Raw genomic sequence first — 42,640 nt, 5'->3', positions numbered from 1 at the left:
GTTCTGCGTTCTGCGTTCATCATGCTAACATTGCCTAAATAGCCACCCAGAACAATAAAACATGACTCAATCGCGCACATTTAATTACACACCTCTTATTATTCTCGGCTTAGTCGCCCTATCGGTACTGCTGTTCGCCGCACTGGTCATGAGCAAGTCAGGCTCGACGGTGGGCACCAACACTCAAGAGCAAAGCCAACACCAATCAAGCTACCGCTGGCGTATGGTCACAACTTGGCCCAAAAACTTTCCAGGCTTAGGCACAGGTGCTGAAACCTTTGCCCGCTTAGTCAATGAAATGAGTAACGGCCGCTTGACGATCCACGTTCACGGCGCGGGTGAAATTGTACCCGCCATGGGCGTGTTCGATGCGGTGTCATCGGGCAGTGTCGAGATGGGCCACTCCGGTGCCTATTATTGGCGCGGTAAATCCCCCGCCACGCAATTCTTTACCACCGTGCCCTTTGGTATGAACGCGCAAGAGATGAACGCCTGGCTCTACCACGGAGGCGGGATGGAGCTATGGCGCGAAGTGTATGCACCCTTTAACTTAATCCCCTTTCCCGCCGGCAGCACAGGCATTCAAATGGGTGGCTGGTTCAACAAAGAAATCAATACCCTTGACGATTTAAGCGGGTTAAAAATGCGCATTCCCGGGCTCGCCGGTGAGGTGTTTAACCGCGCTGGGGGTACCAGTGTCAATATTCCCGGTGGCGAACTTTACACCGCTCTGCAAACCGGTGTTATCGACGCCGCCGAATGGGTCGGCCCGGCCAACGACATGGCGTTTGGTTTTCACGAAATTGCACAGTATTACTATTACCCCGGCTGGCACGAGCCGGGGTCGATGATGGAGCTAATCATCAATAAAGACGCCTACAATTCTCTGCCTGCAGATTTACAGGCTATCGTCGCCAACGCCATTCGCGCCGCCAGCGCCGACATGCTCGATCATTACACCGCCACCAACAACGCCGCCTTGCAAAGCTTAATTAACAATCACGGCATAGAGTTAAAACGCTTCCCCGATGAGGTGTTACAAGAGTTGCGACAAATGACCGAAGAGGTCTTTCAGGAACAGGCCGCCGCCGACCCTATGTTTGCCAAGGTTTATCAATCCTACCAAGACTTTTTAACTAAGGCGGGGCAGTGGCATAAAGTCTCGGAAGAAACGTTTTATCAAGTGCGGCGCAATACTGCCCCCGAGTAACGGGCATTATTTATTTTTAGGCCGGTGTGAACACCCCGGCCAACAACAGGGCCGGCGTTTACCCGCCGCTAAATCACTCAATAAGCGGGCGATTCGCTTCTCGCGCGTCACCGATTTTTTAGCGTCTTCGACCCAGCATATCCACTCATTGCGCCCGAGCGGCGTCAGACTTTGCCACTGCTCGACACAAATCAAAGACTGCTTTAATGCACGACATACATCGTCAGGCAAGGCATGGACAACTCCTGGCAATAGAGCCTCTTTAAAGTCACTTTTCATTTTGATCACACACTCGAATATCGGCCTGCGCTAGGCGCCCCCGACAGCGGGCTCTGGCCGGATGAATAAATAAACGTTACCGTCAGTATAAGCGGCCAGCTCGTCAGTAGAGAATACCTCAGCTTACACTCTTCATCACTACTCCCACCTAAACACCTAAAACTTAAGGGTAACACCCTGACAATTGTCACTGCATCTTATGACAAGCCTCAATTACACTGAGGCGCGCCGTTAGAGATACTGATGACGTGCAGAGGCCAAAGCAATCTCGCAATGGTCAGCTCAATTAAGGAGACACCTATGCACTCATTCAGAAAAGTCACCCTAGCTCTTGTGACAGCCTGTGCCCTCAGCAGCGGCGTATGTCAGTCAGCACAAAGTGATATTGATGCCATCGAGCGCGCGTATATGAACGGTCAGACACAAAAGCTGACAGCACTGGCCAATCACCATCAAGATTATGAACAGTTTCTGGCGCAATTCCGATTAAGCGTAGCTTATAGTACTCACCAACAGGCCGATAAGGCCTTAGAGATAGTTCAGGGGTTGATTACCAAGTTGGAAGCCCATACGAAAAAACAGCCCGACGACGATGAAGCACTGACCTTACTGGCCTATGCATACAGTTATACGATTTCATTGGACCAAACGGTCGACGCGGCCGCCTACGCTCAACAATCTTACGCTGCGTTGACAAAGGCTGCGAGCCTGGCCCCTGACAACCCACGCGTACATCTTGTTCAAGGTATACTGCAATACCATACCCCCACCGCTTATGGCGGCAGTAAAGAAGCGGCAAAAAAATTCCTACAAGACGCTCTGGAAAATTATAACCATGATGTTAACTCTGGTGTTTATTGGGGCCACGGCGAAGCCCATATATGGCTGGGCCTAACGTATCTTGACTTAGGTAATCAGCGGCACGCTCTTGAGCACTTTCAGTCGGCGCTGGCACTGAACCCCGAAAATGGCTGGGCAAAATACCTAGTAAACATCAACTTTTAAAGCCACCGGCTTCGCTCCCAGCACCAGCGGGAGCTCCGCTAAGGATACCTATGAACCACTCACAACAAGATGATTTCAAATCTGTTTATACGATATCAAGCCCCTGGAGCTGGATATCGTATATGTTCAGTGCGTTTTATTTTTTCTCTTTTTTTAGCATACCGTTAACCACACAGTTTGTGTTAGCGTCTCTTTTATTTTACGGCTGTTTTACCGGCGCATATATTCGTTTAACCCGCTGCCCTAAGAATCAGGTTCTGATAATGCTTGTGTGTATGCTGGCACTCGGCATTATGGCCTCCGGCGTTAACCCATCGGCTGGCGTAATTTTTGGCTACACAACTTTTTTCGCGGGTTTTTATCTGTCCCGGGCAAAAGCAATAGTAGCGCTTTTATTAGTATGTGCCGGACTTTTCTTCTCTGCTTATATTTACGACCTATGGGTAGCCTATTATATTTTCCCAAGCTTGATTCCCAGCATTTCTCTAAGCTTTTTGGGGCTTTATGTACAATCCATTAATCAACAAGAATACCGCGAAGCGAAAAATACAGCCGAAAAGCAGCAATTAATACAAATAGCCGAGCGCGAACGCATTGCACGGGACTTACACGATACCTTGGGTCACACCTTATCAAGCATTGCGCTAAAATCTCAGCTTGCGAAAAAGCTGGGCGATAAAGGACAACTTAACCAAGCACTCAACGAAATTGATCAGGTGGCTAACATTGCTAGCGAAGCATTAAGCGAGGTTCGTCAGGTGATCACCGGCTACCGAACAAAAGGCCTGCCCTATCAACTCGACAATCTACAAGAAAAGCTAATCGCTGCAGGCTTTGATGTCAACATAGCCAATAAAGCTGCAAGCACAGACACCAAGATTGAGGCCGCCGTTATATTGATGATAACAGAGTGTGTTACTAATATTGTTCGCCACAGCTCCGGAAATAAAGTTAACATATCACTGACGAGTACTAAAAAATCACTCTCTGTAGTGGTACAAGATAACGGGCAACCTCAAGGCTCCATCCAAAAAGGTTATGGACTTACCGGCATGTCAGAGCGAGTACAGGCGTTAGGAGGTACAATGAAAATTATCACTACCGACGGCTTTACTATCCACACTAACCTACCGGTGTCGCCCCATGATTAACATTGTATTAGCGGAAGATCAGACTCTGGTACGCGGTGCGCTACGCGCCTTGCTGCAAATGGAAGGTGATATACGGGTAGTCTCTGAAGCCAGCAATGGCAAAGAGGCGCTCGCGCAATTACATAAGCACAGCGTAGACCTGCTACTAACCGATATTGAAATGCCGCAAATGAGCGGCATTGAACTTATTGAGCAGTGTCGACAGCTTCACCCGAGTCTAAAAACTGTCATCGTCACGACCTTTGGCCGTTCCGGCTATATAAAACGTGCCTTAGCGGCCGGTGTCGAAGGATTTTTACTGAAAGATTCCCCGTCCGAAGAATTGGCCGCGGCTATTCGAGCCGTTATGAAGGGTAAAAAAGTGATAGACCCGGAGCTTGCGATTGCCGCACTCGGGGATAATGATCCATTATCCAATAAAGAAAGAAAGGCCCTACAGCTGGCAGCCAAAGGTAAATCAACTGCCGACATAGCCACTGCACTTTTTTTATCTGAGGGCACTGTGCGCAACTATCTGTCCGAAGCTATTGCAAAATTAAATGCCACTAACCGTATCGACGCGGCACGTATTGCCAAACAAAAAGGCTGGCTCTAAAAAAAAACCGGCTAAAACGCCGGCTTTTTAGTTATCAGCCGTAAAAACGACTACTTTCGAATACCTTCAATATGCAGCTCAAGCTCGACTACCTGTGAGGCTGGCCCCAGGTCTTTTTCAATGCCAAAATCTTGCAGGCGAATTTCAGTTTCACCTTCAAAGCCGACCCGATAGCCACCCCAGGGGTCTTTACCTTCGCCGACCTTTTCCACCTCAATGGTGATTTCTTTGGTGACACCGCGCAGGGTTAAGTCGCCCACCAAATCGAACTCTTCATCGTCAACATCCACCACTTTAGTGCTGACAAAAGTCGCCTCGGGAAACTCTTCCACCGCCAGAAAATCATTGCTGCGCAAGTGCTTATCGCGCTCCGCATGATTACTGTCGATACTGGTGGTATCGATAGTGACCGAGATTTTACTCGCCGCCACATCTTCAGCATCGTAAGTAAAATCACCACTAAAATCGTTAAAGCGGCCCAGCAGTAAGCTGTAACCCAAATGAGGAATTTTAAAATTGATCGAGGCGTGGGCACCTTTGGTGTCAATTACATAATCGGCGGCAAACGCCTGTGTCGACAGCAAGGCGGTGGCAAGTGCAACTCCGGCCGCTGATCCTTTTAATACAGTATTGAGTGATTTCATTATCCTCTCCTTTGATTCATTGATTTTTTACCGGTCGGACAATACGCTTTAAAGTATCGTCCTTTAAAACAAAATGATGCCCCAATGCGGCCAGTGCATGTAAGCTGGCAAAGACAATAATCGCCCAAGCTAAAAGCCAGTGGACAGTGCCGGCCAAATCCACATTACCAGGCTCTAACTCCAGCAACACAGGAAAACTCACCCAGCCAAAGATCTCGGGGGCTGAACCTTCAGCCGTGGTAATTAAATAACCCGTCGCCATAACAGTAAACACCAAGGCATACAAAACCACTTTAACCGCGCTCGAAGCGAGCCGTATCAGGCGAGTATGCTCTGGTAATGGGTTAGGTGAGCGACTCAGTAATCGCCACAATAGTCGCACCGACATCAACACAAACAAAATTAAACCGACACTGACGTGTACATCAGGCCCCTTGTGATACCACTCGTCGTAGTAACCCAAGCTTGTCATGTACAACCCCAGTGCGAACAAAAAAATAATGCTGCCGGCGCTAACCCAGTGCAACACAATGGTTACTAAACCATATCCTTGGGGCTGGTCTTTTATCATTGCTATCTTCCTGTTGCCGTAAAGCCAAAAGTCACTCTACAAACCTATCCTTACATCGGGCATGTGCTGTTACTTAGACGGCCCTTACTCGATTCAGTTCTACCATAATGGTTAAGTTAACAAACTAAAATACAAAAGACGGGTTAAGAATTGTGAGGTGAGTCTAACGAATTGACCTAAAATGTCAGTAGGCGAGAGCGCCCAAGCTGAGAGGGCGCTAGCGAGTAACCACTTAAGGCTCTACCGACCGGGTGCGCCCGTTATCATCGATCGCCACATAGACATATTCACCTTCCGTGACCTTCGCCACCTCACCGTTGCGATGATCTTTAATCCACACCTCGATCATAATACGAATCGAGGAGCGACCCACCTCGACCTCTTCGGCGTAAACACTGACAGTGGCGCCCACCGGCACCGGGCGCAAAAACACCATGCTGCCCACCGCCACGGTGGTCACACGGCCCCGGGCAATATTTTGCGCGAGTATTGCACCGCCAATGTCCATTTGTGACATCAACCAACCACCGAAAATATCCCCATAAGGGTTGGTGTCAGCCGGCATTGAGAGGGTTTGCAGAGTCAGCACTCCGCGTGGCGTCGGGTCTTCATCCAGACTACCGTGCATAGACATGAGCTTTACCTTATTAAGTTTTGGCCCCGAACCTTACCGAGGCAGTTTACATTGATTGGACATCTCTCCGGACAAATTGTCAGTGTGCCAAGAGTACATTTAATTGTTTAAGCCCATGTGACCAGTTGCGGCCACAGCGCTAAAACAAGCAACAGCAGCAATTGCAAACCAATATAGGGCGCAACGCCCCGATAAATGGCAGAGGTTGGCACCGAATCGGGCGTAACCCCCCGCAAATAGAACAGCGCAAAGCCAAATGGCGGTGTCAGGAACGATGTCTGCAAATTGATGGCAATCATAATGCCAAGCCAGACCGGATCCACCCCCATTGCCAAAAGAACCGGCCCCACAATGGGCACAACGACAAAAGTAATTTCAATAAAATCGAGGATAAAGCCCAGTAAAAAAATCACCAGCATCACCACCACCATCGCGCCAAATACCCCTCCGGGTAATTGTTCGAAGAGATGGTGAACCAACTCCTCCCCGCCAAAGCCGCGAAACACCAGCGAAAACAAGGAGGCGCCAATCAGGATAGTAAAAATCATGGCGCTGACGCGGGTGGTGGCACGCATCACCTCGCGCAGACGCGGTAAGTCCAGCTGACGCTTGACCGCCGCCAGTATTAAAGCCCCCAGCGCCCCGACACCGGCAGCCTCCGTCGGGGTGGCAATACCGAGAATAATCGAGCCCAGCACCAGGGTAATAAGTACCAACACTGGCACCAACGACAATAACAGCCGCCCGCGGCTAATGTTTTCGGCGCCTTCCGGTTCGCGCACCGAGGGTGCGCTAGCGGGCCTTACTTTTGCCACAATCAACAAATAGACCATATACATGATCACCAGCAGCAGGCCCGGCACGATGGCACCCACAAACAAATCCCCCACCGAGACCGTCTGTAAATTTATCACCCCCAATTTCAGCTGGGCCTGTTGATAGGCACTGGACAGCACATCGCCCAAGAGTACCAGCGCAATGGAGGGCGGGATTATCTGCCCCAGAGTGCCGGTTGCGCAGATAGTCCCGGTTGCCAGTGCCGGCTGATAACCATGCTTTAACATGGTGGGCAGCGACATCAGGCCCATGGTGACCACCGTTGCCCCCACAATGCCGGTACTGGCCGCCAATAGGGCACCGACCACAATCACCGACAAGCCAAGACCGCCGGGCAATCCGCCGCACACCTTGGCCATATTGCTGAGCAGCTCCTGCGCTAAGCGCGATTTTTCCAGCATCACGCCCATAAATACAAACAGCGGCACCGCCACAAGCGTGTAATTACTCATAATGCCGAACAGGCGGCCGGGAAAGGTCAGCAGTAGCGCCGGGTCAAACACGCCGGCAATAATACCGCTGCCGGCAAATAACAGGGCAACACCGGCTAAGGTAAACGCTACCGGGTAGCCCAGCATTAGCGCCAGACAAACCACTAAAAACATAACCAGCGGTAAATACTCAATCATGGGTATGCGCCTGTAGCAGTACCAAAACGGCGCGAATAAGCTCAGCCAAGACGGCCAGGAACAAGCTGACCGCGAACAGTACAATTAAACTTTTCAGGCCATAGACCAAGGGCAAGCCGCCGGCATCAGTGGACACCTCAGCAATCAACCACGAGCTGCGCACATAGCGCCAACTGATGGCGGCGACAAACACACAAAGGGGCATTGAAAACACCAAGCTACCCAGGGCATCCACCCAGGCTCGGCCGCGCGCACTCATTTTGCGGTAGAAGATATCGACCCTGACCTGCTCGGCGTGCTTTAGGGCAAAGCCGGCACCCAACAAAAACACCGCGGCGTGCATATAAACCACCGACTCCTGTAGCCCGGCCGAGCCCAACCCCAAAAATCGGCGGACAATCACCACCAGACAGGTCACCACCACCATCACTAAGGTGAGCCAGGCAACGCCGCGCCCGGTCCACTCCGTAAACTGATCGAGCCATCGCAAATAAACGGGTATAAGGGCAGGTTTTTCTGCCGGAGAAGAAGACGCCATGAGTTGCCAATTTGTTATTGTAAGGCGCCCAGTATAGCGGGCGCCTTAGTGAGTATCTACTGAGTAGCTTGCTGCATTTGTTGCAGTCGCGATTGGGCTTTTTGCCCCAATTCACCACCGCCCTGGGCCGCCATTTGAAAATACTCTAACGCTTGCTGTTGTTGTCCATCCGCGAGGGCATACTCACCCAAATAGTAAGCCGCTATTTGGGTGGGCAGCAGCGCCATACTCTTTTCTAGGTCGCGGGCGGCATTGTCGGTCTTTTTCAGCTGATCAAAGGCTAGGGCGCGGTAAATATAAGGGCGGAAAAACTCCGGGTTGGCTGCAACCGCCCGATCGAGTGCGGCGGCTGACTGACTAAAGTCCTCATCGGCGGCGTGTAATCGCCCCTTAAGCTCCCAAAACAGCGTCTCATTCGGTTGCTGCTTAACGGCCTTATCCAGCAACTGATACGCCCGGGCTCGATCATCTCCGGCAGCTTGCAGTGCCTGCTGATAATTATCATAAGCCCCGGCATCTTCTTTAAGCTGAGCAATCGCGCGCTGGTAGGCGGCGCGATTGCGGTCCCCACCGGTGTATTGAGCGACCATTTCACGGTTGCGGTCCACCCGGGTTTGGGAGGGCGGGTGGCTGGCAAAGAAACTCTCCAACCAGCCGGACTGGCGCCCTTCGCTTAATTTAACAAAGGCTTGTTGCAGCTCCACGGCTCCCTGGGGGTCATAACCGGCCGCTACCATATATTTAATACCGTACTTATCCGACTCTAACTCCTGGCCCTGGCCGTACTGCGCCTGCCAGGCCTGCGCGCCAACACCCAATGCGCCCATAGCCAAACCTGCAGTTTGCTCCCCCTGGGATGACAGAGCGGCCCCGGCCGCCACCAGGCCGACATTGAGCAAGGTGCCGCGGGTTTGTTGCTGAGCACTGTGGCGGGCCGCCGCGTGGACGATCTCGTGGCCCAGCACAGCCGCCAGTTGCGCCTCATCTTCAAGCAGTACCAGCAATCCGCGGTTAATCGCTATTTTGCCGCCGGGCAGCGCCCAGGCATTGGGCACACCATTGTTGAGCACCACAAATTCGTAGGGCAGGTCGGGGCGATCACTGACCGCGGCCAATTTTTGGCCGACCCGGTTGATATACACGTTCAGGTCGGGGTCCACCACATAGCGTCCACCTTGCGACTGCTGGCTCGGGCCATATTGCTGCGCGCCAATGGCCACCTCTTGCGCAGGCGACATCAGTGACAGTTCTTGCTCACCCGTCACCGGGTTCACACTGCACGCAGTGGCCAGCCCGGCCAGTAATACTATGGATACTATTGATCGAACCAATTTCACAACTCTCTCCTTTGGTTGGTATAACCTGTGCCTGAGGCGCAAAGTCTTTATAATGCCGTATTTTACCGATACAGAGGTTACATGGAATCACTGCAAGCAATTGAGCTCTTCGCCGGTCTTAAACCCGACGGCCAGCCCATGGTAGAGCGCCTGCCCGTCAAAGCGTTGCCCGATAATACCCTACAGTTGGTGCGCTCACCGGCTTTCGTCAAGGGTTTGGCCAGCGGCGATGTCATCAAAGCCGACACCGGCAAGCGCGAATTTGAAATTGTAAAACACAGTGGCAATCTAAGTGTACGCGTGTTCACAAAAAACGATGCCAGCACCCTGGCCGACCGCCTCAACGGCCCGGTAGCCAAATTGGGGGGCGAATTGGATTTTGAAACCCCGCGCATGTTGATATACAGCATACACGTTAGCTGTGGTTTCAATAACATCGAGGAAGTCTTCAACCCGATTTCCGGCGATGACGCCATGTGGCAATACGGCAATGTCTACGACCCCGCCGATGGCGTAACACCGCTGAACTGGTGGCAGGCAATCTTACAACCGGAGTAACTACACGTGTTAATGGTCATTTCCCCAGCCAAAACGCTGGATTTTGAGACCCCTGCGGTCACCGATAAGTCCTCCACCCCGGACTTTCTGAAAGACTCGCGCGCCCTAATCAAGGAGCTGCGCGAATTATCACCGGCCGATATTTCCGGTCTGATGAGCATCAGCGACAAGCTCGGCCTGCTCAACTTCGACCGTTTTCAGGCCTTTAAGACACCGTTTACCGCGAAAAACGCCAAACAAGCCGTTTTGGCTTTTCAGGGCGACGTCTACACCGGCCTCAATGCCGAGGCGTTTAAGGCGCGCGATTTCGATTTTGCCCAAAAGCACCTGCGCATCTTGAGTGGCCTGTACGGACTGTTGCGCCCGCTCGATTTAATCCAACCCTACCGGCTGGAAATGGGCACCAAGTTTCGCAATGCGCGCGGTGACAACTTATACCAATTTTGGGGCGAGTCGCTCACCCAGGCCCTCAATCAACAGTTGGCAGAGCAAAACAGCCACACCTTGATTAATCTGGCCTCCAACGAGTACTTTAAGGCCGTTAAGCCCAAACAGCTGGACGCCGACATTATTACCCCGGTATTCAAAGACTGGAAAAACGGTCAGTACAAAATCATTAGCTTTTTTGCCAAAAAAGCCCGCGGCATGATGAGCGCTTATATCATCGCCAACCGCATTAAGGATGCCGAGCAAATAAAAGCCTTTGATATGGATGGTTACGCCTTTGACCCCGAGCTGTCCTCCCAGCGCGACTGGGTATTTACTCGCCGCCAGGACTAAACCCCCACCTTGGGCGCCAAAATCGGCTATCCTAGAAGGTAGTCGTTACTTACAGAGGGCCAGGCATGGCTTTACGCATTCTTGTGGCGGATGACGCCGGCTTCATCCGCGACATGGTGAAAAAAAACCTGCGCGAACGCATACCCGGCGTAGAAATTTTTGAGGCCGCCGACGGCAGCCGCGCCCTGGCTGCGGCCAAGGGTCAAACCATGGACCTGATACTGTCTGACTGGGAGATGCCCAACCTCAGCGGTGAAGAGCTACTGCGCAGCCTGCGCAACGACGAGCGCTATCAAGCCACCCCGTTTATTATGATCTCCAGCCGCGGTGACCGCGCCCACGTGGTCAAGGCCGTTGAGGCCGGAGTCAACGACTATATTTCCAAGCCGTTTACCCCCGATGAGCTTATCCGCAAAGTTTTTAAACAGCTGAAAAAAATCGGCAAACTACCCAAGTTACCCGGTAAAGGCGGCCAGGTGCAGGGCAACCAAGGGCACGCCTTCGGCTCGGTGGATGTACTCACCGGCGGCGGGGCAAGTGAAACACCCGAAAAAGCCAGCCCACGCAAAAAATTCAAAGCGCAGATTCGCTTCGATAATAACAAGCCAGCGGTCGCCTGCGTGATTCGCGATTTAAACCTGCAAACTCTCAGTGCCGCCCTCGCCCGCGATAACGGCCTGCCCAACTTATTTGATCAAGTTGTGGTCGACATCGGGCAAGAAGGGGTGGCCGAACACGTGCAGCTCAACGCTTATGTGCACAGCCTGCAAGCTGCCGAGTCCATCCCCACCAGCCGGGTGGTCAAAGCTGTACTGCGCTTTATTGATAACGATGCGGCCAAATCCGAACAACTGTCACGCCTTATCGGCTAATGTAAAAGCACTATGAACTGCCCCCACACCCAGTTTTTGCAAGAATGTCTACAGCTTGCCAGTGACTCCGCCGCCAGCGGCGGTGGCCCCTTTGCAGCGCTGGTAGTCAAAAACAATACCGTCATTGCCCGCGCTTGCAATACAGTGACCACAGGCCTAGACCCAACCGCCCACGCCGAGGTCAACGCCATTCGCGCCGCCTGCCAAACTTTGCAGAGCCACCAACTGACCGACTGCATTATTTACTCCAGCTGTGAGCCCTGCCCCATGTGCCTGGGTGCCATCTACTGGGCGCGCCCAACTGCGGTTTACTTTGCCGCCGATCACAAACAAGCGGCGGCGGCCGGGTTTGACGATTCGTTTATTTACCGGCAAATAAAAAAGGACGGCGCCGATCGCACCATCCCTTTTCACCACGTGGATCTCAGTCAATCCGAGCGGCCTTTTTCCCGCTGGCAACAAAATAGCCAGCGAACCGATTACTGAGTGGGTGCCGGCTGCAGTAAATCCTTAAACTGTGGCTCGGGTGCTTGCATAAAAGTCTCGCGATCGGCCTCGGTCGCCGCTTCATTACACTCGCCCCGAATGGCCAGCTGGCCTCGCTTGGCGGACTCTTCCAAGGTCATGTAGCCCTCGCGACAAAAACCTGTCTGCTCAAGCTGAACCAGCAGAGCCTCGTGTGCCTCGGCCAGCATTTTGCCCGACTCCTCGGCGCCCTTATCACCGCGTTTATCGCCCCGGTCGCCGCCGCGCCCACCGCCGCCACCCGGCGGCCCACCAGACCGACCGCCCGAGGGGCGGCCACCGGCACGGCTCGAATCACCACCCGAGGCGCGCACCATTTGGAACATAAACATCTTTGAGCCGTTCTCGGTAATACTGGTGTGAAGCCGCTGCTCTAACACCGGCGCTTTGCGCTCGGGACCACTGGAGCAACCTGCTGCACTCAACAAAGCCGCACCCACAGCCGCCGCTAATATCCGCTTAATCCACATAGCCCAACCTCAAAAAAGAAAACCCTATTGTAAGTTGCGTTATGTTGCCTGAAGTTGCGCTACGTAAACTAAGGTAAACCCTTATTGCCGGCTCTTACACTACTTAAGCGGGAAGTAAAATAATGTATAAATGCCCTCTCAGGCGCACATAACCGGCGGTTTGTCCTTACAATACGCGCAGTCTTACTCAGGTTAAACGACAAATGAAATTATTCAGAAATAAACGCACATTAGTGCAGGTATCAGTCGTCGTCGTTATCGCATTATTGACACTGTTACTTGTTCACTACTTTACCCGTAACAGCGACAACCCAGAATATATTTGGCACACGGTCGAGCGCGGTTCAATCGAAAACGTTATCGCCGCCAGCGGCTCATTGGAGCCAAAAGACTATGTTGAAGTCGGCGCGCAGGTGTCAGGCCAGCTCGAGAGTTTGGCGGTGGATGTGGGCGATGTGGTTAAGCGTGGCCAACTGCTGGCCGAGATTGACGCCACAGTCTTTGAAACTAATGTCATGAGCGCCGAAGCCAGCCTGGAAAATAAACGCGCGCAGTTAGAAAAACTCTACGCCGAACAACACTTGGCCGAAGAGCGCTTAGAGCGCAACCGCAACCTGTTTGCCCAAAACGCTATTAGCCAAGATACCTTAACCGCTAGCGAAACCGACGTAAAAGGATTAACGGCAGATATTCGCGCTATGCAGGCACAAATTAAAGCCGATAGCGCATCGCTTGATGGCGACAAAGCCACGCTTAACTACGCCAAAATTTACGCCCCCATGGACGGCACTGTTGTCTCTATTGCCGTGCGTGAAGGGCAAACACTCAACGCTAATCAAAGCGCACCACTGATCATGAAAATTGCCGACTTGTCGGTACTCACACTGCGCACTGAAGTGTCTGAAGCCGATGTCACTCAAATTTATGCGGGCATGCCCGTTTATTTTTCCACCCTGGGCGCACCCGATAAACGCTGGTACTCCACCGTGCGCCAGGTATTGCCCACGCCGGAAGTGGTTAACGATGTCGTGCTCTACCAAGTGTTAATCGATATCGAAAACAAAGGTTCGCGTTTAATGGATTCCATGACCGCGCAGGTATTCTTTATTGAAGCGCAAGCCGAGGATGTACTGACCATTCCCACCGGCGCACTGCGCCGCGGCCCCAAGGGACCGAGTGTGATCAAACAAACCGCCGAGGGCAGCGAACGGGTGGCCGTTAAACTGGGCATGCGCACACGCACCCAAGTCGCCGTAACCTCCGGGCTCAGTGAGGGCGACAAAGTGGTGGCCGGTATTCGCAACCCCGACTCAAGCGCAACGTCAAACATTGACCGTCGCGCCGGTAACACCATGGGTGGACCACCGCCCGGTGGTGGCGGTGGTGGTGGAGGTCGTCGCGGTGGCTTCTAATGCACTGATCAAGTTGTCGGGTATTGGCCGCTATTATCAATTGGGTGAAACCCGGGTAGACGCTCTAAAAGATGTATCGCTCACCATCGAGCGCGGTGAGTTTGTCGCCATTATGGGCCAGTCCGGCTCGGGTAAATCGACGCTGATGAATATTCTCGGCTGTCTGGATCAACCCTCAAGCGGCACTTACGAGGTAGACGGCATCAATGTGGCCGAACTCAATGCCGATGAACTCTCGGCACTGCGTTTAAACACTTTTGGTTTTGTTTTCCAACGCTATCAATTGTTGGCCAATATCACTGCCCTCGATAACGTTGCTATGCCGGGCATTTACAAAGGCCAAGACCGTGCGAGCCGCCGCGAACGCGCCGGACAACTTTTGCAAAAACTCGGCATGGGTGAGCGCGCCCATCACAAACCGAGCGAACTTTCCGGCGGGCAACAGCAACGCGTGTCTATCGCCCGGGCACTGATTAACGGTGCCGAGGTTATTCTGGCCGATGAGCCCACCGGCGCACTCGACAGCCAAAGTGGCGAGCAGGTACTGGATTTACTGCAAACGCTTAACCGCGAAGGCGTGACCATTATTCTGATTACCCACGACCGTCATATTGCCGAGCACGCCGAGCGCGTTGTGTCGTTTAAAGACGGGCAACTGATCGATGACACCGGTGCTAGCGCGCAATCCGCTGAGGTGCCAGCTGCGCCCAAAAAAGTGCGCGTATTTCCCAGCATTAGTCTGTTTGAATCGGCGCGAATTGCGCTCGGTTCTTTGCGGGTAAATTTATTTCGCACGCTCCTGACCCTACTGGGTATTATAATCGGCGTTGCCAGCGTGGTACTGATGATTGCCATTGGCGAAGGCGGTAAAGCCGAAGTGCTCGAGCGCATCGAATCCATTGGTACTAATCTAATTTCCGTGCGCCCCGGCGGCAGCAATCTGCGCCGCGACAGCGGCAACATTGCCACTCTAACCGTCGAAGATGCCGAGGCCATTGAAGCGCTGCCCGGGGTGAAAGCCGTTGCCCCCGAGCGCAACTCGCGCTCGACTTTGCGCTACGGCAATAAAGATTACTCCGGTCGTATTCGCGGCACCACACCAAGCTACTTTACCGTGCGCGATTGGGAGTTATCGCAGGGGGTGTTTTTCGAACAAGACGATATCGACAACTACGCCTCAGTGATGGTGGTGGGCGCTACGGTGGCGGAAAGTTTGTTTGATACAGGCGAAAACCCAATCGGACGTTTTGTTCTGGTCAACAGCGCGCCCTATCAAATTATCGGCTTGTTAAAAGCCAAAGGGTCCGACCCATCCGGGCAGGATATGGATGATGAAGTTTTAATTCCATTGACCACGGCCCGATTAAAAATGTTTGGTCGCGCTCACCTTAGCAGCATTACCATTCAGGCCACGGATACCCAATCCGCCGCCCGGCTGGAAACCGACATCGAAACATTATTGGTAGAGCGCCATCAAGCCGAAGATGTTCAGGTGCGTTCCACCGAATCATTGGTGCAAGCTGTCACCGCCGCGCAAGATACATTAACGCTTTTACTCGGCTCCATTGCCGCCATCTCTTTGTTTGTCGGTGGGATAGGGGTCATGAATATTATGCTAGTCAATGTTTCGGAGCGCCGCCGCGAGATTGGCCTGCGTATAGCCACCGGTGCCAAACCTTCCGATATTTTGCGCCAGTTTAATATTGAAGCGTTAGTAGTGTGTTTTTTTGGAGGCGTACTGGGTATTATCATCGGCTTTGCTGGCGCATTGGTGGTGCGCAGTTTTGACGTCGCCATTACCTTTACCCTATTGCCGGCGGCACTGGCCTTTGCCACATCCATCGCCGTAGGCTTGGTGTTTGGTTTTATTCCCGCACGCAAGGCGGCTCGCTTAAACCCCATTACCGCACTGGCCGAGGAATAAAAATGCAGTATCGAATTTGGCTTATCAGTTTTATATTAACCGCCTGTGCCTTCAACCCCGAGCCACAGCAAAGTACGACACAAGCGCACACCGCCTATCAAAATGCACTGACTGGTACCGAGATCGCGCCGCTTACCGAAAGCACCTGGCAAGACTTTTTACCGGCCGAGCTGCAACATTATTTGCAGCAATTGCAAACGGACAACCTGGATTTACACATGGCCGAGTTGCGCATAGAGCGGGCCCGACAAGTGCTCAGCGCCAGCCGGGCCGACAACTGGCCCAGCGCAAGTGCCGGGTTAAGCAACAGCGACAATTTTGATAACAGCGGCCGCACCGGCAGCAGCAACAGTTTTGACATCAGCGCCAGTTACACCCTGGATCTTTGGGGCGAGCGCGCCGCGGGCATCAAGCTGCGCGAGGCTCAACTGCAAGTGGCAAATTGGGAAGCCCGCGCCAGCTTAATTGCTCTGCAAGCGCAGTTTATTCGCACTTACTTCGACACACTCAGCACTCAGTCACTGCGCCAAGTTGCCCAGCAAAATCTGACCGCCAGTGAAAAGCTATTGGCGCTGTTTGAACTCACCTACAACGCCGGCGGCACCTCGGGCCTGGAGTTGCGCCAACAAAAAAATCTGGTGTTGAATGCGCGCACTAAATTAGTCGGCCTAGAGAGCGAGCTAAATATTAACCGGCGCGCTCTGGCGATTATGTTGGGGCGCTTAGACTTGCAAACACCTGAACTTAACACCGACTTCGATGAACTCACTCTGCCTCAAGTGGCCGCCGTGCAAAGCGCACAACTGCTGCAACAGCGTCCCGATATTCAAATTGCCACCTTAGCGCTGGCCGAAAACGAGGCTTTGATTCACCAGGCTAAAACGGCGCGCTGGCCGGATCTTAGCTTGAGTCTCAATTGGGGTATTGACGATATTCTGAATGGGGCCAGCGAATGGGCGGGCAGTATTCGCGAAGCCGCTTCGCTACTGTTGTTTGACGGCGGACAAACCCGTGCCCAAATACGCATCGCCGAGCTAGACGCCGATATCGATTACGCCAGCTACCAATACACCGTAGCCGACGCCTATCGCGACACCATCGACCAGCTTGAAACCCAGCGGTTAAGATCACAGCAATTAGACATTGCGCAGGATAAATTCGCTAACAATCAAAGTCTGTATGATATTGCCAAGGCCCGCTTTGACGCTGGCGATACGGATTTTTTAAACTTGCTCCTCGCCCAACAAAGCTGGTTTAGCGCCAAAGAAGAGTTAGTCGCGAGCAAATTGAATTACCTACAGGCACTGGTCAGCGTGTACGAGGCTATGGGATCGACCCCGGCACTGGCTGACAACACAGAAGTTTAAGCGTAAGCAGATAAACCTAAACGGGGGGCGGGACCCGATTGCACCTCGCGATACGCGGCAATGGGAGCGGGCAAGCTGGATGTATCTTCGCGCTCAGGGTTGAGCGACTCCCAGAAACTGAGCGCCGAACGCAAATCGCTAAAACCCAAAGTTGAAGCACCGCCAGAACCACTTGGCCCTGCGCCCACAGTTGTCGGTTCGGCGGCGGCAATAAAATCACCGGCTTGGTTATCACGCGATGCCTGTTCACGGTTTTGGCCGTTTTGGTCGGCGCGCTCAATAAACAGCTCAATTAAAGGGTCGAGCTGGCTGACTTCCCCGGTTTGAGTGCCTTCATCCAGCCGCTCGACCGAGCGCCGATTGTCGTTGTTGTCACGCCGGGGCGATTCGACCTGATTGACCGGCCGGCTCGAGCGCTCGGCCGGATTGACCCGCCCGGGCTCAGACACTGCCTCGGTCGGGCGCAGCGTTGCGCCTTGCAACGCATACAGATTGTAAGAAGAGGCGGACTGAATCACACAAATACCCGAGTTTTTCACGGTCGACAGGGTTTAAAAAATAGCCAATTTGGCAAATAAATACCAGCTTTTACGTGAAAAAATGCAATTTTTTCTGCCAAGGCTATAAATTGCCAAACGCGACCTTGCCACGAACCGCGTCTTTATTCACCATATCGGCTCGCTTTTATCTGTCGGATATCAACCTTGTTTACTCTCCCCACTCCCACCCAGTTCAGCGCTTTTAAAGCCGGTATTGGTCTGCTGACCTTACTTGTCGGCGCCTGTGTACAAGCCGCAACCTATCAACCTAGCGCAGCTGAGCAAGCCCGGGCCGATCAAGCCTACCGAGCCTTTAGCACCGCCATGCGCGACGCCGACTACGAGCGCGCCTACCAACAGCTGCACGCTCGCCTAAAAAAAGCCCAAAGCTTGACCGAATGGCGGGCCGGCGAAGAGCGTTTTGCGCGCGCGGCGGGCACTCTAGTGGGATTTTTTAACCCCCGCGCCAGCTGGCATTTCGATCCACCGAACGCCCTAGAGCCCGGTTTTTACGTAGAGTATCGCCATCAATGCCGCTACGCCCGGCTCGACCCCTGCTACGAAATACTGGTGCTATTTTCCCCTATGGGGGAGCACTTTTCCCTCATTCGTCACAGCCGCCACTATATAAACACCCAAACCGGTAAACGCTCCGGCGAGTTTATCCATATTCCAGGGCAGCACTCGCGAATACGGCAGTAAGGTCTAAGGTCTGAGGTCTGAGGTCTGAGGTCTGAGGTCTGAGGTCTGAGGTCTGAGGACAATAATCAGCTTTAATGAAAAAACCTTTAATGCAAAGGCGAGTAAGACAATTAATCGATGTGCACATCGGGGCGGTAACGATAGTGGCCGGTTATAGGGTAGGCAAACAACACATCCTCAAGGCGCGGCCCGGCACCGATATTATGCACAATGAGCGGGCGATTTGTCTGCGCGGACATTTGATTGGTAACAATACCAATATGGGGCAAGTTGCCCGGCAACATCCAACTGACAATATCACCGGCTTGGTAGTCGGCTGCGGTATTGCTTTGCGCAAGCTCGGTGCCGTGGCGGGCAAAAAAAGTTTGCAGATTGGGTACCCGGCGATGGTCAATATTCGTATCGGTTTTGCTCAGCCCCCACATTCGCTGCGACGGGTAAAGGTCAAAGTGCGCAAGCATATCCTCGTGCACTAATTGTTGTAAATCCACCCCCAGAGTGCGGTAAGCGCGAATCACAACATCGGTACAGACACCGATATGCTCTGGCACATCGCCATTGGGGTATCCAATCGCGCGGTAAGAGCCATCGTAGGTAATCTCGTGTTGTGTGCGCTCTTCAGCCGCACTCGCCAATTGCCGGTCAAATGTATCGGCACCGGCCAGCGGTGCAATCAGGAAAAAACCACAACACAGGGCCAACTTATCCATGGCGACACTCAATCCGAACGCATTGGCTTAATACCAAAACGAAAAATACAACCGAATAACATTGGCGTCGAAGTTATACATGGGCTCTTCGCCCACACTGGCCTGTTCCGTTAATACATTGCGAAAGTTTTGATAGTCGAACTGGAAGTGATCCCAATACAGATTCACTGTGCTCTTATCAAAAACCCAGAGCCACTTTTGCGGCACATTCCAAGTGACACCCAGACCGATGGTGTCGGAGGTGTATTCGCTCAGCTCTTTATCGCGGGCGAGGAAGTTTTGTGCATCGCGATAGGGGAATAAGTCCGCGTAGAAATCCGCTTGGGTTTGCTCATAGCTGCGGTATTTTAATTCAAACAACCAGCGCTCACCCACCGGGTGGGTGTAGCGCAGCGCCCAGTTGCTGGCGTCAATGCCCCAACTGTCCTGGTACCAGCGATAGTCGGCGCGCAAACTGGCGCGATAGGGCAAGTAGTAAATAGCGCGCAGGGCGGCGGCATCGGAATTTCGTGTTTCGGGGTAGAGCTCTTTTTGGTAACTAAAGCCCTGAGCCGCTGTGGTATCGAGATAGCGCACCTGGCGATAGGGATTATTTAAAAACCCTTCATCCACGGCGGACTCAACATTGATTGCAGCGATTAACGACTTGGTTAGAATTTGCGTTAAGTTCAGTTGGTAGCGGCGACGGGCCACATCTTCTTCGAAGGTGTCGTTGCCGTTTTGGCCGACCACATCCTCACCATAGCTCGCGCCCAGGGTTAATGTGGTCAGGTCACCAAAAAAACTTTGGCTGATATTAATGCTACCGGTTTGCGCACTGTAGTCGTTTTCTTCACTGCTGGTGTAACCGGCGCGAATAGTCGTGCGATCGTTTAGATACTCAGCGCCTACCGAATATTCGGTGCGCTCTTCGGTGTATTCACTGGCCGTAGCCAACACATCGATCGAGGCGCTGGAAACCATATCCACATAGTAGTTGGCTGACACGGCAAAACTGTTGCCGATATTTTTGCGCACCAGAACCGACGGCCCATCAATGGTGGCACCGCCGCCGTCGTAACTGTGGTACATCACATCCAAACGATCGGGGGCCAACACCTCGGCTTTAACCCAGCTGCAAGTCAGCAATAGTAGCGCTGCAACTAGAGCGGCCAGCGTTCTGCGTTCCGCGTTCTGCATTCCGCCCCACCTATTAATTACAGCCACAGCCACCTCCACTGGCACCATCGGCGCCGCGCGCCGCTTCGCGGGCCTCGTACACATGGTGCAAATAGCCATTGGCAATGGGGTCGCGATCGAAGCTCATAATCTCATCGGCCAGGTGTGCGCGCTCATAGGGTTTCACCCAAGGCGTGCAGGCGCCAACGAAAACCGTTAGCGCCACCAACAGCCCAACGCGACCCCAACGCATCATTCAGCCAACAGCTCGCGCACTTGGGTGCGATATTTTTCTTCGTACCCTTTGGGCAGGCCGCGGTGTTTGTAGCGAATATTGCCATCGCGGTCGATCAAAATAGTGGTTGGCATCGCATCAATCCCGTAGGCCTGGCTGGCTTTACTTTCCGGGTCAAACACAATGGGGAAGCTCACCCCCAAATCTTTAGCCATGGCGGCGGCCGCGGCGCTGTCTTGCTCCACATTTACCCCCCAGAGTACAAACCCCGCGGCGCTGTAGCGCTGATGTATTTGCTCCAGCACGGGCATCTCTTTGCGACAGGGTGCGCACCAGGTGGCCCAAAAGTTGAGCATAACCACATTGCCTCGCTGCTCTTCCAAGCGCAGGTTTTCACCACCGTTACTTTTTAAAGTAAAGTCGGGGGCGACATCATTCGCCGCCACCTGTGCGGTGCAAAACACACTGCAAATAAACGCTAAAGATCGTAATGTTTTAATCATTCCGTACTCCTAAAAATACACGGACAGGCCCAAGCGGCCTTCAAAATTATTCGTGTTGCGCGACTCGCCAAATAACTCGTGGCTAAACATATGATCGCGCATACCCACATCCAGCGCGAACCAATCGGTTAAATAGAGTTTGTAACCCGCCCCCAGGGTGTAGCTGGCGTAACGGTTGCCGGCAAACTCGGTATTGCCGCCCCCGGCGGTAATATAAAAGTGCGTATTAAACGCCGTATTCGCACCCAGGTATATTTGGCCCGGAAACATTTTATAACCCAGCGATAGAGCGTAATAGGTGAGTTCGCGCTCCTCATCGCTCAATAACTCCACCGCACCGCTCAATAATTCGTAGCTGGTTTTATTGGCGTCGCTACTGCCGTAAATCGCCTCGACAAAAAAATCTTCGGTAATGTGATAAGCGATATTGGCACCGGTCACGGCGCTGCTGCCAAAATCTTCAATGCCCAACACGCCACCGTATACGCCGATTTCAAAATTCTCGGTATCGAGCATATCCTCACTGATGGCGCGGCGTTCGATATCCGCCCCCACAATCGGCTCCAGCGGGTCGTCACTTTGCCCGCTCGCTGCCAGTGGTGCCAGGCAGCAACCGGCTAAAAGAAAACGTTGAATCCAACTCGCCATTCGTTTACCTCATCGTTGTTCTCACGGGTGGTGAGCAGGTAGTGGTTGGTGTAATCCAGGCGCATAAAAAAACGGCGCGACAAATACACATAAGTACCCAGGCTCGCTTGCAGTACGGAGTCTTCCCTATCGACGGTGTCCACCAAAGTGGCGCTGGGGTGAATTTTTATACGCCCGGCACCCAGACCAATATAAGGCGATACCCGCCAGTCCGGAAACGGTTGATGGGTCAGCCCGCCGGCGATAATTTCGCTGTCGGAAAACTTGCCCGCCTGCTGGGCATAACGCGCCTCAATGGTTAAGTGCTGAGTAAAGCGGTAGCCGAGCGTTAAGGTTGTGGAATCGGCGCCGCCAAAATCGCCAAAGCCCGCCCCCACTTCAAAGCTGCCCGCCACAGAGTCGGCGCGCGAAGCGTCGGAAAAATCGGGAGTCTGGCCGGTAGCGTCTAAGGTCGCCAGCATCGCTTCGCGTTTTACCCAACCCTCGGTGCCGTTTTCAGTTTGCACTTTAATCCACTGGGTGCGGCTTTTAAGCAGTGTGATTTGCTCGCCTTTTTCCAGCGCATGAAAAATGGGATAACCGCGCCCCGGGCCGGAGTAAACGTCGATATAAGCTCTGTCGACGGTCACCACTAAAGGCGCGGCCTGGTCAAACCAACCCGCCTGCACCGGCATCGCTAAACAGGCGCCGAGGGCCAGCACCAGGGCTGTTATTGTGTTGCCAGTTGTTTGCATTAATCGGGCACGTCAAATGGATCGTTATAGTATTGAGCACCGATATCCAACCACTCGGCAATCAGTTTTTGTTCGTGTGCATTGAGCAGGCCGCGATGGTCAAAGGTCGCGTCTTCTTGATCAAAGCGGTTCATGCGGTTAAAAAAGCCGCCGCTAAAGCGCGCCCCGGCCGATGACATTAAGCGGCTTACAGGCACACGCACCAAAATAGGAATTGGGTTGCCCTCGGCGTCGAGAATCAGCTCGTCTTCTTCGTCGCGCTCAAACTCTCCGCTTTCGATCAGCACGTCCTGCAATACCCCTTCGACCACCTCTTGCTCAAAGTGCGTTGCCAACAACTTGCGATACGAGGTGATATGCGGGGTGTTGTTCTCGCTGGCGGTTAAGTCTAACTGGCCCGCCGGAATCTGTACAAGGCCATCGGTATCGACGGTATTGTGACAACTGGTACAGGTGTTATCGGCCAACAGGCTGCCATCCTCGGCCAGTTCCAGTCGCGGCTCATCCCACAGGGGCTGAATATGTTGCGGATAGTGAATCACTGTGCGGCAGGCGGCACTCCAGCGTTGCTGGCACAGCTCGGTGGCGGGCAGCTTGGCGGGGTCCGGCGCAGCGTAGATATCCGCATAGCGATAGCTTATATCAGGGTCTTTGGCGCGCACGGAGGGGTCGGTCCAGTCATCGGTAAACTCGATATCCACACTGGGCGTGCGAACACCGGCAATGCGGGCGTAGACTTCGGCCATGGTTTCACCCATATCGGCAAACAGGGCGGGCTCGGTATTGGGGAAGGGCTGGCCGGTGGTTTCGGCCCCGGTATTGATGGACGCGGGCCCGGCATTAGCGCGGCCGTGTGGCACGGGCGAGCCATCTTCATGGCACCCTTTACACTGGAAAGTTTCGCCCGGGCGCACCTGCAACCAGTGCTCGTGCCGATCGGAGATACGCTGGCCGCTGGCATCCACCACCGACACGGTAAAGGCAACATCGGCCGGCACCAGCGTTTTGACCGAACCGTCCGGCTCAATGGGGACGTAGCCTAAAATTTCTTTAAACCGCTGCGCCCCGCTAAATCCAAAGGCGCTGCCGGGAAAGTTGAGAATGTCATCCGGCGGCAGAGACACCGCTTTGACCAGGCGCAAAAAACGCGCCGGGCGCTCGGCGGCAGTGGTTTGCGCCGGGTCGCGCAGCGCACTCAAGCCCTGAGCACTGCTGTCTTCACCATCGATGTCATACACACTGCGTATATGCAGCACCCCCAGGCCCTCTTCGGCCAAATCGGCATCCACCTCGGACGCCAGATATGGCGCCGGGGCGCGCGGCTCCAGGGTGATCAAATCGGTGTAGTAGACATCTTCGCGGGGCACAATGACCGGCTGTTGCAGGTTGTCGTCCAGGTTGTACAACCAAAGTCCATAAACCGGCGGCGCGGGCTCAAGGGCCGGCTCCACGGCTAAATTCTCCTCCGTACAAGGCAGGTAGCGCTCGGTGCTACCGGCTTCTTGCGGGTCGGCGGGCTCGGTTAACCGGCACTGGCTCCAGCTCACCAACAGGCGATTGGTGCCATCGTTCAGAGGCGCCAGCGCGGAAAACTCACCGTGGCGCGAAACACTGCCGTCAATCATTACCGGCAAGACCGTTAAGATATCCAGCGCGGCGGTATCGGCCTCGGTATCCTCTTCATTGAGTGAGTCCACCGAGCGGTTGTCTTCGACATAGTCGCTGTGGTTAATGGCGAGCATATCACCACCGAGCAAATTCTCGCGCGGTTTGTAAATACCCACCAACCGGCCATCAGGCATGAGTTCTGGGTTAAATAGCCAGGGCGTTTCATCCTCCAGGCGGGTGTTATAACCGTAGTGCAAGCGCAGATCGGTGCCGTCGGGGCGGGCGGTGTAGTAGCTGACGCGGTTATTGTTGTAGTTGTCGGCGCGGGTAAACAGCAGGCGGCCACTGTTCAGCAGCAGCGGGTCCCACTCGTGACTTTGGTTGTATGACAGCTGGCGAATGTCCGAACCGTCGTCATTCATAGAGTGCAGCACAAAAGCCGGGCCATCGCCGCTCTCGCTCTCGGCGGCGTATTGGGCTTTGTCGTCATCCAGTAAAATAGCGCGGCTGCGCACCTGGCGGGTAGAGGCAAAAACGATACGCCCATCGGGCAGGTAGCGCGGGTTTATATCGTCGGCTTGCTCGGCGACGATGTCGGAATCTATCACCCGGCGCAGTGTATCCAGCTCCAGGTTGTACTCCCAGATATTCCACTTGGGCTGTTCGTCCTCATCGAGGTCTTCAACCTCCGGCGCGCGCATGGCAAACAGCAGACGATCGCCGTCGGGGTGGGCGCTCAGATCTTTGACATCCACCTCACCCTCGGCAAACGCGCGCGCACTGATATTGGTGGTGAGCGCATCGTCGGTGGCCCGCTCTTTAATAAACAGCTGCGCCCCGGGGTTAAACTCATCGCGTCGAAAGGGGTCGGGCGGCAGCAACTCACCGGCGTCATCGCGCGGTAGCGGGCGCTCGATGTAGGCGATGGGCAAGTCCACCACGACCGGGTCGGGTGCCTGCCCGCCGCCGGACACGCCACCCCCGCCTCCGCCGCCACAAGCGGTTATGGTCAGCGCCGCCAATACCGAGGCAAAAATAGGCGCGGCTCGATCCGGCAGGCGACGAGCGCGGGGGCGATACAGTGGGAGCCTCGTCATGGGTGAGCCTTCTCCTGGCGGCGTAAAGTTATCAAACGTTCGCTATTCTAGCGCCACCGGAGCCAACAACTGCGGCTATTTGGCGGATTTGTGAATGGGTAGACACCCGCAGCAGGTTTGAACACTCAGGTTTCCCCGCTGCATCCGCCTATAATAGGGGCACCTCTGAACAATAGTGTGGTACCTCTGGCTTACAGCGCAACTCGCAATCTAGGCGCTACTTTGAGGGAATGTCTAGACCTTCCGAAAAGTAGCAACGACGAGTGCGGGTTAGGCTTGAGGTCTCGCAGAGGCATTACTCTATTATTCAGAGGTGCCCTAATACCTATTCTATACACCGTGGAGCCGGGGAATGTCCCTCACCCAACGATTTTTACAGCGGGCGCTGTGTCTGAGCCTGGCACTGTGCTGCCTGCAGGCAGTGGCCGGTGCGCGCGAACAAGCCCTGCAAATACACTCCCGGGTAGCCGGGGTGCCGCCGACCGAAGCCGTACTGCTGGAGATGACCAACCATATCGACAATAACGATGTGGCCGCCGCGGTGCGCCTGGCGATGGACAACGACGGCTTCTACCGCGCTACCTTAAAAGCCATGGCCACGCCCTGGACTAACCGCGACCTTACTCCGTTTGCACCTCTTAACGACTACACCGCCACCGTTATGGGGCTGGTGCGCGACGAGCGCGACTTCCGCACGCTGTTGTACGACGATGTCCTGTACACCGGCGCGGACAACCTCGGCCTGCCACCCTACAGCAGCGCCAATAACGAACACTACCAAGCGTTGGAAACCGCCGATGTCGCCTTGGTAGACGCTCTGAGCGCGAAAACCCAATCCAGCTTAACCGCGCTGCCCAGCGAAGCCACCGCCGGGGTCATAACCAGCCGCGCCGCCGCCAAGGCCTTTTTTGTTGCCGGCACCAACCGCGCGATGTTCCGCTTTACGCTGCTCAACCACCTGTGCCGCGACCTGGAACAAGTGCACGACACCACAGGCATACCCGACCGCATCCGCCAAGATGTCAGCCGCAGCCCCGGCGGCGACAGCCGGGTGTTCCTCAACAACTGCATAGGTTGCCACACCGGCATGGACCCCATGGCGCAAGCTTTTGCCTATTACGACTACGAATACGACCCGAACACAGACCCGGACGCCGAGTTTGGCGCTATCCACTACAACCTTGAGGGCGAAACCGACCCCGCCACCGGCACCCGGGTAGAGGCCAAATACCATATCAACGCCGGCACATTCGCCCCGGGCTACGTCACACCCAACGATGAGTGGGACAATTATTGGCGCCGCGGCCCCAACGCTATTTTGGCCTGGGACCCAACGCTGGCAGGTGAGGGGACAGGCGCAAAAAGCCTGGGGCAAGAGCTGGCCCACTCCGGTGCTTTTGCCAGCTGCCAGGTAGAAAAGGTATTCAATCAGGTGTGCCTGCGCCAGCCCGGCAACAGTGCCGACCGCGCCCTGGTAACCAATGCCACCGCCAATTTCGCGGCCAGTGGGTACAACTTAAAGCAGGTGTTTATCGACACCGCCGATTACTGCAAGGGTGAATAATATGGCGGCGATCAAATCACACCTGAACACAATAGCGAATTACCTCTCTCACTGGGCGGATAGCGGCGCCGGTTACCGCTCGCCCCACAATGCCATAAAGCGCGAAAAGCGCTGCACACCACTGAAAGTAACCGCTCTGTTGGTAGGCGCAGCCTTGCTAGCCGGCTGTGGCTCAGACAGTGGCGCACCCACCACCCCCAACGTCAACCCGGACACCGGCAGCGGCGGCAACACAGGCATTGAGTACGACGGCCCGCCGCCACAAACCGACGATATACAACTGTTTAAACTCAACGTGTGGGACAATCTGGCCGCGCCCGAGCGCTGCGGTGAGTGCCACGGCGCCGGCGGCCAGCAACCGAGCTTTGTGCGCAACGACGATATCAACGAAGCCTACCGCATTGCCGAGCCCCTGATAGACCTGGGCACACCGCAACTCTCGACTCTGGTGAGCAAAGTCGGCGGCGGCCACAACTGCTGGCTGGACAGCGCCACCGCCTGCGCCGATATTATCGAAGGCTATATCACCAGCTGGGCCAGTAGCGTCGGCACCCTGACCAACGAAATTGTTCTGCTCCCGCCCGAGGAGCGCGAGGTGGCCGACAGTAAAAACTTTACCAGTGACCCCGGCGCGTTTAGCACCACCGTCTACCCACTGCTGAGCCAATATTGCAGCGCTTGCCACGCCGAGAACGCCCCACTGCAACAGCAACCCTATTTAGGCAGTGCCGATATTCAGGTCGCCTATGAGGCCGCGCGCAGCCGTATCCGCCTCGACAGCCCGGCCGACTCGCGCCTGGTGCAGCGCCTAGCGCTGGAGAGCCACAACTGCTGGAGCGGCAACTGCACCAGTGACGCCAACGCCATGTCGCAGGCCATCACCGACTTTATCGCCACCTTACCGGTCACTGAGGTAGACCCCAACCTAGTCATCAGCAAAGCGCTGCAACTGGGCGACGGCATTATCGCCAGCTCCGGCGGCCGGGTAGAGAGCGACCTGATCGCCAAATACGAATTTAAAGCGGGCGATGGCAGCATCGCCTACGACACCAGCGGCGTAGAGCCGGCGGCGGATTTAACCCTATCGGGCGACGTGGAGTGGATGTCCAGCTGGGGGCTGCGCCTGACCGACGGCAAAGCCCAGGCCGCCACCGCCACCAGCCGCAAACTGTTCGATTTAATCACCGCCACGGGCGAATACAGCATTGAGACCTGGGTGATTCCCGACAATGTCACGCAGGAAGAGGCGCACATCGTCAGCTACTCCGGCAGCACACAGGTGCGCAACTTTACCCTGGGCCAAACCCTGTACAACTATGACTTCTTCCACCGCAGCTCCACCACCGATGGCAACGGCATGCCCGCCCACTCCACGGCGGATGCGGACGAGCGCTTACAAGCTAGCCTGCAGCACGCAGTGATCACCTTTGACCCGGTAAACGGCCGCCGCATTTATGTAAACGGCGAGTTTACCGGCGATGTGGATGCAACCGAGCCCGGCAACCTCAACGAGTGGGACTCAAGCTACGCGCTGGTGGTGGGCAATGAGGTCTCCTCCGACCGGCAGTGGCTGGGCAGCTTGCGCTTTTTAGCCATTCACAACCGCGCCCTCAGCCCCGAGGCCGTCGCCGCCAACTACGCCGTGGGTGTGGGCCAAAAGTACTTTTTGCTGTTTAACGTCAGCGAACAGGTGGGCCTCAGCCAGGCCTATGTGGTATTTCAAGTGCAGCAGTTTGACGACTACAGCTACCTGTTTAGCGACCCTTTCTTCGCCAGTCTGGGGGACGAAACCATCCCCACCGTGGCGCTGGAGGGCATTCGCATTGGGATTAACGGCCGCGAGGCCATCGTCGGCCAGGTATTCGCCGCGCTGGATACCGAAATAACCGCCGCCGCGTATGTGGATGGCAAGCAGGATTTATCCCGCCAGGGTGCGGTGATCGGCCTGGAGCAGGGCGCCGAGCTGGACACCTTCTTCTTAACCTTCGACCGCCTGGGCGAGCACGAATCCGTGCGGGTAGAGGCCGAACCGCCGGCGGCGCAACCCCCGGCCGATATCGCCGACCAGCCCAGTATTGGCATCAAAACCTTTGCCGCCATCAACCAGTCGCTCTCGGCCATGACCGGCGTCAGCCACAACACCGAAGCGGTATTGGCCACCTATCAAAAGGTCGAGCAGCAACTGCCCGTGGCCAGCCAACTGGACGGCTTTCTCGCCGCCCAGCAAATGGGGATTACCCAATTGGCCGTGTCTTACTGCAGCGCACTGGTGGACGACACCAGCCTGCGCGCCGCATTTTTCCCGGGCTTTAACTTCAGCGCCCAAGCCGCCAGCGCCTTTGACAGCAGCGGCCGCAACCAAGTGATAGAGCCCTTACTGGGCGCACTGGTCGCGGGCGAAATCACCGGCAGCACACTCGCCAACCAGCCCGACCCGGACACCATACGCGCCGAGCTAAACGGCCTAATCGACACCATGACCGCCTGCGGCGGCAGCTGCGACAACGCCCGCACCGCCACCACCGTAAAAGCCACCTGCGCCGCCGCACTCGGCAGCGCGATTATGTTGGTGCATTAAAAATGTTTTGACTTCGACGTGGAGAACGCGGAACTGCTTGGGTTTATCGCCCGTTTACAACTGAGCCGAGCGGAGGCTTATTTTAGTAGGTAAGCTAACAGGGACAAGGTGAATGCCAAAGGCAGAGAAGGCAGCCTGGGCTGCGTTTGCGCAAGCATAGCCAGGCCACGGACAAGGTGAATGCTGTGAAGCAGCAGAGAAGGTGCCCTGGGGCACGGCGCGTCTATGCGGCCCTCGAAAATTTGCCGGAGGGAGGACACCCCCGAAGGGGCCAGTTGTTGGGCACAGTTTTGACGTGAAGGGATTCACTAATGTCGCGAGCGCACGGACAAGGTGAATGCCGAAGGCAGAGAAGGCAGCCTGGGCTGTGCGCAGGAGCGACGCAGTTACTTTTTGCGTAAAAAGTAACACGCCAATTAAGGCGTAAATAATCAGGGATAGTAAGTAACTCGCAACGCTCGGCGACACGGGCATATATAAACAAAGGCAGGCTCAGGAGCCACGCTATGCGTAAAACCAAACACCCCCTGCATCCGGACGCGCCGCTAAAGCTCAACGACCACGGCCGCCCCATTACCCGGCGCGATATGATCTGCCAGGGTTTTTACACCGGCGCCGCCACAGTGGTGGGTGGCTCCGCGTTTAGCTTGTTTGCCAACCCGCGTCAGGCCGAGGCGGCGCTGTCGTCCGATTTGGCCGCCATGCGCGACGCCTGCGGTATCAGCACGCAGGGCGCGGGCAAAATTCCGTTTATCTGTTTCGATTTGGCCGGCGGCGCCAATATTGCCGGCTCCAACGTACTGGTGGGCGGTGCCGGCGGGCAAATGGATTTTCTCTCCACGGCCGGTTACAGCAAGCAGGGCCTGCCCGGCGATATGACGCCCCAGAGCGGCCAGGGCAACTTTATTAATCAGGATTTAGGCCTCGCCTTTCACTCCGACAGCCAAATGCTGCGCGGCATTTTAGAGCGCATAGGCGCCGACCGCGCCGCCAATATTAACGGTGCAGTCATTCCCGCTCGCTCCGAAAACGACACCGGTAACAATCCCCACAACCCCATGTACGGTATTAATCGCGCCGGGGCCGGTGGCTCGCTGCTGTCACTTATTGGCTCGCGCTCCAGCGACTCAGGTGGCAACTCAATGGCCCCGGAAGCACTGATTAACCCCGAGGCACGCCCCACCAAAGTGGACCGCCCCAGCGATGTGTCTGGCCTGGTGGACGTGGGTGATTTAGTCGGCCTGCTCGAGCAATCCGACACCGTCGCGGTGATGGAATCCATGGCCCGTATCAGCAACGCCAAGCTGGGTGCGGTCAATACCGGCAGCGTGCGCGATACGATGTTAAAAGACTTAATGCGCTGCGGCTATGTCAAAAGTGCGGACCTGGCCGACCGCTTCGGCGACCCGTCCGCCATTGACCCTGTGGCCGACCCGGACATTGTCGGCCCCGCCGGTATTTTTACCTTTGACGAGTTCGACTCCGACGGCGAATTTCGCAAGGCCGCCTCGGTCATGAAACTGGTGATGAACGGCTACGCCGGAGCGGGCACCATTACCATGGGCGGCTACGACTACCACACCGGCGACCGCGCCACCGGCGAAATTCGCGACCTGCGCGCCGGGCGCTGCATCGGCGCCTGTTTAGAGTACGCCGCCCGCATCGGCGTGCCGGTTATGATTTATGTATTCTCCGACGGCTCGGTGTTCTCCAACGGTATGTTGGACGAATCCGCAGAGGGGCGCGGCAAGGGCGTATGGACCGGCGACAATCAGCAAACCGCCGCCAGCTATTTTTTGGTGTACAACCCCAACGGCCGGCCCGGTATCGTTGGCGGCTCGCTGGAAGAGCAGGCCATCCACCAACAACTGGGCTACATGCGCCAAAGCGGCGACGTAGAAACCGCCTCCAGCCCGGCGGCCAACAATGTGAATTTGCTGGTGGAAACTTTGGTGCTGAATTATATGGCGCTGCATAACGAGCAGCATTTATTCCCCACGCTGTTTCCCCAGCATGGGTTGGGGACGTCCACTTTGATGGATCGGTTGACGGCGATGAATCCGATTGTGGATGGGGGGATTGGGAATCCGGTTTAGGTTTTTTGCCTGCGGCGGCTTGGCGTCTTTGACGCTTGGGATTCGCCTTTCGGCGGTAGGGTTTTGAATTTTAAACTGGGTGTTTAGCGAGCCTTTTAAGGTTTAGTACTTTTTTGGTTTTGCCCTCTGTCGCCGGGCGGGGCGAATACCTTCTTTTGACGTGAAAAGAAGGTATCAAGAAACACGCCCGCGTATCTCAGCCCTTACGGGTGCCCTCACTACGGTCTATTTGAGCGGTCGGAAAAGATCTCGTGTCCCCGAGGCTTTTCCTTTCGCGCACGTCCATGTGCGCTCAACCACTCAAATAGGCCTACGTTCGGCTGGATACGATGGGGACTGAGTGCTAACCCCAAGCCAATCAAGAATCACCTGTCTCGTTATATCGCACATTCGCCCTTCCAGTCACATCAATCTCTCTGGTCCCATTAATCAATGTCTGATCTCGATAATCTACATTTTTAGATGAAGATGCTCATAGCTGAAATCACTAAAGCCGTCATTGAAAGAGCTAAAGGAATAACAAACTTATAATAATTGCTATTCATGTCCGCCAAAATAGAAGCAAGTAACGGAAAGTTAATAACATGCTTGTCCTCGCCAAGTTTGGGATAAAAAAATGGAACAAGCGACCCGTCCTCTTTTTTGTAACCATGAACCCGATTTAAATGATAGTAAAGACGACCGAAAACAAGATCTTTATGAAGACCTGTTTTCTTGCCAATAAGTTTACAATCGATAGGCACGTAATTCACATGTTTACGATCCTTTTTACCCTCTCTGAAGCTACAAAATGAATCATAATAGGTGTTATAAATTGATAGAAGTAAATATCTATCTGTTACGTTCTTAGCCATAAGGAAACCTAAAAACTTACATTCGAGGCTATTCGGTTGTGTAAATTGTAAGGCCTGGTCTCAATATTTACTGTTTGCTTACCCCCTAAAATAGACTTCCGCTCGGCTTGATCTAAGGGGAGTTGAGAGCAGTGCTTCGTAGCGCAAAAAACCTAGCTTGAATTAAGTAAACTGTCCCCGGAATTTCCAATGTATCTGAGGCTTCCCTTATCAATTTCAATTGCCCAGGTATAACCCTCACCGGGAGTAAAATTGTGAATCAATACTCTGCAATGCATACCCTCTTGATATACCCGACCCATTTCAAAAACCGCAGAAGATTGGGCACAAACAAACAAATGAATGGTATTTGCCACCCTACTACATTCATCCAATAATTTTTGGAATTTTTTTGAAAAATCATGCAAATTATGAAGAGTAGATATAGCTTCTCTCTTGCACATTGGCGTCAATTTAATAGACATGCAATGATCTCGGATATCATCAGGCAACTGACCAGTAGAGATTTCATCGGTCAACGAAATAGCGATACCAATTTGACCACAACTAGACACCAATTCCTGGGGGCTCCCATCACATGCATATTTATTCTCAGCCCCCTTAAATAATTTTAGCCTTGCCCATTTATCAGGATTTCTGAATCGCTCAAGAGGCTCCACATCAACAGCCGAACTCCTGAACATCGTTCCTATTGCAAACAAACAAGGAACTCTGGCTAAACCAGCAAAAAAGACTTTTCCATTTTTCGAATCGTTGATAATCTGGTCATCGACAAGGTGACGACAATAGTTATTCAATTTACCAACCATCGCGACTGGGTCAAGCTTATTCAATGAAAAGTTATAGTGCCTAGGGTTATAAAGGCTATATGGCTTACCGACTGCCTTGTCTGGTACATTGGTAGAAACTCCAGGAATCCCCATGAGGGTGACAAGGGTAGACTTAGCTGACTGCGGCGGAATAAAAGCGCCAATTACCAGTAAAATAACACCTATAACACCAGCCACTAACGACAAAACTACGCTATTACCCGCCGACCACTCCACAGCCAGGGGAACCCCTTTCACAGCAGAAACTATAGCCAAAGCTCCGCTCCCACCAAAACCTAAAAAACACAATATTTGCCCGGCTTTGATACATTGATTAGTTGATTTTAGCTGTATCCAACGCTCAAAAAATGTAAGGAGATTATCCATCTTTCAAATCACTCACACAGTTCATTTTAGTCACTCCAAAATCCCCACACTCCCAAATCGCAATTTCTTTCATCCCAACGATTGGGTAAAAGAGCGACGAAACATTACTTCTATTAAGATTAAAGTTTTCCTTCCAACTCTCTATATCTAACCGTGAAGGGCAGGGAAATAACTCAGGATGAGTATGCCAAAAACCCAAGTAGAACCGAGCACCAGAAGAACGTTTCCATTCATTATCTACAGTTTTTTGGTGCCCTTTATCCCTTATTTTGAAATATGTTCGCCTACGAATATCCCTCAACATCGGTGTAGTGATTTTATTAAGATTATATATGCCTTTATCTATATCCCCCTCACCAATAAGAACTCCACACGCTTCAGTTTTTCCAACCGATCCCTGCCGATACTTCAGAAAGTCTCGACAAACGTCAGCGGAAATAGTAATTACAGAACGTGGAGACTCATAGATCATCTGAGCTCCCACAAGTTACACACTCGCTCCATACCAGAGGAATGGGATACCTATCTTGTTTAAACCTTTTCCAGCGACCCGTCATTTTCAATCCAGCCTCCTTGGCCTCCCGCCCATTTCCTTTCCAAGAAACTCTGACCGAAGTGCCAATCGAACCATTGTATATACCTTCTACAATTCTGGTGGTAAGCGTGGCTGTCTCTATAACATCAGTATATCCATAGGGGAGAAAGTGTGTTCCACATCCAGAGAGATCGACTGCAAAGTCTTGATTTATCGACAGAAAGTTTTGGATATTGGAAAGTGACTGTTCACCGGATTCAGAATCCCTAAACAAACAAGCAAGGCACCCTCTACCTTCAGGATTAACGAATACCGAGTGTCCACCTACGCCATACCCCTCCAGCCAAGCATATATTACCCAAGGCTTATTTTTCAGTTGACTAACCACTTCATTGAAATATCGTTCCTGCGTCACGTCACCAGTAGCAACAATTACCCCATCATATTGACTCAAAAAAGTCTCTAATTTCTCGACTCTCGAAATCTCCCTCAGATCTTTGAATTGATTTAGCGTCTCTACAACTAAATACGGAAACTGGTTTTCCAGATGTCTTTTTAACGCAAAACACTTGTCTATCCCAATGTAGGTCGATGGGAGTACGTGCCGATATATATTGTCCGCCTCGAATGAATCAAAATCTACAAGATCCAACTGGCCAACACCGGAATAACCAAGCTGCCTTGCAATCTCCCCCCCTAAAGATCCACAACCCACCACTAGTATTTTTTCGGTTGAAAGCTCACCTGAAACACCACCACGAGGTAGTAAATAGTCCTGGTTGTGCACTTGGACGGGGAAAGGCTTGACCGACCAACCAGAAAGAGATGCACCAGAGAACAGTGGAGGTTGGTTTTTACGGTTATAAGACATCCTTGACTTATAGGTTAAGTTAAAACCTACCCACGCCAGACGGCCTTTGCCAATAGTGACACTCAATATAACGCTAAAAATCTGATATTTGCTTGTATGCTTTTTGCACACATCAGCCAGAAACAATCGAACATCATCTGACAGGACAGGCAATACCGTATCATGCCACCAAGCCAGAATGCATTGCTGTGGTGCAGGGGGTAATATCGGTGTCTTTATCGGAATGTACAATCCTTTGTGATCAGGCTTATCTTTCTTGCCAGGCTGCAAGCCGTAACCTTCGTTGACAATAGGATCGCTAGTGGTATAGCTAAAGACGTTTGATCGTAATTTATAAACCGATAACTTGAGAGGTTTTTCTCCAGCGCCCATCGATGCAATATGGCGAACAGTATTTGTGGAGCAATGGAACCGCCAATGCCCCGCGAACTCAGATTTGACTTCAGCACGATTAATATCGTCAGAGGATAACACACGGGTTAATGTACGAATGGCAGACTCAAGCGCGTACTCAAATACCAATTCTGGAAACTCGTAATTAACACTTCGAGAGATTGTCACTCCTTCACAAATAGATCCAACATCATCCTCTGCTAGTTCTGGATTTCTGGTCCAACTGACATGGGCCAGTTGCCCATAACCCAAGCGGTTTATCAAATAAAAGCTTGGTAGCTCAAATGGAAAGCGTGTACTGAAAACACCTTTTATTCCAACCTTTACATCGTCTATATTGTACTGAATAGTTATATGCTCTTCGGTGACATCCAGCGTCTCAAAGCCCTTACTTCGCAAGTAATTCGCAATAGATTCTGTACGAAATAAGTCACGCACCCTGTGGCGATCCTACTGCACCAGCAGTCTTTGTCGCCGAACGGTTACTCGAACTATTACCGTCATGCCCGCCATCAGGAACAGGAAAATCACTACCAAACACATTGCCTTCAGAAAGAATTTTACTGGCAGCGACAACTGTAGATTTAGATTGAGCCGCCAGCAGTCGATTTTTCAATTGACCAAGCCGGTTGTACAATTTAGTCCCCATACCGTTCCCGTGATCCTTAAACACATCAACATAGGGAGAAGTAGGCAAGGAAACTACAAGGTCATATTTATTGTCACCCAAAGATACAAATGCACTGCACCCCATAATCCTGTCGATTGTGCTAATGAGGGCACTAAGATCATCCGCCTCTCCATCATCTGAAAAAGAATCTACGAAATTCTGTCTAATTAAGATAGTGAGGCCCACCGAATAGGGTTTCACCTCCGTTGACACATAGCGAAGATCCCGCCAACGCTTTAAGAAACGCACCATCCGTTTATATTGCCTTTTTTCGTCAACATCTAAAGTCGAATAATCGGTCCAATCAACCAGCCCTCTAGGGTCTCCGCTAGACCACTTTTTGTCCTTCTCAGCAGAAGTCGGCTTACCCCATGCCAACTCATAATGATTTCCAGTGCAACGGTAAATGGGATAATCAATATGAAATTTTGGTTTCCCGTCTGACAAATATTGAGCTGTCACACAGGGGCGCTTAATAGTTGCGTCAGACAGACCTCGATCCTGAAGTATCGATAACATCTCTTTTTTAAGAGTTATCGGGGAATCAGGTGCCGTGTCATACGGGATGACGACGGCCACATCAATATCGTAATCACCATCTAAAGGAACGATAGAAAGGTCAGTAGCATATGAGCCCTGTAAAAAAATTGAGACATCTCCCCAGCCATTTTCTTTGAATCTCGCCTTCACCACCGAATTGATTCGATCTCGCTTGCCTCTGACTTCTTCAAGACGAGAATCAGTTTTTTTTAGATAAATCTTATTATTGAACTGGATAAATTGTGCCTGCAGTCCCATTGATATCTCCCTTTCCGAGTTAAGAACCATCGGGGTCAAAGAACCATCGGGGTCAGGTCTTGAATTGTGAATTCATTACGCCCAACCCGTACCATAAGGGTTAGGTTTTTTAATCCACACAATGCAAAAACCACAAACACGATGGTTCGCTCATTAATATTTTGCGTTGTATTAGCTAGCTGGAAAGGTAGGGGAAGAGCTGCTGCGTAACATCTGGGCTTTGCCCTTTATTATTTCACCTTCCTAACTGGCTAAATCTGGGGTTGTGGTGCCTGCCTTCTGGCAGGTTGGGTGACCAACCATAACCCTACGCGCTATGTGGCTTACTGTGCCATGGCGGGGCGGGTTTGGCAACTGGTTGAGAATAAGCGGTGTCGGTTGGTACTTATTGCGCCATGATGGATTGGGGACGGCGACCTTGATGGATCGCATGACGGCGATGAATCCGATTGTAGATGGGGGGATTGGGAATCCGGTTTGATTTGCACCTGTCGGTGCGGGGGTGGCGTCTTTGACGCTTGGGGTTCGCCTTTCGGCGGTGGGGTTTTGTAACACTAAGCGAGCTCTGCATTAAAGCGAAAATTTTATATTTCTTTTTTGACAATCGCCCTCTATCGCCGGGCGGGGCGAATACCTTCTTTTGACGTGAAAAGAAGGTATCAGGCCGTTCCTGCGCGTCCTGCGCCCACGGCATTAGTGAATCCCTTCACGTCAAACACGCCCGCGTATCTCAGCCCTTACGGGTTCCCTCACTACGGCTTATTTTGCGGGTCGGAAAAAATCGCTGTCCTCGCGCTTTTCCTTAATCGCGCGTCCATGCGCGATTACCCGAAAAATAGGCCTACGTTCGACTGGATACGATGGGGAAGGGGTGCCATCCTCATACATCTAAAAAATAATCTGTCCCCGGAATTCTTAAAATAAATTTTCAGTGTGAAATGTAAGACCCCGATATCTTTCTGCCCCCTAAATAAATAGGGTCAGATGAAACTTATGGCGCAATAAACACCTTTCCTGAAACCACTAGCCTCCGGTTGATACTCATAATAGATGATTAAGCCGGTCGGAGGGGCGGGGGATTACCGAACCGGCTGTGTCTGAGATAACAGCGCTGCACTAAAGCACTAACCTACCGGTTATTTTAATAAGCCTGTCGCTAGGGCGCGGAAGGCTTCTATGGCTTTTGGCAGTACGTCTTTGGGGGATTCGCTGGCGGCGACCCAGAGCGCTGCATTTAGCGCCGTGCCGTTTAGCAGCCTGGCGGCCGCCTCAATGTCTACGGGCTTTAAGGTTTGTTCCTGAATCAGCTTTTCCACAATAGAGATAGTGGCCTGCAAGCAACTGCTCTGGCTGGGCCATTGCGAGGGGTCGCCTAGTACAGCGGGGCCATCCAGTAGCACAATGCGCTGCACTTCGGGGTCTAGCGCTTTTTCGATGTAGGCGGTTCCCTCGGCCAGCAAGCCTTCCCAATCGCCCGAGGCGCTATTGCCCACCGATTGCGCGTATTGGGCCATTTCCGAATCCAGCTGTTCTACCACCGCCGCGAACAAGCCGCGTTTGCTGCCAAAGCTGTGGTACAGCGCCCCCCGGGTAAGGCCCGCCGCGGCGGTTAGATCATCCATAGACGCTGCCGCGTAGCCATGCTGGGCAAATGCCTGGCGGGCTGCGGCAGTTAACTTGGCTCTGTTTTGGCGGGCGCTTTCATCACGTTTATTCATTGCGGCATTATCCCACAAAACAGTTGACATACGTCCTGTATGTGAAGCAATTTAACATACGCGGCGTATGTTAAGACCACCCTCGCACCAAAATCAAAACACATTCCGGACCCAGACGGCGAAACCCGCCGCGATATACCCATCTCAAAAGGTACACACATGCAAAATGAAGCAGTATTCCCAGCCAACCGACACGCCTTATACGAGGCCCACGGCTATTCCGCCGCCATAAAGTCTGGCGACTTGTTGTTTGTTTCGGGCCAGGTAGGCAGTCGCGAAGATGGCACCGCCGAGCCAAACTTTAAGCGGCAAGTAGAGCTAGCCTTTGAAAATTTAAAAGCCGTGCTGGCCGCCGCCGGCTGCACCCTAGCCGATATTATCGACGTGACAACTTTTCATACCGACCCGGAGAATCAGTTTGGGGAGATTATGGAAGTAAAGTCGCAAGAGTTCAGCACCAAACCTTACCCAAACTGGACAGCAGTGGGCGTAAATTGGCTGGCAGGCTTTGATTTTGAAATCAAAGTGGTTGCGAGAATAAAGCAAACGACGTCAGATCTTTAACTGTGAATCAAACCGTTCTGATCCCTTGAGTAATCGGATTTGTGGGTATTCACGAATTGCTCTTTGTTTACATTAGACTGCTAACTGGTAAGTACGCCCCGCCTTTAGCTGACACAGATTTTTGAACACCCTCCTAGCCTCTCGTCGACAAATAAGGCCTTTTGTCGTTATTGTCAGCTTGAATAATTAATGGGTTTATCGTTCTGCAGTATTGGGAACCATAATCAAATTGATGCTATTTGTATTTTGTAATCCGAATCTCTAAAGTTTAATCCGAAATTAACAAACGGTTTTCTGTTGAATTTTCCTGCCATGTTATTTTAATAAAGGATGATTTCACCCTGTATTAACACGATTTTTTAAGATACTGAATTGTAAGTGACATATAGTAAATTATTACCTTCTCCTTAAACTTAGCTTTATCCCCGACAATAAACGTAACTTAATGGATATTTTTAAAAAGAGAATTAAGGCGACACATTGAATCCGTCTGGTAGATTTCGGCGACAATCGTCTGGCAACGAACTCAATTGCTATATTTTATTAATACCTATATAAAACGTTTTTCCCATCATGTATTCACGATATATAGCTTGGTCTAGATATCGAAGTAATAAAGGCAAGCGAGAATGCTCGCATTACTCAACTTACATTATTTTTTGTTATTAAGCTGTCGTGTCTTAATAACATATATAGTTAGGTATTTTAAATCTACAGGAGAAAGGAATGTTTAAGTTAAAAGTGGGAATGCCACTGGTCGTGGCCTGGTTGTTTTTGAGTCTTACTGCGTGTGGCGGAGGAGGTAGCAGCTCTAGTGGTAATTCAAGCAGTAGCCAAAGCACAGGTAGTGGTGGCAGTAATTCATCTACACCAACGGTTAAGACTGGAATCTTTACTGGTGGCTCAGTTGAAAATTTACGATTTGAAACGGCAACTCAATCAGGATACACCAACAGTGACAGTGAATTCACGTATGTTGATGGAGAAACAATAGCGTTTTATGTAGGTGATATAGAAATTGGCAGTGCTGGTGTTGCCGAAACAATATCTCCGTTTGATCTTGCGGGAATAACGGCACCAACTTTAGCGCCAGATATTAATGCAACCCTGTCTGAATTAGGAAATGCTGGCAATTTCGATGTTGTTGTTAATATGACAGTATTCTTACAAACATTAGACGCCGACAACGATCTAAGTAATGGCATTCAAATACCAGAAGAACTCCATACAATAGCCGCTGGTAAATCTATTGATTTTCATCAGTCATCCTATGATTTTCCTGGCGTTTATGAATTCCGAGTATTGATAGCCGAAGGAAAATCCTCTGGAATTTGGGGTGGAGTAAAAAGAATTATCCATCAAGGCATTGCAATAGAAAGTTTGTATTCGGCATTAAATTTAACACCTGAAATATACATTATAAGCAATCTTAAGAGTTATACAGATATTGATGGTGACGCCGACAGTGTGGAGATAAGAACCTACAATTCTGACGATAATACGACGGTCTACGTACATGATAATGATAACAATGGTACTGAAGACTCCAAAACAATAATATCCTATAACGAATTTGGCAAACGAATTAGATATGAAGTTGAAACCAATGGCGATGGTATAATAGACGAAATAACCTTCTATACCTACAATGCCAGTGGTTACCTGATTGTTCGTGAAGAAGATGATAATGCTGACGGTATTATTGATTCTGTTTATCGTAACAATTACGATGCATTAGACAACCTAACGTCCTTAGAGGCGGATACCGATAATGATGGAATTCTGAATTATTATCATACTTATGAGTACAGCGATCGCGGTAATAGAATACTTTTGCAATCAAGACTCAGCATCGGTGGGGATGTCACTAGCCAGGTGACTTATACATATGATGACAATGATAATAAAATATTAGAAGAAAGAAGGATTGACCCAGAGGGCGAAGTATATTGGACGCTTGCTTATACGTGGGATGAAAATAAAAATTGGACCTCCATAGAAAGAGATGACGATGCCGATGGTACCGCAGAATATACGCGATATCGAAGCTATGATGCTAATGGGAATTTACTATTAGACGAAACAGATAATGAAAATGATGGGGCTGTAGATTATCGTATCGTTAACACCTATGACGGCAACAATAATCGTATCACGCAAGATGTTGATAACAATGGTGATGGGTTAAACATCCAGCATTATTGGTATAGCTACGATTCTTATGGATATTTAACAAAATCGGAACGAGATTCGGATTCTGATAACATTGTTGATTATATTCAAACCTACTCTCGCAATGAAAATCTATCGACAATTTTAAGGCAAATCGATACTGACGCCGATGGAACTCCAGAAGAGGAAATAGTCTATGAATATTCGACAGCCACCTGGAATATTTTTTGGCGATAATAATATTAGCCTGTAAAGAACAAGAAATAACTAGGGTCAGGTCTTTGACTTATTATCAATCAAGACTTATCCATATGCTTTGCGTTTGATTGGGCTGTTAGGAGGGGTGGCTAATAAGTTGCTGCGTAACACCTGGGCTTTGCCCTTTATTATCTCACCTTCCTAACTGGCTATTTCTGGGGTTATGGTGCCTGCCTTCTGGCAGGTTGGGTGATCTACCATAACCCTACGCGCTATGTGAGTTAGAAAGCCATACTGTCTCGGGATCGACAGCCAGGATCCACAGTCGAGCGAAGACCTTGCTACCTATTTAGAAATTAAAGTCTAACCTCACATTATAAATAAATCTTCCTCTTTTTTCTTTTAGCGCTTAGCTTGAAACCAGCATTTTATTAATGGCAGGTTTGTGGGTGTCCCGGATTTTTTGATAAGGGTAGTGGAGCCTGAAACGATATCATTAGCCTAGGAAGGCACCCTTCCATTTGATCGGCCGGAAAGTCTCACAGGCCAAGCTACTCTAAGCGCCAAGAATAGCGCGCATGCAGAAAATGCAGGCACAGTTCTCAGCCACTGAAACAACATTCGTTCAGCTGGATACAATGGGCAAGGGCTGCAATTATCGTAGATCTAAAAAATAATCTTGTCTCTGTTTCTGGCTCTTCAGATTTTCCATTTATTAAGCGACCTGAGTTTTATATTAACCTAATGCTATACCTCAGATCTCTTACTTTAAAAACGTGAAACATATCACACCTTAGGCAAGCAGACCTTTGGCTAAGTGGCAAGGGAGCGAGATCTACGCTAGAGCTAAAGTAGATTTAGCTCACCCTAATCATGATGCTATTGCAATCATTCAATCTGCACTTTTATAGGGGACTATCGCAAGGGAGAAGACCATTCAATTTATAACGTCATGGAGGACGCAATGTACAGACTCGCAATCTTTTGCATTCTACTACTAAACCCACTGTTTAATATCAAAGTACAGGCCACTGATTTTCATAACATTCAACAGTGGAATAATAGCCAAAGTTATCGACGCGGCGATGTTATCAGGCACGATTATGACATTTATATCAGCCTACTTCCCCATAAAAATAAACGTAAGCGCCAAACCAACCA

Annotated in this window: 40 protein-coding genes; 18 read left to right on the top strand and 22 right to left on the bottom strand. The window is 52.0% G+C overall.

Translation table 11 applies throughout. The annotated features are described in order from the left end of the window. Positions 1 to 61: 61 nt before the first annotated feature. Complete coding sequence (locus Q4526_RS08680; RefSeq protein WP_215976664.1) at positions 62 to 1,210, top strand: TRAP transporter substrate-binding protein; 1,149 nt, start codon at positions 62 to 64, stop codon at positions 1,208 to 1,210. Positions 1,211 to 1,216: 6 nt separating this feature from the next. Here the strand turns inward: Q4526_RS08680 and Q4526_RS08675 are convergent, their stop codons facing one another. Continuing rightward, positions 1,217 to 1,489 (bottom strand): YdeI/OmpD-associated family protein, encoded by a 273-nt coding sequence (locus tag Q4526_RS08675; RefSeq protein WP_215976663.1) that lies wholly within the window; start codon positions 1,487 to 1,489, stop codon positions 1,217 to 1,219. Positions 1,490 to 1,789: 300 nt separating this feature from the next. Here Q4526_RS08675 and Q4526_RS08670 point away from each other — a divergent pair, with 300 nt between their 5' ends. The 3 genes from Q4526_RS08670 (at position 1,790) to Q4526_RS08660 (ending at position 4,240) form a co-directional block, all read left to right on the top strand. After that, positions 1,790 to 2,494, top strand: coding sequence for a tetratricopeptide repeat protein (locus Q4526_RS08670; protein ID WP_215976662.1), 705 nt, complete (start codon positions 1,790 to 1,792; stop codon positions 2,492 to 2,494). A 263-nt stretch (positions 2,495 to 2,757) separates the two neighbouring features. Then, the gene (locus Q4526_RS08665) at positions 2,758 to 3,645 is read left to right on the top strand and encodes a sensor histidine kinase (RefSeq protein ID WP_303609595.1); all 888 of its coding nucleotides are present in this window, start codon (positions 2,758 to 2,760) and stop codon (positions 3,643 to 3,645) included. Further along, the gene (locus Q4526_RS08660) at positions 3,638 to 4,240 is read left to right on the top strand and encodes a response regulator transcription factor (protein WP_215976660.1); all 603 of its coding nucleotides are present in this window, start codon (positions 3,638 to 3,640) and stop codon (positions 4,238 to 4,240) included. Before Q4526_RS08665 ends, Q4526_RS08660 begins: the two co-directional genes overlap by 8 nt. A gap of 50 nt (positions 4,241 to 4,290) precedes the next feature. Here the strand turns inward: Q4526_RS08660 and Q4526_RS08655 are convergent, their stop codons facing one another. The 6 genes from Q4526_RS08655 to Q4526_RS08630 all read right to left on the bottom strand — a co-directional run bounded on the left by Q4526_RS08655 (position 4,291) and on the right by Q4526_RS08630 (position 9,430). Continuing rightward, positions 4,291 to 4,884, bottom strand: coding sequence for a YceI family protein (locus Q4526_RS08655; RefSeq protein WP_215976659.1), 594 nt, complete (start codon positions 4,882 to 4,884; stop codon positions 4,291 to 4,293). A 16-nt stretch (positions 4,885 to 4,900) separates the two neighbouring features. After that, a complete protein-coding gene (locus Q4526_RS08650) occupies positions 4,901 to 5,455 on the bottom strand; it encodes a cytochrome b (RefSeq protein ID WP_215976658.1) in 555 nt (184 codons plus the stop codon). Between the two features lie 232 nt (positions 5,456 to 5,687). After that, positions 5,688 to 6,089 carry an acyl-CoA thioesterase gene (locus tag Q4526_RS08645; protein WP_215976657.1) on the bottom strand — a complete coding sequence of 134 codons (402 nt, stop codon included), beginning with the start codon at positions 6,087 to 6,089 and terminating at the stop codon, positions 5,688 to 5,690. 107 nt (positions 6,090 to 6,196) lie between these two features. Continuing rightward, positions 6,197 to 7,555 (bottom strand): TRAP transporter large permease subunit, encoded by a 1,359-nt coding sequence (locus Q4526_RS08640; RefSeq protein ID WP_215976656.1) that lies wholly within the window; start codon positions 7,553 to 7,555, stop codon positions 6,197 to 6,199. Next, on the bottom strand, positions 7,548 to 8,093 hold the full coding sequence (locus tag Q4526_RS08635; protein ID WP_215976655.1) for a TRAP transporter small permease subunit: 546 nt from the start codon (positions 8,091 to 8,093) through the stop codon (positions 7,548 to 7,550). Before Q4526_RS08635 ends, Q4526_RS08640 begins: the two co-directional genes overlap by 8 nt. A gap of 56 nt (positions 8,094 to 8,149) precedes the next feature. Beyond that, positions 8,150 to 9,430 (bottom strand): M48 family metalloprotease, encoded by a 1,281-nt coding sequence (locus Q4526_RS08630; RefSeq protein WP_303604584.1) that lies wholly within the window; start codon positions 9,428 to 9,430, stop codon positions 8,150 to 8,152. 81 nt (positions 9,431 to 9,511) lie between these two features. On the opposite strand from Q4526_RS08630, the gene Q4526_RS08625 reads away from it, so the two are divergent. The 4 genes from Q4526_RS08625 (at position 9,512) to Q4526_RS08610 (ending at position 12,126) form a co-directional block, all read left to right on the top strand. Continuing rightward, positions 9,512 to 9,988, top strand: coding sequence for a DUF4265 domain-containing protein (locus Q4526_RS08625; protein ID WP_215976654.1), 477 nt, complete (start codon positions 9,512 to 9,514; stop codon positions 9,986 to 9,988). 6 nt (positions 9,989 to 9,994) lie between these two features. Then, entirely contained in the window at positions 9,995 to 10,768 is a 774-nt protein-coding gene (gene yaaA / locus Q4526_RS08620; RefSeq protein WP_215976653.1) for a peroxide stress protein YaaA, read from the top strand. 65 nt (positions 10,769 to 10,833) lie between these two features. Continuing rightward, on the top strand, positions 10,834 to 11,640 hold the full coding sequence (locus Q4526_RS08615) for a response regulator (protein ID WP_215976652.1): 807 nt from the start codon (positions 10,834 to 10,836) through the stop codon (positions 11,638 to 11,640). A gap of 12 nt (positions 11,641 to 11,652) precedes the next feature. Then, positions 11,653 to 12,126 (top strand): nucleoside deaminase, encoded by a 474-nt coding sequence (locus Q4526_RS08610; RefSeq protein ID WP_215976651.1) that lies wholly within the window; start codon positions 11,653 to 11,655, stop codon positions 12,124 to 12,126. Here Q4526_RS08610 and Q4526_RS08605 read toward each other — a convergent pair. Next, positions 12,120 to 12,635: a hypothetical protein gene (locus Q4526_RS08605; protein WP_215976650.1), complete on the bottom strand. Its 516-nt coding sequence runs from the start codon at positions 12,633 to 12,635 to the stop codon at positions 12,120 to 12,122. The genes Q4526_RS08610 and Q4526_RS08605 overlap by 7 nt on opposite strands. A 203-nt stretch (positions 12,636 to 12,838) precedes the next feature. On the opposite strand from Q4526_RS08605, the gene Q4526_RS08600 reads away from it, so the two are divergent. From Q4526_RS08600 to Q4526_RS08590, 3 genes are read left to right on the top strand one after another with little or no spacing between them, the layout of a single operon-like run. After that, positions 12,839 to 14,047, top strand: coding sequence for an efflux RND transporter periplasmic adaptor subunit (locus tag Q4526_RS08600; protein ID WP_215976649.1), 1,209 nt, complete (start codon positions 12,839 to 12,841; stop codon positions 14,045 to 14,047). After that, entirely contained in the window at positions 13,992 to 15,971 is a 1,980-nt protein-coding gene (locus Q4526_RS08595; protein WP_303609594.1) for a MacB family efflux pump subunit, read from the top strand. The genes Q4526_RS08600 and Q4526_RS08595 overlap by 56 nt, the downstream gene beginning before the upstream one ends. A gap of 2 nt (positions 15,972 to 15,973) precedes the next feature. Further along, positions 15,974 to 17,338 (top strand): TolC family protein, encoded by a 1,365-nt coding sequence (locus Q4526_RS08590; protein ID WP_215976648.1) that lies wholly within the window; start codon positions 15,974 to 15,976, stop codon positions 17,336 to 17,338. On the opposite strand, the gene Q4526_RS08585 is transcribed toward Q4526_RS08590, so the two are convergent. After that, positions 17,335 to 17,856 carry a hypothetical protein gene (locus Q4526_RS08585; RefSeq protein WP_215976647.1) on the bottom strand — a complete coding sequence of 174 codons (522 nt, stop codon included), beginning with the start codon at positions 17,854 to 17,856 and terminating at the stop codon, positions 17,335 to 17,337. The genes Q4526_RS08590 and Q4526_RS08585 overlap by 4 nt on opposite strands. A 186-nt stretch (positions 17,857 to 18,042) precedes the next feature. Here Q4526_RS08585 and Q4526_RS08580 point away from each other — a divergent pair, with 186 nt between their 5' ends. Next, positions 18,043 to 18,579, top strand: a complete 537-nt coding sequence (locus tag Q4526_RS08580) for a hypothetical protein (protein ID WP_215976646.1) — start codon at positions 18,043 to 18,045, stop codon at positions 18,577 to 18,579. A 110-nt stretch (positions 18,580 to 18,689) separates the two neighbouring features. Here Q4526_RS08580 and Q4526_RS08575 read toward each other — a convergent pair whose 3' ends face one another. From Q4526_RS08575 to Q4526_RS08545, 7 genes are read right to left on the bottom strand one after another with little or no spacing between them, the layout of a single operon-like run. Further along, complete coding sequence (locus tag Q4526_RS08575; protein ID WP_215976645.1) at positions 18,690 to 19,289, bottom strand: DUF1287 domain-containing protein; 600 nt, start codon at positions 19,287 to 19,289, stop codon at positions 18,690 to 18,692. 27 nt (positions 19,290 to 19,316) lie between these two features. After that, the gene (locus Q4526_RS08570; protein WP_215976644.1) at positions 19,317 to 20,468 is read right to left on the bottom strand and encodes a DUF3570 domain-containing protein; all 1,152 of its coding nucleotides are present in this window, start codon (positions 20,466 to 20,468) and stop codon (positions 19,317 to 19,319) included. A gap of 13 nt (positions 20,469 to 20,481) precedes the next feature. Next, positions 20,482 to 20,700 carry a DUF4266 domain-containing protein gene (locus tag Q4526_RS08565; protein ID WP_215976687.1) on the bottom strand — a complete coding sequence of 73 codons (219 nt, stop codon included), beginning with the start codon at positions 20,698 to 20,700 and terminating at the stop codon, positions 20,482 to 20,484. Further along, positions 20,700 to 21,185 (bottom strand): TlpA disulfide reductase family protein, encoded by a 486-nt coding sequence (locus Q4526_RS08560; protein ID WP_215976643.1) that lies wholly within the window; start codon positions 21,183 to 21,185, stop codon positions 20,700 to 20,702. The genes Q4526_RS08565 and Q4526_RS08560 overlap by 1 nt, the downstream gene beginning before the upstream one ends. Before the next feature lie 9 nt (positions 21,186 to 21,194). Continuing rightward, the gene (locus Q4526_RS08555; RefSeq protein WP_215976642.1) at positions 21,195 to 21,833 is read right to left on the bottom strand and encodes an outer membrane beta-barrel domain-containing protein; all 639 of its coding nucleotides are present in this window, start codon (positions 21,831 to 21,833) and stop codon (positions 21,195 to 21,197) included. Continuing rightward, positions 21,803 to 22,567 carry an SH3 domain-containing protein gene (locus Q4526_RS08550; protein WP_215976641.1) on the bottom strand — a complete coding sequence of 255 codons (765 nt, stop codon included), beginning with the start codon at positions 22,565 to 22,567 and terminating at the stop codon, positions 21,803 to 21,805. The genes Q4526_RS08555 and Q4526_RS08550 overlap by 31 nt, the downstream gene beginning before the upstream one ends. Then, positions 22,567 to 25,272, bottom strand: coding sequence for a hypothetical protein (locus Q4526_RS08545; protein WP_215976640.1), 2,706 nt, complete (start codon positions 25,270 to 25,272; stop codon positions 22,567 to 22,569). The genes Q4526_RS08550 and Q4526_RS08545 overlap by 1 nt, the downstream gene beginning before the upstream one ends. Positions 25,273 to 25,624: 352 nt before the next feature. Between Q4526_RS08545 and Q4526_RS08540 the strand changes: the two genes are divergently transcribed. The 3 genes from Q4526_RS08540 to Q4526_RS08530 all read left to right on the top strand — a co-directional run bounded on the left by Q4526_RS08540 (position 25,625) and on the right by Q4526_RS08530 (position 31,510). Further along, positions 25,625 to 26,836, top strand: coding sequence for a hypothetical protein (locus tag Q4526_RS08540; RefSeq protein WP_215976639.1), 1,212 nt, complete (start codon positions 25,625 to 25,627; stop codon positions 26,834 to 26,836). A gap of 1 nt (position 26,837) precedes the next feature. Continuing rightward, a complete protein-coding gene (locus Q4526_RS08535; RefSeq protein ID WP_215976638.1) occupies positions 26,838 to 29,414 on the top strand; it encodes a LamG domain-containing protein in 2,577 nt (858 codons plus the stop codon). Positions 29,415 to 29,920: 506 nt separating this feature from the next. Next, positions 29,921 to 31,510 carry a general secretion pathway protein GspF gene (locus Q4526_RS08530; protein WP_215976637.1) on the top strand — a complete coding sequence of 530 codons (1,590 nt, stop codon included), beginning with the start codon at positions 29,921 to 29,923 and terminating at the stop codon, positions 31,508 to 31,510. 458 nt (positions 31,511 to 31,968) lie between these two features. Here the strand turns inward: Q4526_RS08530 and Q4526_RS08525 are convergent, their stop codons facing one another. The 6 genes from Q4526_RS08525 to Q4526_RS08500 all read right to left on the bottom strand — a co-directional run bounded on the left by Q4526_RS08525 (position 31,969) and on the right by Q4526_RS08500 (position 38,545). Beyond that, entirely contained in the window at positions 31,969 to 32,364 is a 396-nt protein-coding gene (locus tag Q4526_RS08525; RefSeq protein WP_215976636.1) for a hypothetical protein, read from the bottom strand. Between the two features lie 152 nt (positions 32,365 to 32,516). After that, complete coding sequence (locus tag Q4526_RS08520) at positions 32,517 to 33,560, bottom strand: SAVED domain-containing protein (protein ID WP_215976635.1); 1,044 nt, start codon at positions 33,558 to 33,560, stop codon at positions 32,517 to 32,519. Then, complete coding sequence (locus Q4526_RS08515) at positions 33,553 to 34,032, bottom strand: Mov34/MPN/PAD-1 family protein (protein WP_215976634.1); 480 nt, start codon at positions 34,030 to 34,032, stop codon at positions 33,553 to 33,555. The genes Q4526_RS08520 and Q4526_RS08515 overlap by 8 nt, the downstream gene beginning before the upstream one ends. Next, a complete protein-coding gene (locus Q4526_RS08510) occupies positions 34,022 to 35,797 on the bottom strand; it encodes a ThiF family adenylyltransferase (RefSeq protein WP_215976633.1) in 1,776 nt (591 codons plus the stop codon). Before Q4526_RS08510 ends, Q4526_RS08515 begins: the two co-directional genes overlap by 11 nt. Beyond that, a complete protein-coding gene (locus Q4526_RS08505; RefSeq protein WP_215976632.1) occupies positions 35,790 to 36,827 on the bottom strand; it encodes a nucleotidyltransferase in 1,038 nt (345 codons plus the stop codon). Before Q4526_RS08505 ends, Q4526_RS08510 begins: the two co-directional genes overlap by 8 nt. A 1,136-nt stretch (positions 36,828 to 37,963) precedes the next feature. Then, positions 37,964 to 38,545, bottom strand: a complete 582-nt coding sequence (locus tag Q4526_RS08500; protein WP_215976631.1) for a TetR/AcrR family transcriptional regulator — start codon at positions 38,543 to 38,545, stop codon at positions 37,964 to 37,966. 159 nt (positions 38,546 to 38,704) lie between these two features. On the opposite strand from Q4526_RS08500, the gene Q4526_RS08495 reads away from it, so the two are divergent. From Q4526_RS08495 to Q4526_RS08485, 3 genes are all read left to right on the top strand, one after another. Beyond that, entirely contained in the window at positions 38,705 to 39,109 is a 405-nt protein-coding gene (locus Q4526_RS08495) for a RidA family protein (protein WP_215976630.1), read from the top strand. Positions 39,110 to 39,835: 726 nt separating this feature from the next. Further along, positions 39,836 to 41,518: a hypothetical protein gene (locus tag Q4526_RS08490; protein ID WP_215976629.1), complete on the top strand. Its 1,683-nt coding sequence runs from the start codon at positions 39,836 to 39,838 to the stop codon at positions 41,516 to 41,518. Positions 41,519 to 42,443: 925 nt separating this feature from the next. After that, the coding region (locus tag Q4526_RS08485) for a hypothetical protein (protein WP_215976628.1) at positions 42,444 to 42,640 on the top strand (197 nt) is incomplete at its 3' end.

The organism is Gilvimarinus sp. 2_MG-2023 (genome assembly GCF_030547685.1).
Taxonomy (GTDB): domain Bacteria; phylum Pseudomonadota; class Gammaproteobacteria; order Pseudomonadales; family Cellvibrionaceae; genus Gilvimarinus.
The sequence above is the reverse complement of the archived record's forward strand: the minus strand, read 5'-3'. Positions and strand labels throughout refer to the sequence as shown.

What these genes read in the sequence shown, in the direction of transcription:
- Q4526_RS08590 (WP_215976648.1), top strand. Translation starts at nt 15,974, where the DNA reads ATGCAGTATCGAATTTGGCTTATCAGTTTTATATTAACCGCCTGTGCC.
- Q4526_RS08675 (WP_215976663.1), bottom strand. Translation starts at nt 1,489, where the DNA reads ATGAAAAGTGACTTTAAAGAGGCTCTATTGCCAGGAGTTGTCCATGCC.
- Q4526_RS08625 (WP_215976654.1), top strand. Translation starts at nt 9,512, where the DNA reads ATGGAATCACTGCAAGCAATTGAGCTCTTCGCCGGTCTTAAACCCGAC.
- Q4526_RS08525 (WP_215976636.1), bottom strand. Translation starts at nt 32,364, where the DNA reads ATGGCTAAGAACGTAACAGATAGATATTTACTTCTATCAATTTATAAC.
- Q4526_RS08645 (WP_215976657.1), bottom strand. Translation starts at nt 6,089, where the DNA reads ATGTCTATGCACGGTAGTCTGGATGAAGACCCGACGCCACGCGGAGTG.
- Q4526_RS08665 (WP_303609595.1), top strand. Translation starts at nt 2,758, where the DNA reads ATGCTTGTGTGTATGCTGGCACTCGGCATTATGGCCTCCGGCGTTAAC.
- Q4526_RS08495 (WP_215976630.1), top strand. Translation starts at nt 38,705, where the DNA reads ATGCAAAATGAAGCAGTATTCCCAGCCAACCGACACGCCTTATACGAG.
- Q4526_RS08565 (WP_215976687.1), bottom strand. Translation starts at nt 20,700, where the DNA reads ATGCGTTGGGGTCGCGTTGGGCTGTTGGTGGCGCTAACGGTTTTCGTT.
- Q4526_RS08640 (WP_215976656.1), bottom strand. Translation starts at nt 7,555, where the DNA reads ATGATTGAGTATTTACCGCTGGTTATGTTTTTAGTGGTTTGTCTGGCG.
- Q4526_RS08515 (WP_215976634.1), bottom strand. Translation starts at nt 34,032, where the DNA reads ATGATCTATGAGTCTCCACGTTCTGTAATTACTATTTCCGCTGACGTT.
- Q4526_RS08520 (WP_215976635.1), bottom strand. Translation starts at nt 33,560, where the DNA reads ATGGATAATCTCCTTACATTTTTTGAGCGTTGGATACAGCTAAAATCA.
- Q4526_RS08670 (WP_215976662.1), top strand. Translation starts at nt 1,790, where the DNA reads ATGCACTCATTCAGAAAAGTCACCCTAGCTCTTGTGACAGCCTGTGCC.
- Q4526_RS08660 (WP_215976660.1), top strand. Translation starts at nt 3,638, where the DNA reads ATGATTAACATTGTATTAGCGGAAGATCAGACTCTGGTACGCGGTGCG.
- Q4526_RS08650 (WP_215976658.1), bottom strand. Translation starts at nt 5,455, where the DNA reads ATGATAAAAGACCAGCCCCAAGGATATGGTTTAGTAACCATTGTGTTG.
- Q4526_RS08655 (WP_215976659.1), bottom strand. Translation starts at nt 4,884, where the DNA reads ATGAAATCACTCAATACTGTATTAAAAGGATCAGCGGCCGGAGTTGCA.
- Q4526_RS08570 (WP_215976644.1), bottom strand. Translation starts at nt 20,468, where the DNA reads ATGCAGAACGCGGAACGCAGAACGCTGGCCGCTCTAGTTGCAGCGCTA.
- Q4526_RS08555 (WP_215976642.1), bottom strand. Translation starts at nt 21,833, where the DNA reads ATGGCGAGTTGGATTCAACGTTTTCTTTTAGCCGGTTGCTGCCTGGCA.
- Q4526_RS08545 (WP_215976640.1), bottom strand. Translation starts at nt 25,272, where the DNA reads ATGACGAGGCTCCCACTGTATCGCCCCCGCGCTCGTCGCCTGCCGGAT.
- Q4526_RS08605 (WP_215976650.1), bottom strand. Translation starts at nt 12,635, where the DNA reads ATGTGGATTAAGCGGATATTAGCGGCGGCTGTGGGTGCGGCTTTGTTG.
- Q4526_RS08490 (WP_215976629.1), top strand. Translation starts at nt 39,836, where the DNA reads ATGTTTAAGTTAAAAGTGGGAATGCCACTGGTCGTGGCCTGGTTGTTT.
- Q4526_RS08550 (WP_215976641.1), bottom strand. Translation starts at nt 22,567, where the DNA reads ATGCAAACAACTGGCAACACAATAACAGCCCTGGTGCTGGCCCTCGGC.
- Q4526_RS08615 (WP_215976652.1), top strand. Translation starts at nt 10,834, where the DNA reads ATGGCTTTACGCATTCTTGTGGCGGATGACGCCGGCTTCATCCGCGAC.
- Q4526_RS08575 (WP_215976645.1), bottom strand. Translation starts at nt 19,289, where the DNA reads ATGGATAAGTTGGCCCTGTGTTGTGGTTTTTTCCTGATTGCACCGCTG.
- Q4526_RS08560 (WP_215976643.1), bottom strand. Translation starts at nt 21,185, where the DNA reads ATGATTAAAACATTACGATCTTTAGCGTTTATTTGCAGTGTGTTTTGC.
- Q4526_RS08530 (WP_215976637.1), top strand. Translation starts at nt 29,921, where the DNA reads ATGCGTAAAACCAAACACCCCCTGCATCCGGACGCGCCGCTAAAGCTC.
- Q4526_RS08600 (WP_215976649.1), top strand. Translation starts at nt 12,839, where the DNA reads ATGAAATTATTCAGAAATAAACGCACATTAGTGCAGGTATCAGTCGTC.
- Q4526_RS08500 (WP_215976631.1), bottom strand. Translation starts at nt 38,545, where the DNA reads ATGAATAAACGTGATGAAAGCGCCCGCCAAAACAGAGCCAAGTTAACT.
- Q4526_RS08680 (WP_215976664.1), top strand. Translation starts at nt 62, where the DNA reads ATGACTCAATCGCGCACATTTAATTACACACCTCTTATTATTCTCGGC.
- Q4526_RS08610 (WP_215976651.1), top strand. Translation starts at nt 11,653, where the DNA reads ATGAACTGCCCCCACACCCAGTTTTTGCAAGAATGTCTACAGCTTGCC.
- Q4526_RS08635 (WP_215976655.1), bottom strand. Translation starts at nt 8,093, where the DNA reads ATGGCGTCTTCTTCTCCGGCAGAAAAACCTGCCCTTATACCCGTTTAT.
- Q4526_RS08505 (WP_215976632.1), bottom strand. Translation starts at nt 36,827, where the DNA reads ATGGGACTGCAGGCACAATTTATCCAGTTCAATAATAAGATTTATCTA.
- Q4526_RS08540 (WP_215976639.1), top strand. Translation starts at nt 25,625, where the DNA reads ATGTCCCTCACCCAACGATTTTTACAGCGGGCGCTGTGTCTGAGCCTG.
- Q4526_RS08535 (WP_215976638.1), top strand. Translation starts at nt 26,838, where the DNA reads ATGGCGGCGATCAAATCACACCTGAACACAATAGCGAATTACCTCTCT.